This is a genomic window from Paenibacillus lacisediminis, assembly GCF_046567315.2.
This window is the reverse complement of the sequence record NZ_JBKIAX020000003.1, coordinates 517495-575165: the sequence shown is the minus strand read 5'-3', so window position 1 is coordinate 575165 and position 57671 is coordinate 517495. Positions and strand designations below refer to the sequence as shown.

Sequence of the window (57671 nt, the reverse complement as noted above, 5' to 3'; positions counted from 1 at the left end):
ACGCTGATCCGCCGCTTGGGGGCATGCAAACAGCCGTACACCTGCCCGCACGGGAGACCGATCATCGTCTCGTTTACGACGTATGATCTGGAAAAGCTGTTCAAACGGGTGATGTGAGCGGCCTTGAATGGAGGAATTTCATCATGTTAATTACTACAGGGGACCGCGAGACTCCCGCCGTGCTTCAGCGGGCGCAAGACCTGGCGGCGCTGACTGGGGCAACTCGTGTCCCGCGCCGGCGGACATCGCTGGCCAAACTGGCCGAACGCTACGGGGACGGCGACATTCTGGTCATTATGGAGCAGGGGGTCAGGCTGCACCGGGCCGGACAGGAGCCGCTGACGTTCCATCCCAGTATGGGTTTTGTCCGCGCGAAGCGGCTGCTTAAAGGCGAGAGTGACGCTATGCTGGAGGCGGCCCGAGCCGCCCCGGGCGACTTCATCATCGACGGCACGGCCGGCCTCGGCTCCGATGCGAGTGTGTTCGCCATCGCCGCCGGTCCAAAGGGACGGGTGCTGGCGCTGGAGGACTCGTTTCCGCTTTGGGCGCTGCTGCATGAGGGACTGAAGCGTTATGTTTCCGGGGTGCCGGAATTCGACGCCGCGTTGCGGCGCATCGAAACGAAACGCGCGAACCATTTGGAGGTTTTGCGCAGCATGCCCGACAAAAGCGCGGACATCGTTTATTTCGATCCGATGTTCCGGCATCCGCTCGAGGATTCTTCCTCGATTTCGCCGCTGCGGGCCTTTGCCAACGCGGGCCGCCTGAGCCCGGAGGCGGTGCAGGAAGCGTGCCGAGTCGCCCGGAAAACGGTCGTGATGAAGGAGCAAAAAGAGAGCGGCGAATTTGCCCGGCTTGGCTTTGACGCGAGCGCCCGCGCCCATACCAAAATAACTTACGGAGTGATCACGCTTGACCATAAATAAGAAACCGCGGCTGCTGGTGCTCGTCGGCCCGACGGCGGTCGGGAAAACGAAGCTCAGTGTCGAAATCGCCAAAGCGTTTTCCGGCGAAGTGATATCCGGCGATTCGATGCAGGTGTACCGGGGTATGGACATCGGCACGGCCAAAATCACGCCGGCGGAGATGGAGGGCGTTCCTCATCATTTGATCGATGTGCTGGAGCCGGACGAGCCTTTTTCCGTCGCCCAATTTCAGGAGTGGTGCCGCAAGCTGATTCCGGAGATCGAAAGCCGCGGACATTTGCCTTTTATCGTCGGGGGGACGGGGCTTTACGTCGAGTCCGTCTGCTATGAATTCCAATTTACGGAAGCTGCGGCCGACGAGGCGTTCCGCGCCGCAGAGCTGGCTTACGCCGAACAACACGGCGCAGAGGCGCTGCATGCCAAGCTGGCGGCCATCGACCCCAAATCCGCCGCCCGTTTGCATCCGAACGATATGCGGCGGGTGATTCGCGCCCTGGAAATACATCATCTTACGGGAACGACCTTGTCAGAGCAATTGGAAAAACAAAATAAGGAATCTCCGTACGAATTGTGCGTCATTGGTTTGACAATGGACCGGCAAATGCTTTATAACCGTATTGAACGGAGAATTGACGAAATGCTGCGGCTTGGACTTGTGGATGAGGTGCGCCGCCTGCTTCGTCAGGGTTATTCCCGGGAACTCGTGTCCATGCAGGGGCTTGGCTACAAGGAAATCGCCGAACACCTGGAGGACGGCGTTCCGCTGCCGGAAGCCGTGGAGAAACTTAAGAGGGATACACGGCGTTTCGCCAAGAGGCAGCTCTCCTGGTTCAGGCATATGGAAGAGATCGCTTGGATCGATGCGGGGAGCGGCGAAAATTTTTCCGGGATTTTGGCGGCGGCCCATGCTATAATAGCAGGAAAGTTTCCCGCTGATCTTGAATATAATTCAAAACACTAATTGATTCCTATTGGGGGTACGGCTATGAACAAGACCATTAACATCCAGGATACATTTCTGAACCAACTTCGCAAAGAAAGCATACCGGTAACGGTATTTTTGACGAACGGATTTCAGATCAGGGGAACGATCAAAGCCTTTGACAATTTCACGATCGTCATCGACAGCGACGGACGCCAGCAAATGGTGTACAAGCACGCGATCTCCACGTTCCAACCGCAGCGCAACGTGTCGCTGATGCAGGAAACGCAGAACGAGGACTAAAGCGATTGTGAAACTTTTTATGAGTTCAATACGTTAAAGGTATAGGAAAAGGAGAGAGCAACCTGACCCAGGTTGTTCTTTTCGTTCCGGGCATTTCTGGGCGTGCCGTATTCAGCATGAACCGGTTCAAATGCCCCGCTCCGGCGCTCGCGCCGAAGTTTGAGGGCGGAGGCCGCACCTTTAACGGAGGGTCCTAAGGGGGTTAGAGAAACCATGTCCAGCCAAAATCCAAGACTGGAACGAAGCAATAAATCGGGGAAAAAAGGAAAAGCGCCGAAGGCGCGTAAAAAGAAAAAACTGACCGTAAAGAAACTGCTGTGGACTTCGTTTTTCACGATCGCGTTTGCGGTTTTCTGCGCGATTGCGGGGTATATGTACATTACGGTCAGCGGCGAGAAGGCCCTCAGGGAAAACGAGGATAAGCTGACGGTCTACGAAACAACCAAGGTGTACGACCGTAACGGCGCGTTGATGGGGGAGCTTTCGATCGATAAAAGCGAGCCCGTTGACTCAAGCGAAATCCCGGACCTGCTCAAAAAAGCCTTTGTCGCCACGGAAGACCGGCGGTTTTTCGAGCATAACGGGGTTGACCTTTGGTCGATCGGCAGAGCGGCGGTGAAAGATATCGTGGCCCGTTCCCTGGTGGAAGGCGGCAGTACGATTACTCAGCAGCTCGCCAAAAACATTTTCCTGAGCGCGGACAAAACGTTTTTCCGCAAAGCGACGGAGATGTCGATCGCGATGGCGCTCGAACGCCACAAAACGAAGGACGAAATTTTAACGCTTTATCTTAATCGGATTAATTTTGGCGGAACAGTTTACGGGATTAAAGCAGCTTCCATTCGCTATTTCGGCAAATCGAATTTGAACGACCTGAAGCTGTGGGAAATAGCTACACTAGCGGCTATGCCCAAAGGGCCATCCAAATATAACCCGCTGCGAAATCCGGAGCTTTCTCAAGAACGCCGCGCCGTCGTGCTCGATCTAATGTATCAGGAAGGATACATTACCGCCGAGCAGCGGGATGAGGCGAAAAAGGTGGCCTACGACTACGAGCCTCCGGCCAGCAACCAAAGCTACCTCGCCTTTAAGGACTATGTGGTTGAGGAAGCCGAGGAGAAGTTCGGCCTCACCGAAGACGAGCTGAACCGCGGCGGCTATAAAATTTATACGACGATGGACGCCCAGGCGCAAAAAGCGGTGGAGAAAGCGTTCGCCAACGACGATTATTTCGAGAAAAGCAAGGACGATAAACAGGTTCAGGGTTCGATCGTCATCATGAACCATGAAAACGGCAGTCTCGTCGCCTTGCTTGGCGGCCGGGATTACGAGCGCAAAGGCTACAGCCGCTTGAACAGCCGCAGACAGCCGGGGTCGGCGTTTAAGCCGATCGTGTCCTATGCGCCGGCGCTCGAATCGGGCAAATTTACGCCGGATTCGCAGATCCCGAACAATAAGCAATGCTTCGGCAACTATTGTCCGACGAATCTGCACGGCTATTCGAACACAATCAACCTGACGACCGCGCTGACGAAATCGGAGAACATTCCGGCCGTTTGGCTGCTCAATGAGGTCGGGGCCGGCACAGGCGTGAAATACGCAAAGGAAATGGGCATCACGATGGACAAAAACGACCGCAACCTGGCGATTGCGCTTGGCGGTTTGACCTATGGGACGAATACGCTGGAGATGGCGGGGGCGTTCAGCGTATTTGCCAATGGCGGGGAATACAATCCTCCATATTCGATCAAGCAGATTGTTGACCATAACGGTGTAGTGAAATATAAATACAACCCGGCGAAACCAAAAAGAGTAATCAGTGAACAGACGGCCTATTATATGACGAAAATGATGGAAAACGTCGTCAATGAAGGAACGGGCCGGAGGGCGAAAATCGACCGTCCGGTTGCCGGGAAAACGGGGACGACGCAGCACGGCATCCCGGGCCTTAGAAGCAGCAAAAACCGCGACGTGTGGTTCGTCGGCTATACGCCGGAGTGGACGGGCGCGGTCTGGATGGGCTACGACAATCCGGACAAAGACCATCTGCTGAACGGAAGCAGCGGCCAGACCGCGGCGCTGTTCGCGGCGGTGATGAAAGAGGCGCTGGCCGGCGTGCCGGTCAAGGATTTTCCGGTACCGGCCAACCTGAAGCCGCCGGCGCAAGAGGAAACGAAGACGGCGGCGCCGTCCGAACTCAGCGCGGCTTATAACGCGGATACCGGTACAGTAGCGCTTAGCTGGAAAGGCGTGGAACAACCCGGTGCGGTTTACCGGATTTACCGCCGGGAAGCATCGGAAACGGAGTTCACCCGTATTATGGACTCCAGCACTACGGAAACGGAAGACATCAGCATTACCCCAGGAACGGGTTATATCTACTATGTTACGGCTTACGACCCCGTCAACGACGCGGAAAGCGAACCTTCGAACAACGCCCAAGTGTTGATCGAAGCGGGCGAAGATCCGATGGACGATCTGCCGGATCCGGGCGTAGGCGGGGATGGCAACCAGGGACAATCCGGCGATGGCCAAATTGATGACGGCAGCGGTAATCAAGGTTTCCCGTCCGGAAACGGAGATGGTCAAGGAAACGGCCAGGGGAGCGGCAACGGAAATGGTCAGGGAAATGGCCATGGAAACGGGAACGGTCAAGGGAACGGTCAAGGGAACGGTCAAGGGAACGGTCAAGGGAACGGTAATAATGGAAACGGAAGCGGGAACGGAGACGGGGGCGTCTCGATTCCCGGAACGGCGGTTCCTCCTGACGGCGGTTCCGGCGAAGGAAATACGGATACGTTCCCCCCTCCCGCAGATGGAACTAACGGTCAAACCAATTCCGGGGACGGCGTGGACGCACCGGTTGGCACGAACGAAGCGGTTCAGGGGACGGGGGGTTAACCTGCCGATTTCCCTTAGCGCCGATTGATCTATCTGGCCTGCTAACCCACCGGCCAACAATCCGCAAGGCACAGACCCCCAGAGCAGCGATTTTAGCGTCTGGGGGTCTTTTCTCGTTTGTTCCGGCTGTTTTTGTGCCTCTTTTTCAAATATGGTAAGCTGATAGTACATTGTTGTGAAAGGGCTATAATCTATGAAGCGAAAATTCGGAGACCGCGCGAACTGGCGCCGCATTACCCAGCGTCACTTCAAATCCAAGTTTGTACAGAATGATGTTTTCACGGGTTATGTGACGTTATACACGATTCATGATCTTCGCGATCCGCTGTGGAAAACCTACGGAGGACATACGTTCCGCATAGCCGATAAAGGGTTTACGTGGCTGCAGTATTACCCGAAAGGCGCCCATTACATTGTCACCGCGATGTTCGATGACCAGGGGGAAATCGTGGAATGGTATATCGATATTTGCAAAACACAGGGGATTACGGATCAGGGCGTGCCTTGGTTTGACGATTTGTATTTGGATATTGTCGTGTTACAGACCGGGGAAGTGTTTCTGCTCGATCAGGATGAACTCGACGACGCGCTCTCGAGTGGCCTAATTACGGTAAAAGATTATGATCTGGCTGCGGAGACGGCCCATGAACTGCTTCATGCCATTAACAAACAGCGTTTTCCGCTTTTTCAGTTGTCGCTTGAGCATTTCCGCAGCGGGTTTATGAACGCGTAAGCCGCATCCGACGGGAGGTTGAGACATGCTTTTTGCCAAAAAAAGAACAACATTGAATTTTGGACAACCGGTACGGAGAAAACGGGGAATGCGGCGAAAATTGATCCGCTGGGGTCTCGTATTGTGCGCGCTGGGACTGGCCTGGGTGCTTTTTGTGCTGGCCCAGATCGGCAGCGTTGAGCGAAATCCCGCCGTGAGCGCAGATTTTTCCCAACCGGCCGATGTTGGCATCGTTCTTGGAGCCTCACTGTGGGGGGATGTCCCGAGCCCGGGGCTGCAGGAGCGATTGGAGCAAAGTATTCAGGACTATAAGGATGGGAAGTTTAAGCTGTTTTTGCTGACCGGCGGAAGGGATACGCCCAATTCCAAATACACGGAAGCGGAAGGCATGGCGAATTATTTGGAGCGCCGCGGCATCCCGCAGGAAAAAATACTGCTTGAAAACGAGGCGACCAGCACGTTCGAAAACCTGAAATTCAGCCAAACGATCATGGAAGAGCACGGATACGATTCCGCCCTTATTATTACACATACGTATCACGGGAACCGGGCGCTGGAAATCGCCGAGGCGTTTGGATATCACGATCCCAAGCTGTCTTTGAAGAAATCCCAAGTGCTCAAACCGATCCCCAACACGGTACGGGAGATTTTGGCCTATACGAAATGGAAAATGGATCAGCTGGTGCTCGCTTTTGGCCGAGGGTGACAAAACTTCTAATATCGGACAGGGAGAGAGAATACATTTAAAAGTGTGCTTTGAAAAAGGCTGCCTTTTTCAACCTGTCCATTTAAATTAAGATCAAAAATTCGGGTTTTCAGCACCGAGACGAATTTTTGATTACCTTTAAAAGAGGTGATGTCCCTATGTCTGGGCGTGTTGTGGCCAGAAGCGGCTCTCCCGAAGAGAGACCATCCCGGCAAATCAACGTCATTCTGCGCAGCGCCGAACCGCCGGTCGTCTCGCAAAGCGTTCCCGAAAGCGAACCGAGCCCATCCGCCAAAGCTTTGCCGCAGCAAGGGCTGTTCGCGGAAATTCAGAAGGAATTGGATCACCTGATTGGTTTGGATCATATCAAGGAGTTCATGTACGAAATTTTCGCTTTTTTGCAGATCGCTTCCATGCGCTCGGAAGCGGGCCTGTTATCGGGGCCGCAGGTTTACCATATGGTTTTCAAAGGAAACCCGGGCACCGGCAAAACGACGGTGGCGCGCATCGTCGCCAAGATGTTTCAACGGATGGGCGTGCTGAGCAAAGGGCATTTGATCGAAGTGGAGCGGGCCGACCTGGTCGGTGAATACATTGGCCATACGGCGCAAAAAACGCGCGATTTGGTCAAGAAAGCGCTGGGCGGCATTTTGTTCATCGACGAAGCCTACAGCTTGGCACGGGGCGGGGAAAAAGACTTTGGCAAGGAAGCGATCGATACGCTGGTCAAAGCGATGGAGGACCAGAAAAACCAGTTCATTCTCATTTTGGCCGGCTATTCTGATGAAATGGATTTTTTTCTGTCGACGAACCCGGGGCTGCCGTCCCGTTTCCCAATCCAGATGGATTTTCCGGACTATACGATCGATCAGCTGATTCAGATCGCCGAAGCGATGGGTAAGGAACGCGATTACATCCTGATGCCGCAGGCGATACTCAAATTAAAGCAGCATTTGCTTAAAGAAAAATGCGAAAGCGAGCATCTGTTCAGCAACGCCCGCTACGTCCGCAACGTGATCGAGCGTTCGATCCGCCAGCAGGCCGTCCGGCTGCTGAACCAATACGGCGGCGGCTCCCCGGGCAAACTGGAGCTGATGACGCTGCGGACGGAGGATTTGAAGCTGGAGAAGAAGGGATAACCGGTTTATATAAGGAGCAGTGGTTTATGGCCAAATCGTTACACGAGACCAACGACAAAATTCAGGATATCGCCGTTCTCGTCAGTTTGATTACCCCGGAGACGAAGCAAACCGGGATCGATCCGTCCTATTCCCTGGACGAATTGGTCCGGCTGGCGGAAACGGCAGGGGTAGAGGTCGCGGAAACGGTGGTGCAAAACCGCGAAAAACCGGATTCCCGCTGGTTTATCGGCAAAGGCAAGGTGCTGGAGCTGAGGGAGCTCATGGAACGCCTGGGCGCGAATACGGCGATCTTCGACCAGGAGCTGTCAGGAGCGCAGGTGCGCAATCTGGAGGAGATGCTGAACGCGAAAATTATCGACCGTACGCAGCTGATCCTTGATATTTTTGCCCAGCGCGCGAAAACGCGGGAAGGGATCATTCAGGTGGAGTTGGCCCAGCTGACCTATCTGCTGCCGCGGCTGTCCGGCCACGGCAAAAACCTGTCCCGGCTTGGTGGCGGCATCGGTACGCGGGGCCCGGGGGAAAGCAAGCTGGAGATGGACCGCCGCCATATCCGGCGCCGCATCGGCGAGCTGAAGCGCCAGCTGGAGGAGGTGACGCGGCACCGCCGGCTGCATCGGGCCCGCCGCAAGGAGACCGGGGTCGTACAGGTGGCGCTGGTAGGTTATACGAACGCCGGCAAGTCCACGCTGCTTAAGCAGCTTACAAACGCGGACGTGTATGTGGAGAACCAGTTGTTCGCCACGCTCGATCCGACGACACGCCTATTGCCGCTGCCGGGCGGTAGGGATGTGGTGCTGACCGATACGGTCGGATTCATTCAAAACCTGCCACATGATTTGGTGGCTGCTTTCCGCGCAACGCTGGAGGAAGTGAACGAGGCGGACTTGATCCTTCACGTCGTCGATGCCTCGTCGCCGATGCGCCAGGAGCAAATGGCGGTCGTAGGGCGGATATTAAATGAGCTGGGGGCCGGGGGGAAACCTCAGGTCGTTCTTTTCAACAAAATCGATCTTTGCCTGCCTGAAGGCTTGCAAATGCTGCCCTCCGGCGAAGGGTATCTAAAGATCAGCGCTTACGATGAACGTGACCTCGCCGCGGTTCGCGAAGCGGTGCAGCGCAGTTTGTCCGGCGGAACCAAATCGTTTCGGATTCCGGCGGAGCGGGGCGATCTCACCTCCGTTTTGTACCGGATCGGCGAAGTTGTGAATCAGCAAATGGATGAGGCGGACATGATTTACGATGTGAACGTAAACCAGGCGGATTTTGCGAAATACGGGTATCAGCTCGCTCCTTTTGCGGTTCAAAAGCCTAACGTCCATGAAGAAACGAACGAATCGAGATAAGGGAGAGATAACAACAAGATGGCGGTATTTTCGGAAGAGATTGTAAATTGGCTGAAAGCGGCCGAGCAGCAGGTGGAGGGGAGGTTTCGCGAGATTGACCAAATCGCCGATCATAATCAATGGAAAGTGATCGAAGCGTTTCAAAAGCACCAGGTGAGCGATTATCATTTTTCCGGCTCGACCGGATACGCCTACAATGACCGTGGGCGCGAGGTCCTGGATCTTGTGTATGCCGGCGTATTCGGCGCGGAAGCGGCGCTCGTCCGCCCTCATTTCGCTTCCGGGACGCATACGATCGCGACGGCTTTGTTCGGTGTCTTACGACCCGGGGACGAACTGCTCTACATCACCGGCCGTCCTTATGATACACTACATAAAGTCATAGGCAAGCCGGGAGACGGCAGCGGCTCGCTGCAGGATTTCGGGATTACCTATAGCGAGGCAGAGCTAAATGCCGACGGCTCAATCGATTGGGAGGCGGTGAGAGAGAAAATTACCGATAGGACAAAGGTGATCGGCATCCAGCGGTCGCGGGGGTACGATTGGCGCGCTTCCTTTTCCGTCGAACAAATCGGGGCGATGGTGCGTGAGGTTAAAGCGATCAAGCCGGATGTTATCGTGTTCGTCGACAACTGCTATGGCGAATTTACGGAAGAACGGGAACCAACCGAGGTCGGCGCCGATCTGATTGCCGGCTCTTTGATCAAAAATCCGGGCGGCGGTCTGGCGGAAACCGGGGGATACATCTGCGGACGCGAAGCTCTCGTGAGGCTGGCTTCCTACCGCTTGACAGCGCCGGGGATCGGCGGCGAAGTCGGGGCGATGCTGGGGACGACCCGCGGCATTTACCAGGGGTTGTTCCTGGCCCCGACGATCGTGGGACAAGCGGTCAAAGGCAGCGTCCTGGCGGCGGCGGTTTTCGAGCGGGCCGGCTTTGAGAGCCGCCCGGGGTGGAGCGAGCAGCGGACCGATTTGATCCAGGCGATTTCCTTCAGCAGTGCGGAGCAGCTGATCGCTTTTGTGCAGGGCATTCAAAAGGCCGCCGCGGTGGACGGACATGTCGTGCCGGAGCCTTGGGATATGCCGGGCTATGAGCATCCCGTGATTATGGCCGCCGGCACCTTCATTCAGGGCGGGAGTCTGGAATTGTCCGCCGACGCGCCGATACGTTCCCCATATATTGCTTACATGCAGGGCGGCTTGACTTATTCGCACGTGAAATTCGGCTTGCTTACCGCCCTCCAGACGATGAAAGACCGCAACTTGTTGTGAGTTATCCTAACATATCTATTGACATGTTAGGATAACTCACATATGATAAGGTCAAGAGATTATATAACTGGAAGGTTGAGAGCGATGAGTGACGAAATTCGCAGAAATATGGCCTTATTTCCTATCGGTATCGTAATGAAGCTTACGGATTTGACGGCAAGACAAATCAGATACTATGAACAGCACGAATTGATTGTGCCTGCGCGCACTTCCGGGAACCAGCGTATGTTCTCTTTTAATGATGTCGAGCGATTGCTGGAGATTAAAGGTCTCATTGATAAAGGCGTTAATATCGCCGGCATCAAGCAGGTGATGAATCCGATGACACGTGAATCCCAAGAGGCGACGGTGATCACGAAGGACACGGAAGAGAAGCGGAAAGAGATGACGGATTCCCAGCTTTACCGCATGCTGAAGCAGCAGTTGGTCTCCGGGAGCAAGCCGAATCAGGTTTCCCTGATCCAAGGCGAGCTGTCCCGCTTTTTCAAAAAATAATCTAAATGTGGGGAGAGATTTTCTATGAGTTACACCAAAGAAGATATTTTGCGCATTGCCAAAGAGGAGAATGTACGTTTTATCCGCCTGCAGTTTACCGACTTGCTCGGTACGATCAAAAACGTGGAAATTCCGGTTAGCCAATTGGAGAAAGCACTCGACAACAAGATGATGTTTGACGGCTCTTCCATCGAAGGTTACGTTCGTATCGAAGAATCTGACATGTACCTCTATCCGGATCTGGATACCTGGGTGGTTTTCCCTTGGGTGACTGAAGATCGTGTTGCCCGCCTGATTTGCGACGTGTATATGCCGGACGGCACGCCGTTTGCTGGAGACCCGCGGGCCATTTTGAAGCGCGTGCTGAAGGAAGCGGAGGAAATGGGCTATACCTCGATGAACGTAGGTCCGGAACCGGAATTCTTCCTGTTCAAAACCGATGATAAAGGCAACCCGACCACGGAACTCAACGACCAAGGCGGCTACTTTGACTTGGCTCCGACGGACCTTGGCGAGAACTGCCGCCGCGAAATCGTGCTGACGCTGGAAGAGATGGGCTTTGAGATCGAAGCTTCTCACCACGAAGTGGCTCCCGGCCAGCACGAAATCGACTTCAAATATGCGGATGCGGTCAAAGCGGCCGACCAAATTCAGACATTCAAACTAGTCGTCAAAACGATCGCCCGCCAGCACGGTCTGCATGCCACGTTTATGCCGAAACCGCTGTTTGGCGTCAACGGCTCGGGGATGCACTGCCACCAATCGCTGTTTAGAGGGAATACGAACGCGTTTTATGAAGAAAGCGATCCGCTTGGCCTGAGCCAAGAAGCCCGCTATTACATGGCCGGCATCCTGAAGCATGCCCGCGCGTTCGCCGCGATCACGAACCCGACGGTCAACTCTTACAAACGCCTTGTTCCGGGTTATGAAGCGCCGTGTTATGTGGCTTGGTCTTCCAGCAACCGCAGCCCGATGATCCGGATTCCGGCTTCCCGCGGTCTCAGCACCCGGGTTGAGGTGCGCAACCCTGACCCGGCGGCCAATCCTTACCTGGCGCTCGCCGTGATGCTCAAAGCCGGCCTGGACGGCATCAAGAAGGAGCTTCCGCTGGTGGAACCGGTCGATCGCAATATCTATGTGATGTCCGAGGAAGAGCGTGTAGAGGAAGGCATTCCAAGCCTGCCGGCCGATCTGAAGGAAGCGCTGGGCGAGCTGCTCCGCAGCGAAATCATTTCCGAGGCGCTGGGCGACCATGCTTTGACCCATTTCTACGAGCTTAAGGAAATCGAATGGGATATTTTCCGGACGCAAGTACATCCGTGGGAACGCGATCAGTACATGACGCTGTATTAATTGAGGAATCCCTTGGGGCCGTAGGCTTCAGGGGATTTTTTTTGGGGTAATCATGGGCCCAGCCTTGAAATCGGCGCTTGACAGCCTGCTGCTGGAACGACGCACCGTCAGCTGAAAAAGCCACCCGTCGGGTGAAACAACGCACCGTCGACCTTCAAATAGCGGAACTTTATGTGCTTATTATCCAGAGCCAGGCAGGTTCATTCCCATTAGCGGTATTTTTTGTTCTTATTTTTCTGTGCATGGTCAAAAACGCGGGCTTTTCCTTGCGGTTAGAAAAATAGCGACATAATTTTCCTTTATTGCACTCAATGTGGGTGATATCGCCGAAATAGCGACCTTTTTTGTCCTTATGTTTTCGCTGGAGTTTCACTTTCGGTCCAAGTATCGTCGCGCTGAAAGGGTGAACGGGTTTAGATGAAAATAAGCGGAATAATAAAATGTTCACTCTGACTTAGTAGATTTTGGAAACCACAAGTGTGCCGGTTTTTATTCAACGATTGGATACCTTATAGATATAAGGAGGTTGAATGAAATGGTTACCGCACTCAAAAGATATCAGCGGCGCCGGTATCGTTTGAAACAGTGGTGGGTTTCCGAGCGGTCGGGATTCGGGTTTGGATGGGGGATGCGCGGCAGACGGGGAAGATCCGGTTACGGAACGATGCCTTCTTTCCCGGATTTGGATTGGGACTAGCCGGCGGTTAGGACCTCTTTTCCCAACGAAAAAAGGACGCTGCAGACAAATTCTGCTTCGTCCTTTTTTCATTGCCGGAAAATTGAATCAGTGCAGATCCCGGAACAAGCCGACCACTTTGCCGAGGATGGTTACCTGCTTCAGACGCAGCGGCTCCATGGTCGGATTTTCCGGCTGCAGGCGAACATGGTCCTTCTCTTTGTAGAACGTTTTGACCGTCGCTTCGTCGTCTTCGGTCATCGCCACCACGATATCCCCATTGTCAGCTGTCTGCTGTTGGCGGACAATCACGTAATCTCCATTATGTATCCCGGCTTCAATCATGCTGTCTCCAATCACGGAGAGCATAAAGATATCACCTTCTTTTGCGTAATGCTCCGGCAACGGAAAGTAATCTTCGATATTCTCCGTAGCGGTAATCGGAACGCCTGCCGTAACTTTGCCGACGACGGGGACGCGAGCAACGGTATGTGAGAAGTTATTAAAGCTCTCGGATTCTTCTTGATTCAATAGCTCGATGGCACGCGGCTTGGTCGGATCGCGGCGGATCAGCCCTTTCTTCTCCAACCGGTCCAAATGGCCGTGAACCGTAGAACTGGAGGCAAGTCCAACGGCTTCCCCAATCTCCCGGACGGAAGGCGGGTATCCCTTGGCGCGAACTTCGTTGCGGATAAATTCCAAAATAGCCTGTTGTCGGCTGGATACCTTTGACATATCGAATCAACCCCATTTAGTAACGTTTGGAAAAATTATAACATAGAACTTCCGTTCGCACAAACATTAGTTCTAAAAAAGATTTTTAAAGAAAGAACGGGAACAATTGTTCGAAAAAAGTGTTGTATCAAACAAATGTTCGTGTTATAGTATTGGCATAAACAAGAACACACGTTTGGAGTGATGGATTATGCCAAGATACACTTCCTATAAAAGCATCTACGATCAACCTTCTTTCTCTCGTCCGGCACAAAGAAGACTACATATTTCGTTGTTCCGCAACAGTTTCGCCAAGTTTGCCGTTTTTCTCCTGGTGTTAAGCCTCACCTGCACAGGCGTGGTAACAGCATTTGCCGCCTCCGCGGATTTGGGCCGGCCGGAACAGGAGCTTGAACAAATCGTCATCCTGCCCGGGGACACACTGTGGGAAATCGCGGCTGAACATAAGCCGCAAGGATCGGACACTCGGGTGTTTATCAAGAAATTGATGCGCGTCAACGGGTTAACCACAAGCGCGATTGAGGCAGGGGATATGCTGTTCATTCCTTTGAAATGACCATATGTAGGCATATGAAATTCGATTTTTTTTTACTATATAAGCGCGTATTCAACCACAATAAAATTAAAGGGCTTGTCATTGGCGTCCGGGAGTGATTTCCGCTGCCTTGACAAGCTCTTTTTCTCATGTCAAAGTAAGAATTAATGCCCTGTATGATGTTTGTTCCGCCAAAACGCGGGGAAACCGGAATCATCAGATGCGCATAGTAAATTAATCCAGGAGGAAGATATGGACATCGATGCTTTGGTAGAGCGGATTAACGAACTGGCCCGCAAGCATAAAACGGAAGGTTTGACGCAGGACGAGATGTTGGAGAGAGCCCAGCTTCGCGAAACGTACCTGGAGAATGTCCGCAGAAATTTTCGCCGGCAACTCGATTCGATCGAGATTGTAGATAAATAGGGGAGGAACATGCATGGCTTCGTTTGACCGGAAAGTGGAGCGGAATCAGCTCCGCATGCAAAAAAAGGGAAAGGGCCCGAATCTGGGGAGCGGACAGGGCGGAAGAAACGCGAGAAGCACGCTGGGACCTAACGGGGAAGGTGACGTCTTCAAAGGGCGCAACATTATTTTGCCGATCGTGTTGTTTTTGTTGGCTTTGCTCTATGCCAGCGTCGGCATTATCGGGAATTCGGCCGAGGTAAATTCGATGTTGTATTGGATTACGATCATCCTTTACGCTGTGCTAGCGCTCGCTATATTTCTCCGCAAGCCGTATTTACGCATCAACAAAAGCTGGCTCTACACCTCGAAATTTAACCGGGACAAATCGCTGGATGCCGGAAATATCAGCCAAATCATCGTGAGCCGGAACAAAATTGTAATTGAGCCGAAAATCCGGGATATGAAGTGGGTGTTCTACCGTACGCGCAACCGTTTTGACACCGAGGCGATGGCCTCTCGGCTGGAGTTGTACGCCAACACGCATCACGTGAAGCTGGTCAAGGAATAAGGCGTTTTTCATTTGCCCCCAAAGGGAGATCATGGAGCGAGGTTAAAACGATGACGATTAAAGCTGTTTGTTTTGATTTGGATGATACGCTGCTGTGGGATGACCGCAGCGTAAAGGAAGCCTTTGCTGCGGCGTGTGAGTTCGCAGCGCAGCGGGTGCCGGGAATCGTGCCGGAAGAGCTGGAGGAAGCGGTGCGGCGTGAAGCCCGGGGACTGTATGAATCTTACGAAACGTTTCCATTTACGAAGATGATCGGGATTAATCCGTTTGAAGGTTTGTGGGCAACGTTTTCGGCCGGAGAGCAGCCGGAGTTCCGCCAGCTGGAGCAGCTTGCTCCGGTATACCGCAAGGAGTCCTGGCGGCGCGGTTTGCTCGCCGTCGGCGTCGATAACGAACGGCTCGGCGAGGAACTGGCGGAGCGGTTTGGGCAAGAGCGCCGCGCTCGTCCTCATGTTTACGAAGAAACGTTTCAAGTGCTTAAGGAACTTCACGGAACCGTAAAGCTGCTGCTGTTAACGAACGGTTGTCCGGCACTGCAGCAGGAGAAGCTCGATGGCGTGCCGGAACTGGCGCCGTTTTTTGACGAGATCATCATTTCCGGCAAGTTCGGCAAAGGCAAACCCGATCCGTCCATTTTCCATCATGCGCTGGAGCGTTTGGGGATCGAAGCCGGCGAAGGAATCATGGTCGGCGACAAGCTGACGACCGATATCAAAGGCGCGCTTAGCGTCGGTATGACGGCCGTATGGGTCAATCGCGACGGAAAGCAGCACAGTGACGAAATCAAACCCGATTACGTAATTTCGCACTTGTCCGAGCTGCACGATATCATCGCACGTTTGGCGTAAGTTAGCGTTCGGACGTCCGAGCCAAAAACGGGAGTTCGATCGATAAGCGGAAAGGAGGGAAATCCATTGCCGGGAAAAGTCGGGTGGATCGCCGTTTTGGTATTGGTGATCGCCGTGCTTGGCGGCTGCGGACGCAATGAAACAACTGCGGCCGACAGCGGGCCGCTCGAGCCGATCCAGGTAAATCTTGAAATCACGCCGGATACCGTTGAAAGCGGCGGGTTCGTGACGTTTACCGCCAAGGTGGGGCATCGCGGAGAAAACGTCGATGACGCGCAGGAGGTTACGTTCGAATTTTGGAACACCGATGACGAAAACGCCGAGCACAGCAAAGTGACGGTAAAAAGCGCCGGGGACGGCACTTATGTCCTGAAACACCAATTCGATGAACCGGGAACCTATAAAGTGATTTCCCATGTGACCGCACGGGATCAACATTCGATGCCGTCCAAGCAGTTTACGGTACAGTGACGTCAAACGTTTTTACATAACCCCGCGTGCAACAACGATCAGGCTGCCTGCATCTATAGAGATGCGGGTAGCTTATTTTTGCTTATAATTAAGTTGACTAATGAAACCTCTCTTTTCTTCAACGCTTTATTCTGTTAAACTAAATCTTAACGTTTTACGGGAGGGACATGATCATGAGCAAACCGAGCCTGGGAGACAGAATAAAAGAACGAATACTGATACTTGATGGCGCCATGGGCACCATGATCCAGCAGGAAAACCTGTCTCCGGCCGACTTTGGCGGGGAAGAGCTGGATGGGTGCAACGAGATGCTCGTTCTCACCCGCCCGGATGTGATTCAAGGCATTCACGAGCAATATTTGGCGGCCGGAGCCGACCTGATTGAAACGAATACGTTTGGGGCAGCCTCCGTTGTTCTGGCCGAATACGATATACCGCATCGAGCAAGAGATTTAAACCTGGCGGCGGCAAAACTTGCCGTAGAGGCCGCGGAAAAATTCAGCACGCCGGACCATCCGCGATATGTAGTTGGTGTACTAGGCCCGACGACCAAAACGCTGTCCGTCACCGGCGGGGTCACCTTCGATGATTTAACCGACAGCTACGAGGAGCAGGCCATCGCCCTGATCGACGGCGGCGTGGATGCATTGATGCTGGAAACGTCACAGGATACGCTGAACGTGAAGGCCGGAAGCATCGGGATAACGCGAGCGCTGCAAAAAACGGGCAAACAGCTGCCCTTGATGATTTCCGGAACGATCGAGCCGATGGGCACGACGCTGGCCGGGCAAAATATCGAAGCGTTTTATATTTCGCTCGAGCATCTGAAGCCGATTTCGGTCGGTCTGAACTGCGCAACCGGTCCGGAATTTATGCGTGACCACATCCGTACGCTTTCCGGCATCGCAAAAGCCGCGGTAAGCTGCCATCCGAACGCGGGGCTGCCGGATGAAAACGGCAAATACCACGAATCCCCGGAATCGCTGGCCCAGAAAATGGCTGCGTTCGCCGAGGAGGGCTGGCTTAACGTCGCGGGCGGCTGCTGCGGAACGACGCCGGCACATATCGCTGCGCTGGCCCAGAAGTTGAGCGGATATCGGCCGCGCACGCTGATCGGGGAACATCCTCCGGCTTTGTCCGGAATCGAACCGGTTTATGTTGAGTCCGCAAACCGGCCGTATTTGGTCGGGGAGAGAACGAATGTTCTGGGTTCGCGAAAATTCAAACGTCTCATTGTAGAAGGCAAATATGAAGAGGCTTCGGAAATCGCCCGCGCCCAGGTCAAGAATGGCGCCCAGGTAATCGACGTGTGCGTTCAGGATCCCGACCGCGATGAAGCGGAGGACATCAAGAAGTTTCTTGAACTGGTTGTCAAGAAGGTCAAAGTGCCTTTAATGATCGATACGACCGATCCGAAGGTCATCGACTTGGCGCTAAAATACTGCCAAGGCAAATCGATTATTAACTCCATTAACCTTGAGGACGGAGAAGAGAAGTTCGAACGCGTCACTCCGCTGATCCATAAATACGGTGCGGCCGTTGTCGTAGGGACGATCGACGAGCGGGGACAGGCGATCACCCGCGAAGACAAGCTGGAGGTGGCTAAACGTTCCCACGATTTGCTCGTGAATAAATACGGATTAAACGCCGAGGATTTGATTTTTGACCCGCTTGTTTTCCCGGTAGGAACGGGGGACGAGCAGTACATCGGCTCCGCTAAGGAAACGATTGAAGGCATCCGGCTGATCAAGGAGGCGCTCCCGAGCTGCCAAACGGTGCTTGGGGTCAGCAACGTGTCCTTCGGCTTGCCGGAAGCGGGACGCGAGGTGCTGAATTCCGTATTTTTGTACGAATGCACCAAGGCCGGCCTCGATTATGCCATCGTCAACACGGAAAAACTGGAGCGTTACGCAAAAATTCCGGAAGAAGAACGGCGTTTGGCGGAAGAACTCATTTATCATACCAATGACGAGACGCTTGCCGCATTTGTCGCGGCTTTCCGCAACAAAAAAGTGGTGAAGCAGGAGCGTACGGTTCAGCTGACATTGGAAGAACGGCTGGCTTCCTACGTGGTGGAGGGAACGAAAGAAGGACTGCTCCCCGACCTGGACGAAGCGCTTAAACGCTACAGTGCGCTGGAGATCATTAACGGCCCGTTGATGGCCGGGATGGAGGAAGTCGGGCGGCTGTTCAACAACAACGAGCTGATCGTCGCGGAGGTGCTGCAGAGCGCGGAGGTCATGAAGGCTTCCGTTGCTTATCTTGAGCCGTTTATGGAGAAAAACGAATCGAGCGTAAAAGGGAAAATCCTGCTGGCCACCGTAAAAGGCGACGTGCATGACATCGGCAAAAACCTGGTGGAGATCATTCTGTCCAACAACGGTTACCAAATCGTGAATTTGGGTATAAAAGTACCACCGGAACGCATCATTGAGGCATATCGGGAAGAAAAAGCCGACGCGATCGGCTTGTCCGGCCTGCTCGTCAAATCGGCGCAGCAGATGGTGCTCACCGCGCAGGATTTGCGCAATGCGGGCATCGACGTGCCGATTCTGGTCGGCGGGGCCGCCCTGACGCGCAAGTTTACGAAAACGCGGATCCGGCCGGAATATAACGGCATGGTTGTCTATGCCAAAGATGCGATGGACGGTTTGGATCTGGCCAACAAGCTGATGGACCCGGCAAGCCGGGAGCAAATGCGGCTGGAAATGGAAGCGGAGAAAGAGGCGGATACGGCGGTGGCCGTGGCCCAGCCTTTGCCGGAGCTGACCCGCGTCCGGCGTTCGCAAATCCGCAAGGATCTGCCGGTGTTTACTCCGCCGGATTTGGAGCGGCATGTGCTGCGCGATTATCCGATCGGCCATATTACTCCTTATGTGAACTGGCAAATGCTGTTGGGGCATCATTTAGGATTGCGCGGCTCCGTCGAACAACTGCTCGCGGCAGGAAACGAAAAAGCGGTGGAGTTAAAAGAAACCGTGGATCAAATTTTGCTGGAGGCGGTCACGGACGGCATTATCCGCACGCAGGCGATGTACCGCTTTTTCCCGGCCCAATCGTCCGGCAACGACATCTTGATCTATGATCCGGCCGATCCCGGCAAAGTGATCAAGCGGTTCAGCTTCCCGAGACAGCGGGTGGAGCCTGATCTGTGCCTTGCCGATTACTTGAGGCCGGTGGACAGCGGGGAGATGGATTACGTTGGTTTCCTGGTCGTGACGGCAGGGCAGGGCGTGCGCCAATTGTCCGAGACGTGGAAGGAGCGGGGCGACTATCTCCGCTCGCATGTGCTGCAGGCCGTTGCACTGGAGCTGGCGGAAGCGCTGGCCGAACGTGTACACCACATCATGCGGGATATTTGGGGATTCCCGGATCCGGCGGATATGACCATGAAGCAGCGCCACGGGGCCCGTTACCAAGGGATTCGCGTCTCTTTCGGCTACCCGGCCTGCCCGGATCTCGAGGATCAGCAACTGCTGTTTGACTTGCTGCATCCGGAGGACATCGGGATCGAGCTGACGGAAGGCTTCATGATGGAGCCGGAGGCCTCCGTGTCGGCGATGGTGTTCGCCCATCCAGAGGCCCAGTATTTTAACGTGGACAAAGCTTAAAAGAAGAAGCTCCTGGCAAACCCTCCGAACATCGGAGGGTTTTGGCAGTCTTTTTTGGCTCAAACTTGATTACAACCGGAAGGACGATACGCATGGAACTTTATTTTTTGGGGACCAATGCCGGGGTCCCGTCGCTGGAACGCAACGTAACCTCGTTGGCGCTGCGCCTGCTCGAGGAACGCCGTTCGTTGTGGCTGTTCGATTGCGGCGAAGGGACGCAGCATCAGATATTGCGTTCGCCTCTGAAACTGAGCAAGCTGGAATATATCTTCATTACGCACCTGCACGGCGACCATCTTTTTGGTCTTCCCGGTCTGATTTCCAGCCGCGCTTACCAGGGGGGAGATTCACCGCTCACTATATTCGGCCCCAAAGGCTTGAAAAAATTTGTGGATACGTCGCTTGAACTTAGTGAATCGCGGATCGATTACAAACTTGAAATCGTTGAACACGATGGCGGGGTGCTGCTGGACGACGATACTTTTCGCGTGGAAGCCGCTTTGCTGGAGCACCGGATTGCCAGTTACGGATACCGTGTTGTCGAGAAGGATCTGCCCGGCAAGCTGGATGCCGCGGTGCTGGAGCGCTACGGCATTCGCCCCGGACCGCTTTACGGCAAGCTGAAAAAAGGAGAAAGCGTGGTAACGCCAAGCGGCGAAACGCTGCATGCTGCGGATGTGCTGGGGAAACCGAAGGCGGGGCGGATCGTTACGATCCTCGGCGACACGCGCCCTTGCAGCGCAGCCCAAACGCTGGCCCAAAACGCCGATGTACTGGTGCATGAGTCCACCTTTTTGCATGAGTTGGCCGATACCGCCCGCGCGTATCATCACAGCACGGCAAGACAAGCGGCGGAGACCGCCCGCGATGCGGGAGCGCGGCATTTAATTCTTACCCATTTCAGCTCGCGGTATAAGTCCGAGGAGCAGCTTGGCCGGCTGGAAGATGAGGCTAAAGCGTTTTTTGCCGAGTCGGAGTTGGCCAGGGAGCATGTGCTGTACCCGGTACGGCGCCGGTGCGAGCGGGAGAGCTAAAAAATATTTTCCGGGAAAGCGCAGGAAATGACAGCCGCCTGCAAAGTTTGGCAGCGCGTCAAGACGTTTTTTTGACAAAATTCCAAAAAGCTGATCCGGAAATTTGCCTGATCCTGGGTGAAATAGGTACAATGAAATGGACACGGCCAAATGGGAAGGATGAAAATATTGCCTGAGAGATGGAAGGCCTTTCTGATTGACTTGGACGGCACGTTATATCACGGGACGCGGATGATTCCCGGTGCGGATCGCCTCGTTTCGGCGTTGCGGGCCAAACGAATTCCTTTTTTATTCGTCACGAACAATTCCTCCCGGACCCCGGAGCAGGTTGCTGCGCAGCTGCAGGCGATGGGGATTCCCGCCAAAGCGGAAGACGTGTGCACTTCAGCGGTGGCGGCGGCGGAGTATATCGCGGGTGAACTGCCGGCTGGCGTTAAGGTGGCGGCGATCGGTGAGACCGGATTGCTAACCGCGCTTCAGGATGCGGGGCTGCTGCTGGATGAGGATCAGCCGGATGTGGTCGTACAGGGAATCGATCGCAATTTTACATACGAAACGTTGACCAAAGCGGCCCGCTGGATAAGCGGCGGCGCCAGATACGTGCTGACGAATCCCGATTTGCTGCTGCCTTCAACGGGAGGATTGATGCCGGGAGCAGGAACGTTGTCCGCCGCGATTCAAGCGGCTACGGGGGTCAAACCCGTGATCATCGGCAAGCCGGCCGAACCGCTGATGAATTTTGCCATTAAGCGTTTAGGTCTGCGGAATGAAGAAGTGGCCGTCATCGGGGATAACATGCTGACCGATATTGCTGCGGGAGTAAATGCGGGCTGCGGGACGATTTTGACGTTGACGGGAGTGACGACCGAAGAACGGTTGCCTGACGCGATCAAAACTGCCGGCTTTCGTCCGGATGCGGTATGCCGCAATTTGGATGAGGTAGCCGGGCTGATTGGCTGACATCCGGTAAAGACGAAGCAACGAATGAACTTATTTATCCATGAAATGTTCCAAATTATGAACCTCATGAACGAAGGGAAGATGACCCATGCCGGAGCTGCCGGAAATGGAAAACTATCGAATTCAGTTGTCACAGCATATTTTGGATATTCCGATGACGGAAATCGCAATTGACCGGGAAAAGTCGATTAATTTGGAGGCTGCCGAGTTTGCCCGGGAACTTATCGGCAGACAAATTATTTTTATCGAGCGGCGGGGCAAGCATCTGCTGTTTCATTTGGACAACGGCAAGCGGCTGCTGCTGCATTTGATGTTAGGCGGACTGATATATCTGGGGTCAAAAGAGGATCGCCCAGAGCGGAGCACGCAAATCGAAATCGCCTTTGCCGACGGCCAGGTGCTTTATTTCATCGGCCTGCGCCTAGGCCATCTGCATCTGCACACCGCCAAGGAAGCAGAGGAGCTCATGTCGCATTTGGGCCCGGAGTTGCTCGACCGCAGAATGAACGAAGAACGGTTCATCGCGATCCTGCGCAAACGCCGCGGCAGCTTGAAAACGACGCTTGTCAACCAGGATGTCGTCGCCGGCATCGGCAACCGCTATGCGGATGAAATTGCTTTCGCCGCCGGACTACTGCCAATGGCCAAGCTGCAAAACATGAGCGAAGAAGACTTGTCGCATCTGTATAAGGCGACGCGGGAAGTGCTGCTGGAAGCGATCGAAGCCGGCGGATACATTGAAATGCCGCTGCTCAAAAACGATACGCTCACCGGCGGAGCAAACGAGATTTGCCGCGTGTATGACCGGGAGGGAGAGCCCTGTCCGCGCTGCGGCGATTCCATCGTGAAAGCCGAAATGAACGGACGAAAAGTGTTTTACAGTCCGGGCTGCCAGCATGACCGCTGAGCTAAAAATCGGGGGACATATAAGCATTCGCGGGGGGTATTTCGGGGCCGCCAAAGCGGCGCTGCAGCTCGGAGGCGGAGCCTTTCAGTATTTTCCCAAAAACCCCCGCAGCCTTACGGTAAAAAGCTTCGACCCGCGGGATGCGGCGAGCTGCCACAGCTTTTGCCGGGAGCATGGCCTTGTTTCCGTGGCGCATACGCCTTATCCGAGCAATCTGGCGGTTAGCCGGGGCGATGATCCTGCTGCGTACTGGAGAGTCGTGGACTCGCTGCGCAACGATCTGGCCATTGCCGAGGCCTGTGGATCTTTGGGAATTGTTGTTCATTTTGGCACATTTAAGTCAGGAAACCCCTTACAAGGATACCAAAATATTATACAATGTATTAATGATGTGCTCGATGGCTGGCAGGGAGCGGCAAAGCTGCTCATTGAAAACCAGGCCGGCGATCACGGGGATATGGGCATGACGATTGAGGAACTGGTGCAAATTCGCCGCTTGTGCCGGGATCCGGAGCAGATCGGCTTTTGCCTCGACACCTGCCACGCTTTTGCGGCGGGGATGTGGCGAGGAGAAGGCGATGAGGACTTTGCGGAAAAAGCCGGCCGGCTTGGGTTTTGGGACGGTCTGGGCGCTGTTCATTTCAATGATTCAAAATACCCGGTATTATCGCGGAAGGACCGTCATGCCCGGGTCGGCCAGGGTTATATCGGCGAATCCGGTTTTCGCTGGCTGCTGAAGATCGAGGTGATCCGGAATGCACCGCTTATTTTTGAGAGTGAAACCGGAGAAGATGGGACCTATAGAGACGATTTGGAGCGAGTGAGGCGGTGGGTGGAAGCCTAAGCAGCTGAAATACCGCGGAAAGGAAGAACAAACTTGATTCATTTATATATGGACGATTTTCGCCGATGTCCGCAAGGGTTTACGCTAGCGCGCACTGTCGACGAATCTCTGGAATTGCTGCGATTAACGGAGGTAGACATATTATCGCTGGATTACGATATGGGACCTGGGGAGAAAAACGGCACGGACATGGCGGCGGCCATGGTTCGGGAAGGACTGTTTCCGCGGGAAATTTATTTGCATACGTCCAGTATTTCCGGAAGAAAAGGCATGTACGAAATTTTGTACCCGAACAAACCGGAGCATGTGCTGCTGCATAACGGACCGATTCCCTTCGAACGGCTCGATGAGATCGCCCGGCATTGCCAGGTGCCGCCTCAATCCAAATGGATTTGCACGGCCAATCACGGCTTTGCGCCATATGCTCAGGAGGAACTCCGGCGGACGTTCGGCAGCGTTAAAAGCACAATCCTGCTCCCCGGCGAAGTGTTTGCCGCTACCCTGCAGAAAGCGGTTGAGGAAGTCGCCGAACAGCTCGCCGCAGCGCCCCCGGTATTTCTTCGCCACGCTTTTTTGGTCGATTGGGAATGGTGCCCCGGCGAGCAAGCGGACGCCAACCGGAACGGTTGGCTGCCGGCGCTGCGCAAGTTTCTGCTGGGCGATTTCCGGCTGCCCGGCGCTCGCGTCGCCGTACAAACGCGCAAATCGGAGGACGGCCTGTGGAGCGGTACGGCCGGGGAAATGAAGGATGCGCTGCAAAGCGAACTGAAGGATTTGGCCGGCACCGAGTTTGTCGTCCGGGACGCGGATTGGGTGATTTCCGTGTTTGCCGGCAGCGACCGGGTATATGCGGGCGTGGCTCGCCCGGAGGACAATCTGTCCGACTGGAACGGCGGAGCCATCCGCTTTCAGAAAGAAGAAGGGCAAATTTCGCGGGCCAAGTTCAAGCTGCTGGAAGCGGAAGCGACGTTTGGCATCCCGTTTGCGTCGTTTCGCGAAGCGCTTGATATCGGTGCAGCCCCGGGGGGGTGGACCTCCTTTTTGCTGGAACGCGGGCTTAACGTGACGGCGGTCGATACGGCAAAATTGCACCCTTCTTTACTGTCATCGCCCAAGCTGACTTTTTTGCAGCGCAACGCCGACAGCGTAAAGTTCAAGGAACATCAATTCGATTTGCTCGTATGTGACATGAGCTGGAGTCCAAAGCTTACGGCCGAGCTGGTAACGAATCTGCTGTATTCGCTTGTTCCGGGGGGAACGGCGATCGTAACGGTGAAGCTGATGCACAAAAAACCGATGGCTTTGATTCAAGAGGTCACAGGCATGTTCCAGGAGGCAAGGCTGCAGGTGCAGCGGGCGAAGCAGCTGTTCCATAACCGCGATGAGATTACATTATATATGATTAAATATTAACGACATAAAATAAATGCACTTCAAAAAAATGCTTTACATTTGATGCCAACCTGTCCTATAATAATTCCAAAATTATACAATGACCGCGAAGGGAAAGTATCCCGTTTCGCTGCCTTTGGCCTTACGGCTGAAGCAGTGAGATGGGGCCTTTCCCTTTTTTGCGTCTGGAAAGGAGGGTTTGAGTTGCCTTTTGTGCCGCAGTTGGCTCCCGGAGATTTGCTTGCCGGGCGTTATTCGATTGAGCGGATTGTCGGCCAGGGCGGGATGAGCCGGGTGTACCTTGCTTCGGATTTGAAGCTGCCGGGGAAAGTTTGGGCCGTCAAGGAAAGCTTCGCGGCACCGGGGTTTAAAGTGCCGGTAGCCCAGGAGGCCGAGCTGCTTATTTCGCTGAACCACCCGAGCCTGCCGCAGATCGTTGATTTTATCCAGGAAGACGGTTCGGGATATTCGTATATCGTGATGGATTATATCGTAGGAGAGCATCTGGACCGTTATGTGAAAGCGCGCGAAGGACGTGTTCCGACAGAAGTGTTGATCCGGTTCGGCCTGCAAATCGCCGAAGGGCTGCATTATTTGCATACGCATCGCCCGCCCGTCATCCATCGCGATGTGAAACCGTCCAATTTACTGGTGGACGGCAAAGGGCAGATCCGCTTTATCGATTTCGGCATCGCCCGCACGTATGCGGCGGACAAAGCCGAAGACACGATTCAGCTCGGGACGGTGGGCTTTGCGGCCCCGGAGCAATACGGTGGACGTCAAAGCGATGGACGCGCCGACTTGTATTCGCTTGGCGCGGTGCTGCTGTATTTGGGAACGGGCTGTAAATACAGCGTATGGACGCAGGAGGCGGAGGAATGTCTGCGGAGGCAAGGGCACGTTGGGCTGCTCCCGGTTCTGGAGCGCCTGCTTCAGCAGCGGCCGGAAGCGCGTTTTGCTTCGGCGGAAGCGGCCGGCGAGGCGCTGCGGGAAGTGCTGCGGGCGCACGCGGACGTATCAGACGCAGCCCCAACGGCTTGGGAGAGACCGCCTTCTGGCGGCCAGCCTGCCGCCGGAGGGAGGACGGCGGTCATCGCCGTCATCGGCGCGTCGCGTGGAGTGGGAACGACGCACACGGCGATTGCGCTGGCCCATGTGCTGTCCCGCAGCGCCAAAAAGATCGCGATCGCCGAAATGGAGGCAACATCGCCGGCTTTTCAGCGGCTTGCCCGAATCGCACTCGGAGAGTCGTCGTCCTCAGCGGCCCGGCAGTTTCGTATCGGCGGCGTTCAATACGTCAGGGCGCCTTCGCGAACCGAATGGATCGAGCTGCTGACCGGCGGTTACGAGTATCTCGTTTGCGACCTGGGGACCGGCCGGCAAAAGGAACAGATGGAGGAGTTCAGACGTGCCGATTTGTCCCTTGTCGTCGGCTCGGCCGCCGCATGGCGGGCGGAGGAGCTGGAGCGGTTCGCCGAAGCGGCCGGTTTGGCCGGGAAATGGCCGTCCGCATGGAAATTCTGCGTCCCTTTGGCATCGGCATCCGCGGTAAAACGGCTCGCCAAAAGGCTGCGGACCCGCGGCGTGTACGCCATCCCGGCGGAGCCGGATCCGTTTGAGCCCGGCGAAGACATAACCGTGGCGCTCCGTGATCTTTGCGGCAGCCTGCTGCCGCGGCCGAAGCGGAGCGGCCGGAGCTTTCTTGCGAAGCAGAAAATGTAGGTAAGGAGATGAACGAATGTCAAGATTGAGACAGAAAACGAAGCATTTGATCTGGGCCGGACTCGCGGGAGCAGCGGCCATGGGCTTGATTTTCACGGGGTATGCCGTATATCAGGGGAAGCAAAATCAATCGGCCAAACTTGCGTTACAGCAGAAATATGAAGCGGAAATCGAGACTTTGCAGAAAGCAGCGAACCGCGCAACGATCAGGGGATGGGTGCCGGCCAGCGAGATTCCGGCAGGGCATCCGATTAAAGCGGACGACATGAAGGAGGTCGAGCTGCCGGCCGACAGCGTCCCGGCCGACGCCATCAAGTCGAGAGAGGATATCGCCGGCAAGATCGCCAAGATCACGCTCCGGCCGTTTACGTTATTGACGGAGACACTGCTATATGAGGAGGCGCCAACGACGGATGATTTGCGCTGGCGCGAAATGAGCTTCGTTTTGCTTCCGGGCGCCTTGAAGAATAAAGATGTCGTCGACATCCGCATTCAGTTCCCGACCGGGCATGACTATATTTTGCTATCTAAGAAAAAGATCGAGGCGCTGGCCTCCGGAACGGTGACGTTGACGCTGGGAGAGGCGGAGATTTTATCGCTCTCCAGCGCGATCGTCGACGCTTACCTGCATAAAGCATCCATTTACGCGCTGACCTATGTCGAGCCTTATTTGCAGGACAAGCCGACGCCGACTTATCCCGCAAACGGCGCGGTGATGCAGCTGATCAAAAAGGATCCGAACATCGTCCGGGAGGCGGAGAACGCCTTGAACGCCGCCGCGCGGGAAAGGCTGGAGAGCGACCTGGTCTCGATGTCCCCGCGGCAGGCTGCGGAATTCGCCAGCAGCAACCTAGAAGCACAGGAGACGCTTAAGAATGAAACACCGGCCGAAGAAGACAGCTTCCAATTGAAATAGAGGGACAGGAGGGATGAAGAAATGAAGCGCTGGGTATTTATCGGAAAAAGCGACAAACGGGATCTGCTGCTTTATTTAAGCAGCGCCTTAACGGCCGCGGGGCGGAGCGTGCTGCTGGTCGATGCTACGGAGGGCGGCAAATACCGTTATTCGATCGGAGGGATTCAGCCGATCCTGCCGGTGACGGAGTTTTGCGGGTTTGACGTGGCGGCGGGACCTCAGGCGATCCGGCTGCTCCAGAACGCTGCGGATGGGAGTGAAGGAATGACGGCCAAGGATTACGATTGCGAATTAGTTGATTTGGAAGCTTTATACGCTGTGACGCCGGACATATTCGCTTCCGCCAATGAGGTGGTTTTGGTCACTTCCTTTGACCGTTATGAACTAGAATCGACCGCCCGGTGGCTGCGTTGCCTCGTGAATTTGCGGCCCGAGCTGCGGGGGCTGCGCGTGCGCCCGGTTTTTACCCGAACGGTGGACAACTGCCTCAGCACCGACTATATTCTCGGTTTTATGGACGATATTGGGTTCCAGTGGCATGAGGAGGAAATCATCATTCCGTGGAATGAGTTGAATTTGGCTGTATAGCTGGAAAATGAACATGCGCACCGGCTGCGCATGAGCCGCTTATCCCGCTCTTATAAGCGTGCGCTGCGCCAACTGCTCAGCGGGTTGGCCGGCTTTGAAGCGGGAGCGGCGAAAAGGGCGCTGCGCCGGGCGGAAAGGAGACGCGCATGAGCAGAATTTTGTTTTGGGATCCCGGGCACGGGAGTTCGGCGAGCGTTGCCGCAGCGTGCGCCGTCACCATGGGGCTCCATTACCCGCACCGCGTGCTTTTGTTTAATGAGGGGCGCCATGGCAGCGGTGTGGAGGAGGGGCTCTGGGCGGGAAGCCGCTATGCTCAGGAAGCTGTTTCGGGAGAAAAAGGCATTTTGGACTCGCGGCTTAACGAATACGGGATCGAAGCGCTGCTTCGCCTGTCGGACAGCGGGCTCCTCACGAAAGCGAATTATGCCGATTACACGCTGCCCGTCATTCGCGGCCGCCTTGATCTGGCGACAGGCTTTCGGGCCGGCGGTCTCCACGGTACGCCCGGGCTTAGCGAAGGGCGAGATCTGTTAGAGCTGGCAATGGCCGCGGAACGGAGCTATGACCTTGTGCTGAGGCACGCCCCGCGGATACGAGAGCTGCCGGAGGCGCTGGCCGGCAGCGAAGAGGAGATTGTGGTGGCGGTACTGCAGCAGCGGCGGGCGCAGCTGGATGATTTTTTTGCCGCGCTTGCGAAACAAACGGTGACGAGCCGCCGCAAACTGTGCGTTGTCCTGGCTCCTTACGATTCGGACTCCGGCTTGAATCTGGCCAATCTGAAGCGCCGCTACCGCCGTGCCCTGCCGGTCTTCGGCATTCCTTACGACACCGAGTTTGCGAACGCGTGGAACGATCGGGACATCCTGTCGTTTTTTCGCCGGTACAGACTGCTTCCGAAGCGGGGCGGCTCGCGGGAAGCCGTGCTGGCAAGCTGCCGGGATTTGAGCCGGAATCTGCTCGAACTTACGGGAAAAGCGGCGGCACAAGCAGCTCGCGTGAGGGGGGCCTAAGCTTGAACGACAAAGTCGTAAACCTGCTGCTCATCGCTCTCATTGTAATGTTAGGGCTGCTTTTTTTATGGGTGAGGGCGCGTACTGTCACAGGCGGACCTGGTGTTTGTATGGCGAACGACGACCGCTATTCGTTTCCCGCGCTGATCGAATACGTGAAGCGCAGCTTGCATGAGCTGAGCCGTTCGCACGCCAATGACTGGGGAGTGGGCGAAGAGACCTGGAACCGCCGGGTCAAAGCGCGGGGCGAACTACGCAAGGCGCTGCGGGGATGTACATACGGGGACGTGCAGGATAAACGGTACGTGAAATCCTTCATCAAGGATTTGCTGGCCCGCGGTTACGGGATTGGGGAAGACGATATCGACCGGATTATTCCGTTCGACGACAGGGACAAACTGACGGCGCAGGACCGCTTTGACATCGTTTTATACTTGTACAAGCTCAGCTTCGGGACCGATGGATTGTCGAGGTTGATTGAAGAGTACAGCCTGGATGAGCCCAAAGCTCCCAAAGCGGAGGAAGGGTCGTTTGTTTATGAGATCAGCGCTGAGGATATGGACCGCATTTTTTACCGTGAATACCGTTTCTTGACGTTCCGGGAAAAGCTCGATATCGTCGTGCAGCGCATTTATCAGGCGTACAAAGGCTTTTCCGTCGTGGACGAGCTGCTGGGGCAGCGGATTGACGGAGTGAGCGGCGGCGTCAGCGGCATCCCCGCGCATATGGCGATCACACCGGAAGCGGGCGGTCAGGATGCAGGGGCGGAGGCGTTTGACCCAACTGGTGCGAATGGGGAAGAAGTTTCCCGTTCCTGGGACAGCGTATGGATTTTTCACAAAGGCAAAAGCGTGCGGCTTTCTTTCTTGTCGTTTGGCAGTGAAGCCGAGTTGAAGCGGGTGTGCCAGAACATTTACAAATTTAATTTGCCGGGCCAGCTGTCCGAAGCGAACGGCTTTAAAGTCAACGAGATGAAGGACGGTTCGCGGATCGTGGTGGTTAGACCGCCGTTTGCGGAGTCGTGGGCGTTTTTTGTGCGTAAATTCGATGTGAAAAACGCTGTGCTGGAGCAGCTTATTCAAGGGGGAAATTCACCGCTGCCCGTAGAGCTGCTGAAATTCCTCATGAAAGGAAGCCGCATCACCGCAATTACCGGTTCGCAGGGCTCGGGCAAAACGACGCTGCTGATGGCGCTCGTCAAGCATATTTACGCCTCCTATACGCTGCGCGTTCAGGAGATGTCTTTTGAGCTAAATTTGCGCAGAATCTATACCGGCAGAAATATTTTGAGCTTCAGGGAGACGGATTATGTCAGCGGCCAGGCGGGGCTGGATCTGCAGAAAAAAACGGACGGCACCGTAAACATTTTGGGCGAGGTGGCCACGGACGAGGTCGCCGCTTGGATGGTGCAGATGGCACAGGTGGCGAGCCTGTTCACCCTGTTTACGCATCATGCTAAAACCTTCCGCGATCTGATGGAATCGCTGCGGAATTCTTTGCTGAAAACCGGCGTGTTCCGCGATGAACGCGTAGCGGAATTGCAGGTCGCCTCGGCGATCGATTTCGATGTGCATCTACGCCGGGACATGGCCGGGAACCGGTATATCGAGCGGATCACGGAGTGCTGCCGGCCGGACGAAAGGGATGAGGGCGAGCTGGACGGGGCTGTTGAAACGGGGAGCGGACTAACCGATGAAGCGATGGTGTACCGCCGCGGTTACTCCGAGCGGGTGATCGTTGAATACCGGGACGGTGCTTATGTTGCCGTTCAGCCGATCTCAAAGCGCTCCCGTGAAGCGATGATCCGCGAGATGACGCCGGAGGACGCAGCTTCGTTCCGCCAGTTTGCGGAGGCGTATTGGGGGGAGAAGATTGGAGCTTAAATCGGCGCTTATCGCCGTGATGGGAATTTCACTGATTGGTTTTGGCTTGTTGTATGCGGCCGGCCGCTTAATCGGCTCACGCGAGGAGGTGTTGGGGCTTGAGGAAGACGTGTCCGGCAAGGCTGGCCGGGGAGCCAGGGACAGCTTCGTTCGGGCCTTATCCGCCTTTGCGATGCGATCTTATGCAATATGGATGAGGCTGCCGCCGCTTCGGCATTATGCTTTGAAGATCCGCAAACGGCTGGCTCCGGTTCACAGGTTAGATGAGTTTGAACTCCGGCGCGAAACGATGAAATTCGCTTATTTCTCCGCGGGCACGTATATCACCGTCATTGGTGTTCTGGCGGTATTTAACCCTAATTGGATTTTCGTGTTGTCGCTGCTGATCGCCGGGGCGGTCATTCAAGGCGTGCTGCTGGACGGGTACGTAAACAGGCAGGAAACCAGGCTTCTTGAACAGATGCTGGATTTTTTTGCCGCTGTCCGCCATGCCTATCACCGCCACGGCATGGTTGCCGACGCGATCGAGGAGGCGGAGGAAAACACCGCACGGGAGATCGGAATTCACGCGCATATGATCGGCGAGGCGCTGACGGACGCAAACCCGGACGAAGCGCTGGAGAAATATTACGAAACGGCGCCCAACCGTTTCCTGAAAGCTTTTGCCGGCATCTCCAGACTGGTGCTTGAATACGGGGACCGCAAACGTGCGCAGGGTTCTCTGTATTTGCGGGGAATAGCAAGCTTGACCGGAGAAATCCAACTGGAACTGATCCGCAAAAACCGGCTGGATTATTTGCTGAAAGGGCTGCATGTGATTGCCTTGATGCCGGTTTTCTTTACGAAACCGGTGGAGGTGTGGGCCAGAAGCCAATTTCCGCTGATGGATCAGTTTTATTTAAGCAAAACGGGGATGGCGATCAAAATCGGGCTGTTCTTGATCATCCTGCTCTGTTACCTGCTGCTGCAAAAGTTGAAAAGCGAGGAGGAAACGGCTTACCGCGCCGGGGAGGCCAAGGTTCCCTGGGAAGCCCGATTGCTCAAGCTGCGCGGGCTGGGAACGCTGTGCCGCTGGTTTGTGCCGCGGCCTGCCACGGAGACTTACCACAAACTCACCCGGCTGCTGAAGGATACGAACCATACGCTGCCTGTCGAGCTGTTCCAGATGAGGCGCGTGGCTTTATTTGTTAGCGGTTTGTTGTTTACGCTGGTTGCCGTTTTTACGCTTCACCATTTGTCGCGGCAATACATTTTGCTCGAGCCTCCGGCCGGAGCCGTGTTTTTTGGCTCGCTTACGAAGGAAGAGACCCGCGAGGCCCGCGTTCAAGCCGAACTGGATGCCCGGGTGATGAAACAGCTGGATATGGCCGGAAATGCCGAGGTTGATAAGGTTACCGAATTAGCTGCGTCGGTGATGAGCCGCGGGCGTACGGCCCCAACCCGCGAAGAAATATCCGCAGTCGTCCAGCGGGTCCAGGGCAAGCTACAGCGCTGGAACGATGAATATCTGAAATGGTGGGAGCTGCTGCTTGCGCTTCTGGTTGGCGGGGCCGGATATTATTTTCCCCTCTGGACGCTGATGTTTCAGCGCAGCATGCGGTTGATGGACATGCGGCATGAAGTTTATCAATTTCAGACGATGATCGCCATTTTACGGGAGCTGGAGCGAATTTCGGTGGAGGAAATTTTGGAGTGGCTGGCTTCCTATGCCGTCATTTTCAGGACGCCGCTGCAGAAATGCTTGCTGGATTACGGCCACGGGGCCGAAGTTGCCTTGGAGGAGCTGAAACGGGAGGTGGTGCTGGAGGAATTCCAGCGGCTCGCGGACAAGCTGCTGCTGGCTTCGGAAAAAATCACGATAGCTGATGCGTTTGACGATTTGGACAGCGAGATGTCCTATCATTTTGAACGGCGGCGGCTCGATTATGAGAAGTCGCTTGAGGTGAAGGCAGGATTTGGCCGAATGATCGGGTTTGCGCCCATGTATTCGCTTGTGTTTGCGTATCTGGTGATTCCGCTCATTTGGATGAGCTTTCAGCAAATGGGCTTGTATTTTGAACAAATTCAAAAATTATGAAGAACCAAGGAGGACTGTACTTATGAATAACGCTTCATCCGCTTTAAAGGTAGCTGCCGGTATTTTCTTGACGATCGCTTTGATTACGATTGTGGTCATTTTGTTCGTTTCCGCCCAGGAAGCGACGAAAACCGCGCAAAACAATTTCTCCGACATTCAGACGGAGCTGTCCCAGGCCTCGTTTACGGTGTACGACGATACGACGATCAGCGGTTCGCAGGTGACGAACGCGCTGCGTAAATTCCAGGACCGCGACCAGTTCGGCGTCCAAGTAAAAACAGGGAAAAACAGCGTTGGGGAATGGTACGGATACATTTTGAACATCGGTTCGTCTTCATCGAGAGATTACGGTTCGGTCTCGAGCAAAAGCAATGCGGACATCAGCGATACTTGGGATGAAGAGCTGGATGAATACGTGAACCCCAGCGGTAAATTTAAGGCCCAGGTCGTCAAGGATAACTCCAATGTCGTGCGCGGCCTTATATTTACGCAAACGACGGTAAACCGTTGATCGTGGGCCGGTCGGACAGATGATGAACCAGGCAAAAAGCATGATCTGGCTGCTTCTCTCCGTATCTCTTTGCCTGACCGCGGCCATGATCACGTTAAGTTTTGCGGAGCGGCAGGATTTTGCGTTGGAGCAGTTGGCGGCGCAGACCCATGTTCAGGAGCGGAGCGTGTTTTCTTTGGCTGGCGGCATGCTTGCGAAAACGTTGGACGCTTCGTCCGATTCGGCGGACGCCGCGCTGGATTGGACGGAAACTTACTCCGGCCTAAGTTTGCTCTACGGCCTGCAGCAATGGGTGGAGCTTGGTGTGCCGATCGTGGTGGAGGGCCGGCGGTTTGCGGCCTTGACCTGGGATGAACCGGCCGAAGCTCTGGAACAAAGGCGGAGGGAGACGCTGTCGTTGCTTGACCTGCAAGGGGAATACGAAACCCGGCGTGAATACGATGCCGACGGTCAGCTGGCGGAGCTGATGTTCACAAAGAAATAAGGGAGCGATCGACATGACCAACGCTTTGTCCAAAATCACGTCCGCACTGCTGGCCGTCCTGCTGCTGTACTTGTTTCCGGCTGTTCAGACAGCTCATAGGGAAGAAGATATCCGTTACCTGGCGGCTTATCATGCCCTGACCGAGTTTGCCGATGCGGTTCGTACGAAAGGGTATATCTCACCGGTGATGTACGAGGAATTTACCCGCAACCTGGAAGCCGAAGGTAATCTTTACGATATTGAGCTTGAACACCGGCATAAAAAATATCACCCCGAATACGGCGATCCGGCCGATCCGAATACGTTTCAAGGCCGGTTTACCGTCGTGTACGACGCCTATTACACTGAAGAGATCTTGGGCGTTCTGTTTAGCGAGAACCGGGCGGCAACCAGTGAGGAACAAGTGAAATATACGCTGCAGGCGGGAGATTTTTTCAGCGTTACCGCAAAAGATCGATCACGTTCACCGTATGATGTGTTGTCCGAATTTTTGTATGGAACCAAGGCAGCACCGGTCTACAAAGACGTGTTGACCTACGGGGGTATGGTATTAAATGAAGATTACTGATTGGGCAGTCGTGTTTGTGCTCATCGTCAGTCCGTTCCTTTGGCTCGGCAGCTTGCATGCCGAAAATATCCGCGAAGCGGACATGCTTGAAATGCGGTATACAACGGCGCTGAGAACGGCCGCCCAGGATGCCGGCAGCGCGCTGAACCTCAATGAGCTCCAGCAATACGAAAGCGGGTACGGTTCGCAAAAATGGATGCGCGCCGATAAGGATCAGGCTCTTTCCGCGCTGCTGCAAAGCCTGTACATCCATTTCGGGATGGCGGATGACCCGCTGGCGCAGCAGGCTTTGCTGGTATACATACCTGCCATTGTCGTTATGGATTACGACGGGTATTCGATTTATGCAGCGGCGGAGTCGGCCGCAGCGGACGGTAGTCCGGTGATGACGCACCGTTGGAGCCTCAAGAAGCCTTACGTATATGCGGACGCCCATGGCAATGATATCTCTTTCACGTTAGACCGGTATATAACCGCCTACGACTCCGGTTTGGATGAATGGGCGGACGGACAGCAAACCGAGCTGAAATCGGAGCTAACGATTCCGCTCCTTCAAGATGATGAGCAGTTTGATCAAGTGCGGCGCCAGACCATTGTGCGCAGCATCGAGGAGAATCTCGCCAAGGTAATTCATCGGCATAATGAGTTTGCCCTGAAAAAAGGCGTTCATTATACGTTCACGCTGCCGGTCATTCCGCAGGAGGAATGGAACAACACGCTGGACGACGTTGGGGTGCTTGTATTCCTGCAAGGCATTCCCATCGGTGACCGCTACTACAACAACTATGCGTTGGGTGGCGGACGCCTTGTGAGAAGCACTGCCGTGCTTGGCGGAGTGAATACGGGAAACGGGCTTAAGTATTATTTTCGGGACAGCTGTCCGGAGGCGAACAGTTCCGTGTATAAGGTGAGCGAGGTGTTCCCCGGAGAACGGGAGGCGGCTGCTAAAGGTTATTTTCAAGCGAAATGCTTCAGCTCAGGGTTGTAAATTCTATGGATGGCAGATTCCCTAAGTTACAATCCGCAGCCTTGATGATAAAATTGACTATATATACATTCATGCGGATTATGGGGAGGATACCTTCATGAAGATAGAGGATACCACGGCACCAGGCGATAAAGCCGACCGCTATTCGCGGCAAAAGCTTTTTGCTCCGATCGGCGCTGCAGGCCAGGATATGCTGGGGAAAGCGAAGGTGCTGATCATCGGGGCGGGAGCGCTCGGGACCGGAATCGCCGAAGCGCTCACAAGGTCCGGGGCGGGGCATGTCGTTATCGCCGACCGCGATTATGTGGAATGGAGCAATTTGCAGCGGCAGCAGCTGTTTTCGGAAGCGGATGCCGCCGCAAGAGTGCCAAAGGCGGTCGCGGCGCGCGAGCGGCTGAAGGCGATCAATAGCACGGTTGAGATCGAGGCGTTTGTGACGGATGTGGGACCGGAAGAGCTGGAGATGCTTATCCCCGGTGTCCATCTGATTATGGACGCGACGGACAACTTTGATACACGGATGATGATCAACGATATTTCACAAAAATACCGGGTTCCGTGGATTTACGGGGGCTGCGTCGGCAGCTATGGCATCACGTTTACGATTTTGCCGGGAGTAACGCCTTGCTTGAACTGTTTGCTCGGGACGATCCCCATGGGCGGCGATACCTGCGATACGGTTGGCGTTATCCCTTCGGCGGTTCAAACGGTCGTGGCCCATCAGACGACGGAGGCGTTAAAGCTGTTAACCGGGCATCCGGAAGCGCTGCGCGGAACGTTGTTGACCTTTGATTTGTGGCGCAACGAACAAGCCTCCATCAAGGTGGCCTCCGCCAAACGGGAAGAATGTCCTTCCTGCGGTGCGCATCCCGACTTCCCGTACTTATCCGCGGCGAGTCACCGGAAAACCGAAGTGCTCTGCGGCAGGGATACGGTTCAGATCCGGCCGGCCCAAAAGCGGAAGTTGAACCTGCCCGATATGGCAAGAGCGCTTAGCCGTCTGGAAGAAGGCAAGGTTGAAGTGAATCCTTTCCTGCTGTCCTACAAGATCGGCGAACGTCGGCTGGTATTGTTCGAGGACGGACGGGCTCTGATTCACGGCACGAAAGATCCGGTTGAAGCCAGGCGGATCTATGACCGCTATTTGGGGTAGGCCGAGGACCATTCCAAAACCCCATTCCCCAAGGACCTTTGGAATGCTTTTTGCGCAGAATGACCATCTTATAAGATAGGGTTGGCATTTGCAGGCAAGGTGGTTGGGGCTAAAATGAAAAGGAAGGTGCTGTTGTCCTTGGCGGATTCTTCCGCAGGGGAACGGTTAAGATTAGGGCTGGAAGAGGCAGGGTATGAAGTCTCGCAGCATCGGAACGGAAAAGGTACGCTCCGTTATCTGGAACAGGAGTTTCCGGACCTGGTGCTGTTGGGAGCGGATTTGCCGGATATGTCCGCGGGGGAAATTTTGCAGCAGGTTGGCCGTTTTGCGGCCTACCCGCTCATCCTCCTATTACGCGACTGGAGCACGGATGAAGTCGTGACCGGGTTTGCCGCCGGTGCAAACGATGTCGTAAGTATTGACGTCCCGATCGCCGAGCTGTATGCTCGAGCCGGGCACTTAATCGCGTTGTTCAAACGGATCGGGGACGGCTCGCTTACGGAGTTGAGCTACGAGGATTTACGGATGGAGCTGAAAAGCCGCAAAGTGTATCGTGGGGATGAGGCGATTAGGCTGACGCCGAAAGAGTTTGATTTGCTGCTGTTTTTGTTAAAACGGGCAGGCAAAGTATGCGGTAGGGAGATGATTTTGCAGCAAGTGTGGGGTTACGATTTTGCCACCGGCACGAACGTAGTCGATGTATATATTCGTCATTTGCGCAAAAAAATCGATCGCGGGCAACCGCAAAAATTGCTGCATACGGTGCGCGGAACGGGATATATGCTGCAATGAAACGACAAAAATCCCGGCAGAGAGACTGCCGGGATAAAGGGTGAATTGTACTGATTCGATCAAAAGTTTACAGGACGCGGCGGGCTTTCAGATAAGTTCTTTTCCAGTTTCCGGAGTTCAGGTCGGAAATCGTAACACCCGGTTTACCGTACGTGTGCAGAATTTTACCGCCTCCCATATAAACGGCAACGTGCGTCACGTTATGGCCGTTCGCGCGGCTGCCGCTGGAGAAGAACACCAGGTCGCCGGCCTTCAGGTTGGACTTGGAAACCGCATAACCTTCCTTCGATTGAGCAGCGGAAGTCCGGGGCAGGTTAACGCCGTACTTTTTAAAAATGTACTTCATAAATGACGAGCAATCAAAAACTCTTGTTGTCGAAGTAGAAGCGCCAAATTTGTAAGGCGTACCCATAAATTGTTTTCCGAAGTTAACGATTTGAGTTCCTTTCGAAACAGCATTAGCTGTTGCCGACTGAGCTTGTACAGGTTCAGCCCCGCTAGCAAGCAGAGTGCTGAAACCGATGGTGGACACGATGCCAACCGTCAATACTTTTTGGAATATGCTGCGCATGTTCATGTTGTATACCTCCAAAGTTATTGTTTTTCAACCGGTTCGTAGAGAAGTATAACAGAATTGTTACCTCCCAATATGTGGTAGAAGCTCCTAATAACCTGGTAGATTCATAGTTTGATGGCCTTTATTAAAAAAACATTAAAGTTTACAAACTATTAAGAAAAAGAGGCGAGACTTGGCGAATGCAAATAAAAAAACCTTGATTCATCAAGGTTTTTTTACATATATGTAAGCAATCAAAAAGGTTACAAAATTGTTTTCGTTTAATCTTTACTTTGCATAATGAGCAAGAGACCGCTTGAAATCCGGACGATTCCTTCGGGACCCGTTAAACGGTTGCTGACGCCCAGTGATTGTCCTATGCTCAAGCTGGCATTTTCCAGGGGGTACAAAAAACCAGTGAGCGTTATCCCCGTCACTTCAGGGGTAAACGGGAGGAGGGAAACGTAAGTATAGCCGCGGTCCATTATCCGGCACTCGGAATCGGTTAACGTTATGTAATTGTGCTTGTCCCAAATGTCGGTGCGAATCTGTTGCTGCAGGCCGCGCAGCATCATATGCACGTTGGCGAGCGTATGGTCAAGCCTTGTCCCGATGACGCCGGTCATCAAGATTTCCGCAGGCTGTTGTTGCAATGCCAGGTCATAGGCCAGCTCGGTATCGGTCAAATCTTTGTCGATAGGATCGCAAGCGATGAGCTTCATACTGTTCTCTTTGATTTTGTCCAGCTCTCCGGGACTGACGGAATCGAAATCCCCAACCGCCAGGTGCGGCCGGATTCCCTGTTCTACCAAAAACAACGCGCCCCGGTCGGCGCCGATCACCACATCATCCGCTCGGATATCCTTTATTACATCAGGGTCGATGCGTCCGCCCGCAAAAATGAGCACTCGCTTTCCAGTCATTTCTTTTCTTCCTTTCTGGTTGAATCCCTTGTTCATGTAGTATAATTCAAATTTGAGGGTTGCACAATTTTGGTGCAAAGGCCTAAAATGGATGATGCAGGCATAAGGGCGAAAGAGAGGGCAGAAGAGTACAAAAGAGATGCACATATTTGACATTTTCAGCATCATCGGAACCATCGCGTTTGCCGTGTCGGGAGCGTTTGTGGCGATGGAAGAGGAGTACGACATCCTGGGCGTTTTGGTGCTTGGTTTGGTTACGGCGTTTGGCGGGGGAATCGTGCGCAATGTGCTCATTGGCATACCGGTAACGACGCTGTGGGGGCAAAGTGATTTGATTTTGCTCGCGGTGTTGTCCGTGCTGGTAGCTTTTATTTTGCCGCTTCCCTGGATCAGGCATTGGAAAAGGGCGGAGGTGTTTTTTGACGCCATCGGCCTGTCGGCCTTTGCCATTCAAGGGGCGCTGTATGCCACGGAAATGAAGCACCCGATGAGCGCGGTGCTCGTAGCGGCGGTGCTTACTGGGATCGGCGGCGGAATTATCCGCGATTTGCTTGCCGGACGCAAACCGCTGGTGCTGCGCGATGAGATTTACGCGGTATGGGCGATGCTGGCGGGGCTTGCCGTAGGCTTCGGATTTTTCAAATCCACACTGGAATTGATCCTGCTGTTTACGATTGTCGTATTTTTTCGTATGTTATCCGTTCATTACAAATGGAAGCTGCCGCGCCGGTCGCTTAAAGCGCACGAAACGCCGGCCGAGCTGCCGAAAGGCGAGCGTGTCGCCGCTTCCGGATCGGTTCATCGCAATTAAATAAAAAAACAACCAGAGGCTGTCCGAAGTAGTTTCTACTATATTAAGACGGCCTCTGTTGTTTGGGATCGGCGCCCGTTTGTTTTGCAAGCGCTATTTTAGGAAATGGACCAGAGCTCCGGGAAGCTCTTGCTGCCAAAAGCCCCATAAATGTTTGCCGTCTTTTTCGGCATAAACGATCTTGGCTCCCCGTTCCTCAAGAAGCGCTTTGGCCTTGCGATTCAATTCGACGAAATTATAGGTCCCCGTGTCGGTTGTATAATGATCCTCCTGCAGTCCGACGACCATGAACAAGGATAGGTAGGACAAGTTCGTTTCTTCGGTGAGCAGATTCAGGGACGGTTCATAGTACGCGCCGGACAAGCTGATAATTTTGGAAAACAGTTCCGGGTTTTTCATAGCGAGGTGGAGGGAGACGGTCGCCCCCAGCGAATCGCCGGCCAGAACCCTTTCTCCGCGTTCGCGCCGAACCGGATAATTCCGCTCAATGAAGGGAATAATTTCTTCCGTAAAACAGCGGGTATAAGCGTCAAAACGGTTGCCGAACGGGGCGTATTCCTCGGTGCGCACTTTCGTATCCACTTCTACGCCAACGATGATAAACGGATCGATTCCTTCGTCGAGGATCAGCTGATTAGCGTGCGTGGCGATGCGTCCGAAATTGAAAAACTCTTCGCCATCCTGACAATATACCACAGGATAACTCAAAATTTCGTTGTACCCGGGAGGAAGGTAAATACGAAGATATCGTTTTTCCCCCAAGTAGGTGCTGTCGATTTCTTTCTTAATAATGGTTCGTTTCAAATAGCGCGAATCCGTCATGCTTCTACACGCTCCTTGTCATGATAGGTTAAATGGAATTTGTGTTATATTAATTTGAGAAAACTGTTATATAAACAAAAATAAAAATATGACACAATTCTCCTTAATTCCTTTGACTTTCAGAATGAAACAGGAGTATAATAATTCTATAACAGAGGAACAAGATAATCAAATTTTTAGTCGAGGTGAAAAAAATGAGCAAGATTCCTTATGAAGTATATACGGAGGAAGTCGAAGCTTTGTCCGTGCTGTCACCGGCCGGTGAAATCGTTAACAAAGATAAACTGCCGGAGCTCTCCGACGATCAATTGAAAGAACTGATGTACCGCATGGTATTCACCCGTACTTGGGATGAACGCGCCATTAACTTGGGCCGTCAAGGCCGCCTTGGTTTCTACGCTCCGGTATCCGGACAAGAGGCGACGATGGTCGGCAGCGAATTTGCCTTGGAAAAAGACGACTTCGTCTGCCCGGGCTACCGCGATATGCCTCAGCTCGTATGGCACGGTCTGCCGCTGTATCAAGCTTTCCTGTATTCCCGCGGCCATCAGCATGGCGGACAAATTCCGGAAGGCGTTAACGTACTTATGCCTCAAATCATTATCGGCGCGCAAGTTTTGCATGCCATGGGCATCGCTATGGGCTACAAATTGAAGAAGCAAAAACATGTGGCCATTACTTATACGGGTGACGGAGGTTCCTCCGAAGGCGACTTCTACGAAGCATTGAACTATGCTGGCGCCTTTAAGCTGCCGGTCATTTTCTTTGTGCAAAACAACGGTTACGCGATTACGACGCCGTTCTCGAAACAAACCGCTGCTTTATCCATTGCGCATAAGGCGATCGCAGCCGGGATTCGCGGCGTGAAAGTCGACGGCATGGACGTGTTTGCCGTAATTGCGGCCGTTCGCGAAGCGGCTGAACGCGCGCGCAACGGGGAAGGCGCTACCCTGATTGAAGCGGTAACTTACCGTTTCCGTCCGCACTCCCTTTCCGACGACACTTCCAAATACCGGACAAAAGAAGAAGAAGGGGAATGGAGCGAAAAAGATCCGATTGCCCGCCTTGCCAAATATTTGGAGAAAAAAGGTCTGTGGTCCGAAGAAGATACGGCTCGCGTAAAAGACGAAGCCAAAGCGACCGTTAACGAGCAGATCAAAAAAGCGGAACAAACGGAAAAAATGACGATTCCTGGCTTGATCGACAGCATGTTCGAGAAAACGCCGAAGCATCTGGAAGAGCAAAAAGCCGATTTTCAATAAGGTTAACGTCTAATCTAGTCAGATCGTTCTAAAGAGGAGGATATATAGAATGGCACAAATGAATATGAAAGAAGCAATTCGCGACGCGCTCCGCGTGGAACTGAAGCGTGATCCGAACGTCCTGATTTTCGGCGAAGACGTAGGTCATGTGGGCGGTGTGTTCCGCGTAACGGAAGGCCTGCAAAAAGAATTCGGGGAAGAGCGCGTGATGGATACGCCGCTGGCCGAGTCGGCGATCGGCGGCATGGCGGTTGGCCTCGGGATTCAAGGTTTCCGTCCGGTAGCGGAAATTCAGTTTGTCGGCTTTATTTTTGAAGCGCTCGACCAAATTTTGGTGCAAGCGGCACGGTTGCGTTACCGTTCCGGCGGACGTTACCATGCGCCGGTCGTATTCCGCACGCCGTTCGGCGGCGGGGTCAAAGCTGCGGAGCTGCACACTGACGCCCTGGAAGGTTTGATTGCGCAAACTCCGGGCATCAAGCTGGTGATTCCGTCCAATCCTTATGATGCGAAAGGCCTGCTGATCTCGTCCATCCGCGACAACGACCCGGTATTTTTCATGGAGCATTTGAACTTGTACCATGCTTTCCGCGCCGAAGTGCCTGAAGAGGACTATACGGTGGAGCTGGGCAAAGCGAACATTGTTCGCGAAGGCTCCGACGTTACGATCATTGCTTACGGGCTGATGGTTCACACGGCTGTTAAAGCGGCGGAAGAGCTGGAGAAAACCAAAGGCATCAAAGCCGAAGTTATCGACCTGCGCACGCTGGTGCCGCTCGACATCGACACGATCGTCGCATCGGTGAAGAAAACGAACCGCGCCATCGTCGTGCAGGAAGCGCAAAAATCCGCAGGCATCGCCGCGGAAGTCATCGCGCAAATCAACGAAAAAGCGATTTTGCACCTGGAAGCTCCAGTGCTTCGCGTTGCGCCGCCGGATACCATATATCCGTTCGCGCAAATCGAGGATCAATGGCTTCCGTCTCCGGCTCGCGTCATCGACGGCGTCAACAAAGTTCTTGAATTTTAATTCGACGAAATAGGAGGTCATTTACGGTGGCTAAATTTGAATATCGTTTCCCTGAGCTTGGGGAAGGTTTGCATGAAGGCGAAATTATTAAAATGCACATCAAACCGGGCGACAAAGTAACGGACGAAGATATCATTATGGAAGTGCAAAACGACAAAGCCGTTGTGGAAGTACCTTGCCCGGTAAACGGTACGGTACAGGAAGTGTTCGGCACCGACGGCGCCGTGTTCCGCGTAGGCCAAGTCGTCGCCGTGATCGACGCGGAAGGCGACATTCCGGAGCAAGCGGACGCTCCAGCGCATGAAGAGCCGGAAGCGGCGGCTCCGGCTCAAGCTGAAAGCGCACCGGCAGCAGGTGCAGCGGCTCCGGCGGCAGCGGCAGCTCCCGCAGCGCCGAACCGCGAAGTATTGGCTACGCCAAGCGTACGCAAACACGCCCGCGAGCTGGGCATCGACATCACGCAAGTACCGGGCACGGGCAAAGCCGGCAAAATCACGCGTGAAGACGTTGATGCGTTCAAAAACGGCGGCGCACCTGCGGCAGCTTCGGCAGCGCCTGCGGCAAGCGGTGCAGCAGCAGCGGCTCCAGCGGCTTCGGCACCTACCCCGATCGCAGTGGCAGACGAAGAAGAACGCGTACCGTTCAAAGGCATCCGTAAAGCTATTTCCAACGCGATGGTTAAATCTGCTTATACCGCGCCGCACGTTACGATCATGGACGAAGTGGACGTTACGGAGCTGGTGGCCTTCCGCACCCGCATGAAACCTGTTGCCGAGAAGAAAGGCATCAAGGTGACTTACCTGCCGTTCATCGTTAAGGCGCTCGTAGCCGCGGTCCGCAAATATCCGGCACTCAACGCGTCCATCGACGACGTAAACAATGAGATTGTTTACAAGAAACACTACGATATCGGGATCGCTACCGACACCGACAACGGCTTGATTGTTCCGGTGGTGAAAGCTGCCGACCGCAAGAGCATCTGGATGATCGCCGAAGCGATTTCCGATTTGGCGCTGCGCGGCCGCGAAGGCAAGCTGTCCGCGAACGAAATGAAAGGCAGCACGATTTCGATCTCGAACATCGGTTCCGCAGGGGGTATGTTCTTTACGCCGATCATCAACTATCCGGAAGTCGCCATCCTGGGCACTGGCCGGATCAGCCAAAAACCGGCCGTTAGAGACGGCGAAATCGTTGTCGCTCCGGTTATGGCCTTGTCGCTCAGCTTCGACCACCGTTTGATCGACGGCGCAACGGCTCAAAACGCGATGAACTATATTAAACAGCTGCTCGCCAACCCTGAGCTGCTTGTTATGGAGGTGTAATATCACATGGTAGTAGGAGACGCATCTATTGATATTGACACACTGGTAGTCGGTGCAGGCCCAGGCGGATACGTGGCAGCGATTCGCGCTGCCCAGCTGGGGCAAAAAGTGTTGATCGTGGACAAATCCGAGCTTGGCGGTGTCTGCTTGAACCGCGGCTGTATTCCGTCCAAAGCGCTGATTTCGGCGGCGCACCAATACGAATCCGCACAACATGCCGATGCTTTCGGGATTACGGCGGAAAACGTTAAAGTGGATTTTAAGAAAACGCAAGAATTCAAAAGCGGTGTTGTTAAAAAAATGACCCAAGGCGTATCGGGTCTTTTGAAAGGCAACAAAGTGGAAGTGTTCAGCGGTGAGGTTATGTTCATCAATGACAGCGAAGCCCGCTGCTTCAACGAACACGAATCCCCGCGTTACCGTTTCAAAAACTGCATCCTGGCGACCGGCTCCCGTCCGATTGAACTGAAGCCGTTCCCGTTTGGCGGACGCATTTTGTCCTCCACGGAAGCACTTGAGCTGCAAGAAATTCCGGGCAGCCTGATCGTTATCGGCGGCGGCTATATCGGTGCAGAGCTCGGTCAAATGTTCTCCAAATTCGGCACGAAAGTGACGATTATCGAAGGCATGGACAGCGTGCTGCCTGGCTTTGACAAGGACATGACGCGCCTCGTGGCCAAGAGCATGGCCAAAACCGGCATCGATATCGTAACGAACGCGAAAGCCGAAAGCGCGGAGCAAACCGATAAGAACGTAACGGTGAAATACTCCGTGAACGGCGAAAGCAAAGAAATCACCGCCGATTACCTGCTGGTAACGGTGGGCCGCCGTCCTAACACGGACGGAGATCTCGGCTTGGATCTGGCCGGCGTGGAATTGACCGACCGCGGTTTGGTCAAAGTCGACCATCAAGGCCGCACCAGCAATCCGAAAATTTTCGCGATCGGCGATATCGTAGCCGGCCCTGCGCTTGCGCATAAGGCCTCCTACGAAGGCAAGGTAGCGGCCGAAGCGATTTCCGGACTGCCTTCCGTTGTCGACTACAAGGCGATTCCTGCGGTTGTTTTCACCGATCCGGAATGCTCGAGCGTAGGTTACACCGAAAAAGAAGCGAAGGAAAAAGGCTTCAAAGTGAAAGCCGGTAAATTCCCGTTTGCGGGCAATGGCCGCGCAACTTCGCTGAATCAGCCTGACGGTTTCATCAAAATTGTTGCCAACGAAGAAAACAACGTTGTTCTCGGTGCACAAATCGTTGGTATCGAAGCTTCCAACCTGATCGCCGAGCTGGGCCTCGCGATCGAAATGGGCGCTACGCTGGAAGATATCTCGCTGACGATCCACGCTCACCCGACGCTGGGCGAAATCGTGATGGAAACCGCGGAACTCGTGGAAGGCCATCCGATCCACGTCATCGCCCGCTAATTCACGCGTTCGCGGCAATTGATTTCCACTCCTCCTCAGAGGAAGTGTTCTCCTAAGCATATTTGGGCAAGGCCGAAGTTTTGGCCTTGCTTTTTTTTGTACATTTTCGCGGTGTGGAGGCCGATGAGACAGGTTGAGAAGCGAAGAAAAGAAGGTTGTAGAGGCTAAAGGACACCAGAGACTCTATTTGCGGAAAAACGGAGGTTTGCAAAATATAACGGACTGAGATGACACTATTTGCCTTGTAACAGCCCGGGTGAGCTCGTTTAGAGGCAAATAGCGTCATTTGGGTCCGTAGGCTGGGAAATACCCGGGAAATGGGCAAATAACGTCGCTGGAGTCCGTTAGAGCTGCGTCCACAGGTTAGAAAGAGGCGAACGTCTATTATTTCACGCCAAGCCGCATCCGGTAGCTGAACAGGATTTCGCGGGTTTCGCCGCCGAACGCTTGAATGACCTGGTCGCGGAACTTCGCTGCAGCGGCTGCAACCTCGCCAGCTCCTAATTTCAAAGCCGTTTGCAGTCCGCCTTGGCTGAAAGCCAGATTCGTATACCGGCCGGCATCGCAGCTTTCCCAATGGTGGAACACGATCTCTCGGGAAAAACGGAACCATCCGCTCTCGCGGATTTGCTGCAAATGCTTCTCTTTAGGCCATTTGTAAGCTTGTTTGCCGCTTTCGGCCAGCTCGCTGGCCCGCTGGTCGGCAAATTCGATGAGCCGCTGGTACGCCTGCTCAAGCTCGGGGCCAACGGCCGGCGGCCAATCGCAATCATAGGCGGCGAACACGCCACCAGGGCGCAGCACGCGGGCGAATTCCCGCAGCGCCTGCTGTGGATCCATCCAATGAAAGGATTGCGAGCAAGTGACGATATCGACGGAAGCCGAATCGAGGGGGAGCTGGTCGGAGAGGCCTCGGGCAAACGTCAGCTTTTCCGGGGAGCCTAGTTCCCGCAGACGGCTTAAAGCGACCTCGCGCATGTCGTCGTTTGGCTCGATGCCGATGACCTGCTTGGCATGCTCCAGCCAAATCATGGTGGAGAGGCCGGTTCCGCATCCTACATCCGCAACGTACTCTGGCGCTCGGCCCAAATACATCGTTAAGATTTTGGCCACTTCTTCCGGGGCTTGCGGGCGGCTCTGATCATAAAGCGTACCGAAGCCGTTGAAACGGTCCACGTTATTTTGGCGAATCTGGCTGGTCATGGGAAATCACTCCTTCGGGTAATGAAATTTTAGGACATCGATGATTCGATTATACCTGATTAAACAAACAAATTAATGCCCGATTGGTCCGCTTTGCCCAAATAATATCCGACTCCGCCGATTTTGACGCCGTCGATCAGCTCTTCCTTGGCGATGCCCATCAGGTCCATGGACATTTGGCAGGCGACGATTTCCACACCTTGGCGGGCAGCGGTGTCCATCAGTTCTTCAAGCGAGGAGACGTTCCCTTTTCTCATGACGCCGCGGATCATTTTGGCGCCCATGCCCATCATGTTCATGCGGGACAATGTCAATTTCCGGCTGCCCCGCGGCATCATCGCGCTGAACATGCGGCCGATAAAGCTTTTGTTTACGGGTACTTTTTCCGGCTTGCGGAGAATGTTCAGACCCCAAAAAGTGAAGAACAAGGTGACCTTCTTTCCACTGGCTGCAGCTCCATTGGCGATAATAAAGGAGGCGATCGCCTTGTCCAAATCGCCGCTGAATACGACCATCGTTGTACCCTCCGGCGATGCCGCAGGCTGCTCTGCATTTGTCGCTTTGCTGGCCATCGCGCCCTCCTTGAGCATATATGCTTCGATGATGCCGCTATCGTTTTTGCTCACCTGGAGCATCCGGTGTTTGGACATGCTGGCCCAGGCCTGCACATCTTCATAGAATCCAGGATCCGAGGCGGTCACGCGCAAAACTTGTCCTTCTTGCAGCCGGTCCATCGTTTGTTTCACTTGAATGAGCGGGCCGGGACAGCATAGCCCGCAGGCGTCCAGCTCGACGTCGGCGCGCAGCGGCTCGTTCGCCGCCGCCGGTTCATTTGCGACTTGAAGCGGACTAATCTCCTTGGCTGCGGCTGCGGCTATTTCCGCTTTCACCGCCGCCGCGTCCGGACGATCCGGAAGCTGAGCTTTTCCAGACTCATAGTTAGCCATCCGGTAAAGCTTATAACCGCCGGTCAGGTTGCGGACAAAGTACCCATTCTGCTGCAGGATGCGCGATGCGGTGTACCCGCGAAGACCGACCTGGCAGTACACCCAGATTTCCTTGGCCGGATCGAGTTCGCCGAGTCTGTCCCGGAGCTCATCGACAGGGATCAGCAGGGAACCGGGGATGTGGCCGCCCGCGTGCTCCATTTCGGAACGCACGTCCACAAGCAGCGTCGATTGCTCGTCCCGTGCGGCCAAGTCCTTCGGCACGAAAACGTTCGTGCGCCCGCTAAGCACGTTTTCCGCCGTATAGCCGGTCATGTTCACCGGGTCTTTGGCCGAGGAATAGGGCGGAGCATAAGCCAGCTCAAGCTCCGTCAGATCCGTTACGGTACCGTGGAAGTGAATAACGGTGGCGATATCGTCGATACGTTTATCGACGCCGTCATACCCGACCGCTTGGGCCCCAAGCACAGTCCCATCCGCTTGAAACAGCAGCTTGATCGTGATCGGTGAGGCTCCGGGATAATATGAGGCATGGGAATTCGGATGCACGTAGATAACATGATAGGGAATTCCCTGGTTCAGCAGCGTTTTTTCGTTGTTGCCGGTAGCCGCTCCCGTTAGCCCAAATACTTTGATAATCGAAGTGCCTTGTGTTCCTTTATAGGTCGTTCCTAGACCGCATACGTTGTCGGCCGCGATCCGGCCTTGCTTGTTAGCCGGTCCGGCAAGCGGAATCGCGGTTTTGGAGCCGTTCACGAAATCGGTAATTTCTACGGCATCGCCCACCGCATATACTCCTTCCATGTTTGTTTGCAGCTTGTCATTTACGATAATATGACCGCGTGGCCCCAGTTCGATTCCGGACTCGCTCAGAAAGGCCGTATCCGGCGCAACCCCAATGGCCAGAATGACGATGTCGCCAGCTAGCGACAGACCACTTGAGGTGCGGACAACGATTTGCTGTCCCATTTCCTCAAACGAAGTTACGGTTTGCAACATCAGCAGTTTAACGCCGCGATCTTCCAGCTCTTTGGCCAGTACACCCGCCATTTCTGAATCAAAAGGCGCGAGAATCTGCGGCCCGCCTTCGATTAAGGTAACGTCAAGTCCGATTTCTTTCAGGTTTTCGGCCATTTCTACGCCGATAAAACCACCGCCGATGACGATGGCCGAAGCAGCCTGTTCTTCGGCGACCCGCCGCTTGATGCGGTCGGTGTCCGGAATGTTGCGCAGCGTGTGGATACGACTGCTTTCGATGCCGGGCAAATTCGGCCGAATCGGTCTGGCGCCTGGCGACAAAATCATCGCGTCATACCTTTCCTCGTATTCGCCACGATCTTTGCTGCGGACGCGAACGGTTTTGCGGGACGGGTTGATGCCGATCACTTCGCTTTCGGTCCGGACATCGATATTAAATCTCCGGCGCATGGCCTCCGGCGTTTGTACCAGCAGCTTTGACCGGTCCTTGATAGAATCGCCGATATAGTAAGGGAGTCCGCAGTTCGCAAATGAAATGTACGGATCTCGTTCGAACATGACGATATGCGCGTCTTCATCCAGCCGGCGGAGTCTTGCCGCTGCGGAAGCTCCGCCGGCGACGCCGCCGATGATAAGCACTTTTTTGCCCATTTATTGTTCCTCCTCAAATAAGGTGCGGATCAGTTTTTTTACATTATCATTGGCGATCCGGTAGTTTACTTCCAGTCCGTTGCGCTCGGCTTCGACGATGCCCAGGCTGCGCAATTTCTGCAAGTGCTGGGAAACGGTCGATTGGGGCAGTTTCAAACATTCCTGCATGTAGGTAACGTTGCAGTCTTCTTTGTCCAGCAAGCCCTTAACAATGCATAGGCGAACAGGATGAGCCAAAGCTTTGAGTATGTCGGCGGCCTCCTGGTAGGCCTTGAAGTTGTTGTCCATCAATGCGCATCACCTCGCGTTTTTATATGTATCATTATATCGTAATATTGTGATATAGCAATATTAAAGTGAGCAACTTTTTCCCATTTGCATCCGTCGGTAGTTTTGAAGGAGAATTCTGGAAAAGTAATGGAGGGGAAAGACGTAGATTGGATTTGTCCGGTCGTTGCTTCCATGGGGATATACAAACATGATTCAGAAACGCGTCAGATATGAAGATGAAGGTGTTCGGGGGACCCTCGAACTGCTTCTTACATCGTCCGCGTCTCCGAAGAAATAGTCAAACGGATAAATTTGAGAAAAAGACGACTATTGCATGCGATCCTGCTAACAATTAGTCGTCTTTGTCATAAAATCGGCGGCCTCAGTTCCGCTTCCTACTTCGGCAGCTTGGCGGCGGCGGAGCTGATTGTTTGCGAGATTTTCTTCTCCCATTCGAATATTTTCTGCTGGGAGGCGTGAATTTTGTTCGTCTGATCATACACTTCCTTCAGGCCGCTTACAGCCCCGATCGCGTCGCCCAGCTTAACGCTTGCTTTATAGCGCTTGTTCGCGGCCGTAACCGACTTTTTTGTCGCGGCAATCGTTTTGTTTTCCGCAGTAACCTGTTTCTTTATCGTTTGCACCGGGGCCAACGCCTCTTTTACGGTTTTGGCTTTGGCGCTGGCTGCTTTTTTGGCGGCCGTCAGCGCGTCTTTTTTGGCTTTGATTTCCGCTTTGGCCGACGTGACCGCTGGTTTAATTTTGTTGCGTTTTAATTTAAGCAAATCGGCGCTTTTCGTATTTTTGGCTTTGCCTGCGGCGGTAATCTGCTTGCCGAGATTGGAATACTGCTCGAGCAACGCAGCGTGTTTGCGCTGGACCGTTTCGGCTTCGGCGGCCAAGCGGCTGATTAGCGTTTTGTCGATCGCTTTCACTTTGTCGTTCACCGCTTTCAAGTCTGCGTTATTTTTCTTGCGAAGCACGGTAATCGACGCACTTTCCTGCTTAACGACGGCCTGCACCGCGGTGAGTCCGTCATAAACTGCATCGATGCCGGACCAGGCCGCATCCCAGGAATCGGCTGCTTGGACCTGCACATTCCCCAATAACATAATGGGCAGGATCATGATCACAAGCAGCAGGTTACGCATTTGTTTCCGCATTTTCATACCTCATCAGCTCCTTAACTTTTTAATCATCCCCAGGCACGCAAAAAAGCACCTCCAAGAAAGGCAGCAATTGCCTGTCTTGCGAGGTGCTTCACTCGCTAAACCTAATTTGATTTGGTGTATTTACTATAACCTTCCAGGCCAAGAATGTCAACCTCTTTTTGCGAACTGGTGTTCCTGAATTGCTGCTATTGGATGAGACGGCACTTACATCAGCCAGATTGAAGCCGATTTGGAATCGACTCGGATAGAGGTGACATACTAACCCTAAACAGGGAAGGCTGGTGTACATAACATGCTGCTGCGCGCACACCTGAAACGTTTGTTGACTGTCATTGGCGTTTGCTTGTTAATGATAAGCTGCCAAAAGCAAGGGGCCCCGAAAGAGCAAGATTTGCTTCGCATCCAAAAAGCCGGAGAGCGGCAAACCACTCCCAAAAAGATTATTTTCTTTATGGTCGATTCTTTGATGGCGCAGGCGATTGACCGCGGTATCCGGCAAAATGAGCTTCCGACCTTTCGCTATTTCATTGAACACGGGCAGTATTTCAAAAATATGGTCAGCTCTTTTCCTACCATGTCCGTAAGCATAGACAGCTCCTTGCTAACCGGAAACTACCCCGACAGGCATCACTTGCCCGGATTAACCTGGTATCCGCAAGGCGGCGAAAAAGTGATCAGCTACGGCTCCGGGCCGTTTGAAGTATTGCGGCGGGGGACGAGGCAGGTGCTGAGCGACGCGCTGGTTAATATGAACGGGCAGGATTTGAATCCCTCGCTGCCGACGATTTATGAGGAGCTGCAGCGGCGGGGCGTGACCACCGGTTCGGTAAACGGCTTGATTTACCGCGGTCTTGCGGAGCACCGCTTAACGCTGCCGGATCCCGTTTCTGCGATCACCTCCTTGCCCAAGGAAATAACGGTTAAGGGACCGGATTTTTTCACGTTTGGCGCTTTGTCAAACCCGCTAGCAGGACAGCTCACTTTACCCGATGGACCGGCAAACCTGATGGGCTTTAACGACCGTTACTCCGTCGAAACCGTCAAATATTTGATCCGGACGAAGCAGCTTCCCGATTTTTTGTACGTTTATTTGCCTGAGCTCGATGGAAAAGTGCATAAACACGGCCCGGCGGACCTAAGTGGGATTAAGGATACAGACCGCGAGCTACGATCTATGCTGGAGGCTTTCGGCAGCTTCGAGCAAGCGCTCAATGAAGCGGTAATTATCATAGCCGGAGACAACGGGATGGACCAGGTGCTGCCGAAGGATCAAGCCTCAGCCATAGATCTGCCCAAGCTGCTGAACTGCTTCGAAGTGCTGCCAGCGGGCGAAACCGTAGCGCCGTCAACCGAGGTTGTTTTAGGCGTCAACGACATGATGGCCTATGTGTACAGTTTAAAGCCGGAGACGGCTTTAAGGGGGATCGCCGATATCTTAAGGTCGGACAAGCGGATCGATACGGTAGCCTGGGAAGAAAACGGCCGGACAGTTGTTTATCAGGGCGGTTCCGCAAAAACGCTGGAATTCCGCCAGGGAGGAGAGCTGATAGATCCTTACGGACAAACTTGGACCGTAGAGGGCGACGGGGAAGTCCTCGATTTGAAACTTGTGGACTCAGGCTCCGGGAAATCCCGACTTACCTATGGAAAATATCCTGATGCGCTAGGGCGGCTGCAAGGCGCCTTGAACTCGCATCAGGGCCGTTTTTTGGTCGTCACCGCGAAACCGGGTTATGAGCTGACGGAAGCCGGTTCACCGACGCATCCCGGCGGTGGAGCTCACGGCGGGCTTGATCAAGCGACTTCGCTGGTGCCATTGATCATTTGCGGGACGGATAAGCGGCCGGAGCATTTGCGGACCGTTGATTTAAAGCCCTTTTTGCTGGAACTTACGGGTCCGGAAGAACGCGGCCGCCAGCGTTAGGAGAAGCCTTCAAGCCTTAAACTCTGCCGTACCCTCTTAAACGTAATGGCTTTCTTAAGCGATGAAGTCTGCTATAATAGGAAAGATCAATCAAAGTTACGGGGTGTGTTATAGATGAGAAAATATTTGGACTTGTTGGAGGATGTATTAAAGAACGGCACGCCAAAGGAGGACCGGACCGGGGTAGGAACCATCTCAGTTTTCGGACGACAGCTGCGCTTTGATTTAAGCGAAGGTTTTCCGCTGGTGACGACGAAACGCGTCCACTTGAAATCGGTTGTTCATGAGCTGCTGTGGTTTTTGAAGGGTGATACGAACATTGCATATCTTAAAGAAAACGGCGTGAGCATCTGGGATGAATGGGCCGACGAGAACGGCGATCTTGGCCCGGTGTACGGCTCGCAATGGCGTTCCTGGGAAGCACCGGACGGACGGAAGATCGACCAAATAGCCGCCGTGATCGAGGCGATCAAGAAAAACCCGGATTCGCGCCGCCATTTGGTGAGCGCCTGGAATGTGGCGGAGGTCGACCGGATGAAGCTGCCGCCCTGTCATTTTGTATTTCAGTTTTACGTGGCGAACGGAAAGCTGTCCTGCATGCTGACCATGCGCTCCGTGGATACATTCCTCGGACTGCCTTTTAATATTGCCAGCTATTCGCTGCTAACGCATATGGTTGCCCAGCAATGTAATCTGGAGGTGGGCGAGTTCATTTGGTCGGGCGGGGACGTGCACATTTACAGCAATCATGTGGAGCAAGTCAAAACCCAACTGGAGCGCGAACCTTTCCCGCTGCCGAAGCTGGTGATCAAACGCAAGCCGGATTCGATTTTCGACTATGTTTACGAAGATTTCGAATTTGTCGGCTACCAGCATCATCCGGCGATCAAAGCCCCGGTGGCCGTATAGATTAGGAGGCGGGACACGCATGAGTATAACGCTGATCTGGGCGATGGCCCAAAACGGAGTGATCGGCCGCAACAATCAGCTTCCTTGGCGATTGCCGGCGGACCTGAGTTTTTTCAAAGCGCAGACGATGGGCAAAACGATGGTCATGGGCCGAAAAACATGGGAATCGATGGGCAGCAAACCGCTGCCGGGCCGCCATAGCGTCGTGTTGACGCAGGACCTGTCCTATCGGGCCGAGGGAGCCGATATCGTGCATACTATCGAGGAGGCGCTGCGTCACGAAAAGGAAGGCGAGGAGCTTATGGTGATCGGTGGAGCAGGCGTATTTCGCCGCTTTTTCCCCATCGCCGATAAGCTGCTTGTGACCCGTATTGACCAGGACATTGAAGGGGATGTGTTTTTCCCGTCCCTGAATTGGGAGGATTTTGATTTAGTGCATGAGCAGCAGGGGATTCGTGATGACAAGAATCCTTATGATTACCGTTTTTTGACTTACGAACGCCGCAAGTGATGTGAAGAATAATGCAAATTATCATATGATTAATCCATTAATATCGTTTCCCCCGGGTGCTAACATCAAGATACACTGACACGGAGAGTTAAAAAGTCCGCATTGATCAGTTTCAGGCTGTGAATAGCGGACTTTTTCAGGTCATAGCATCATGAGACAAGATCACGGATGGGGGAACGTATAGATGTCTACACCAACAGGATTCATGGAGTTCAAACGTGAGCTTCCGGGGGATCGCAGCCCGTCCGAACGGGTCCGGGACTGGGAAGAATTCCATAAACATATGTCCGCGGAAGAACTGCAGACGCAAGGCGCCCGCTGCATGGACTGCGGCACACCGTATTGCCATACGGGCATCGACATGGCCGGCGGCACTTCGGGTTGCCCGGTGCATAATTTGATCCCGGAATGGAATAACCTCGTTTATCGCGGTTTGTGGAAGGACGCGCTGGATCGTTTGCACAAAACGAACAATTTTCCGGAGTTTACCGGGCGTATTTGTCCCGCGCCTTGCGAAGGCTCCTGCACCGTCGGCCTGATCGGGCAGCCGGTGACGATCAAAACGATCGAACAGGCGATTATCGACAAAGGTTTTGAGGAAGGGTGGGTCGTTCCCGAACCTCCGGAGAAACGGACAGGCCGTAGAGTCGCCATCGTCGGCTCCGGGCCGGCCGGACTGGCCTGCGCCGCGCAGCTTAACAAAGCGGGGCACGAAGTGACCGTGTACGAGCGCTCGGACCGTATTGGCGGTCTGCTGATGTACGGCATTCCGACGATGAAGCTCGACAAGGCGGTCGTACAGCGCCGGGTTGATCTGCTGGCCGCGGAAGGCGTAAAATTCATCACCAATACGGAGATCGGCAAAGACATTAAAGCGCAGCAGCTTGTTGACGAATACGATGCGGTCGTGCTGTGCGGCGGCGCTACGAAACCACGCGAATTCAACATCGAAGGCAGCGATTTGAACGGTGTGCATTACGCGATGCCTTTCCTGAACGGCACGATCAAGAGCTATTTGGATTCGGGCCTGCAGGACGGACAGTATCTGTCCGCCAAAGACAAGGACGTTATCGTGATCGGCGGCGGCGACACGGGCTCCGACTGCGTCGCCACGGCACTGCGCCACGGCTGCCGCAGCATCACCCAGTTCGGCACGCATGCCAAGGCGCCGCTGGAGCGCGATCCGCTCAACAACCCTTGGCCGCAGTTCCCGAACGTATACACGCTCGACTATGCGCAGGAGGAAGCCAAGGCGCTGTACGGCAGCGACCCGCGCGAGTTCTCGATCATGACGACGCAGTTTGTCGGCGATGAGAACGGCAACTTGAAGGAGCTGCACACGGTGCAAATCCGCCGTACCGTGGACGAAACCGGCCGCAAAATCTATGAGCCGATTCCGGGTACTGAGCGGGTGTTCCCGGCGCAACTGGCGCTGATCGCTATCGGTTTCGACGGACCGGAATCGACAATTGCCGATGAGCTTGGCCTGGAAAAAGACCGCCGCACGAACGTAAAGGCGAAATACGGCCAATTTAAGACAAACGCCGATAAGGTGTTTGCCGCCGGCGACATGCGCCGCGGACAAAGCCTGGTCGTCTGGGCGATCAACGAAGGCCGTGCCGCCGCCCGCGAGGTCGATAAATATTTGATGGGTTCGACCGTTTTGGTATAATTGGAAAATCAACATTCTATTACGAGCAAAAGTTATGATATAATAGTAAAAGCTTACAAGAGCTGCGCGAAGCGCGGCTCTTTTTTAGGTGCTGCCCGTTTTCTTGTGTGGTGCGCGCTGAAATAACGGTAAAAAGTGTCGCTATCAGTAGAGAAATTGCTTTTTTTAACGGCTTAAGGGAATTTTATGGCGTTATTTTTGAAGCCAATCGGGAAATAACGGCTTTTAAAGATGCGGCCGAAGAAATAAGGACATTTAATTCCTCTATTTCCCGCGGACTGGCCAAAACAGTAAAATAACGCCATAAAATGCCGTTAACTCCCGATGCGGAGGTGATCATCCCACCGCAAGTTTCGCTTATGATTTGGTTGAATGGGCGAAAGTCAAGGTAGGGGACACCTGTAGAAAAAGAGACGGAAAGACAGAGAAAGAGGGACGTTCAAGCATGAAAACGCTCGTGATTGCCGAAAAACCGGATATGGGGCGGACGATCGCCGCCGTCATCGAACCGAAAGCGAAAAATAATCGATCCTATCTGGAGGGGGAACGGTACATCATCACGTGGGCGATCGGCCATCTGCTCGAACTTGCCGAACCTGACGCCTATGACGACAAGTATAAACGATGGAATTTCGGCGATTTGCCGATCATGCCGGAACGGTTTAAAATCGTGCCGAACCCGAGAACCAAAGATCAATTGAAGACGATCGGCGAGCTGGCCAAGCGCTGCGGCCAGATCGTCAACGCGTGCGACGCCGCGCGCGAGGGGCAGTATATTTTCGCTTTGATCCAGCAGCAGCTGCGCTTGTCCCAGCCGGTCAAACGGCTGTGGATCTCCGATTTGACCAGTGAGAGCATCGCCAAGGGCTTCGCGGAGCTGCATGAGGCCGTGGAGTTCGAAAATTTGACGCTCGCCGCCAGGGCGCGCAGCGAGGCCGATTGGCTGATCGGCATGAACGCTACGCGGGCGTTCACAACAAAGCATCGCGAGCTGCTGTCCGTCGGCCGGGTGCAGACCCCGGTGCTGGCGCTCATCTACGACCGGCAGAAAGAGATCGAAAATTTCGATTCGCTGACGTATTACGAAATCAAGGCGGTATTTGCGCAGGAAGCCCGTAAATACATGGGAACATGGCAGGGAGACCGTCTCACCGATGCGGAGAAGGCGGCGAAGATTGCCGACAAGGTGCGGGGAAAAACGGGCCGCGTCGCCGAATACGAAGTCAAAGAAACGAAAGAATATCCGTACAAGCTGTACGATCTGACGCTGCTGCAGCGGGAGGCCAACGCCAAATACGGCTATTCCGCCAAAAAAACGCTCGATCTGGCGCAGGGGCTGTACGAGCGGCATAAAGTCATTTCTTATCCGCGGACAAGCTCCAACTATGTGACGGAACAAAATATCGACGGCATGCACAAAGTACTTCATATGCTCAAATCAACGCCGTATCAAACGTTGGCCGAGGGCGGTAATCCGAAGCTGGTGCATGTCGGCAACAAATCCGT

Annotated in this window: 55 protein-coding genes and 1 pseudogene (2 of these 56 only partly in view); 48 read left to right on the top strand and 8 right to left on the bottom strand. The window is 54.2% G+C overall.

Features of this window, described 5'->3' with window-relative positions:
* The 13 genes and pseudogenes from ACLD72_RS08825 to ACLD72_RS08765 form a co-directional block, all read left to right on the top strand.
* Positions 1 to 117, top strand: a pseudogene (locus ACLD72_RS08825) (DNA mismatch repair endonuclease MutL); its annotated part reaches 760 nt to the left of the window's first position; the annotation flags it as partial.
* Positions 118 to 143: 26 nt separating this feature from the next.
* Positions 144 to 926 carry a class I SAM-dependent methyltransferase gene (locus ACLD72_RS08820; RefSeq protein ID WP_410999196.1) on the top strand — a complete coding sequence of 261 codons (783 nt, stop codon included), beginning with the start codon at positions 144 to 146 and terminating at the stop codon, positions 924 to 926.
* Positions 913 to 1887 (top strand): tRNA (adenosine(37)-N6)-dimethylallyltransferase MiaA, encoded by a 975-nt coding sequence (gene miaA, locus ACLD72_RS08815; RefSeq protein ID WP_410999194.1) that lies wholly within the window; start codon positions 913 to 915, stop codon positions 1885 to 1887. The genes ACLD72_RS08820 and miaA overlap by 14 nt, the downstream gene beginning before the upstream one ends.
* A gap of 24 nt (positions 1888 to 1911) precedes the next feature.
* Positions 1912 to 2151 carry an RNA chaperone Hfq gene (hfq, locus tag ACLD72_RS08810; protein WP_251595139.1) on the top strand — a complete coding sequence of 80 codons (240 nt, stop codon included), beginning with the start codon at positions 1912 to 1914 and terminating at the stop codon, positions 2149 to 2151.
* A 213-nt stretch (positions 2152 to 2364) separates the two neighbouring features.
* Positions 2365 to 5052 carry a PBP1A family penicillin-binding protein gene (locus ACLD72_RS08805; RefSeq protein WP_410999192.1) on the top strand — a complete coding sequence of 896 codons (2688 nt, stop codon included), beginning with the start codon at positions 2365 to 2367 and terminating at the stop codon, positions 5050 to 5052.
* Between the two features lie 193 nt (positions 5053 to 5245).
* Complete coding sequence (locus tag ACLD72_RS08800) at positions 5246 to 5785, top strand: DUF402 domain-containing protein (RefSeq protein ID WP_410999190.1); 540 nt, start codon at positions 5246 to 5248, stop codon at positions 5783 to 5785.
* Positions 5786 to 5873: 88 nt separating this feature from the next.
* Positions 5874 to 6491: a YdcF family protein gene (locus ACLD72_RS08795; protein WP_410999188.1), complete on the top strand. Its 618-nt coding sequence runs from the start codon at positions 5874 to 5876 to the stop codon at positions 6489 to 6491.
* A 158-nt stretch (positions 6492 to 6649) separates the two neighbouring features.
* Entirely contained in the window at positions 6650 to 7630 is a 981-nt protein-coding gene (locus tag ACLD72_RS08790; RefSeq protein ID WP_410999186.1) for an AAA family ATPase, read from the top strand.
* A gap of 26 nt (positions 7631 to 7656) precedes the next feature.
* Positions 7657 to 8979 (top strand): GTPase HflX, encoded by a 1323-nt coding sequence (gene hflX / locus ACLD72_RS08785; protein ID WP_410999184.1) that lies wholly within the window; start codon positions 7657 to 7659, stop codon positions 8977 to 8979.
* A gap of 18 nt (positions 8980 to 8997) precedes the next feature.
* Positions 8998 to 10251, top strand: coding sequence for an aminotransferase class I/II-fold pyridoxal phosphate-dependent enzyme (locus ACLD72_RS08780; protein ID WP_410999182.1), 1254 nt, complete (start codon positions 8998 to 9000; stop codon positions 10249 to 10251).
* A gap of 84 nt (positions 10252 to 10335) precedes the next feature.
* Positions 10336 to 10746 carry a MerR family transcriptional regulator gene (locus tag ACLD72_RS08775; RefSeq protein ID WP_128633736.1) on the top strand — a complete coding sequence of 137 codons (411 nt, stop codon included), beginning with the start codon at positions 10336 to 10338 and terminating at the stop codon, positions 10744 to 10746.
* A gap of 24 nt (positions 10747 to 10770) precedes the next feature.
* Positions 10771 to 12099 (top strand): type I glutamate--ammonia ligase, encoded by a 1329-nt coding sequence (glnA, locus tag ACLD72_RS08770; RefSeq protein WP_410999180.1) that lies wholly within the window; start codon positions 10771 to 10773, stop codon positions 12097 to 12099.
* A 535-nt stretch (positions 12100 to 12634) separates the two neighbouring features.
* The gene (locus ACLD72_RS08765; protein WP_178075953.1) at positions 12635 to 12796 is read left to right on the top strand and encodes a hypothetical protein; all 162 of its coding nucleotides are present in this window, start codon (positions 12635 to 12637) and stop codon (positions 12794 to 12796) included.
* 87 nt (positions 12797 to 12883) lie between these two features.
* On the opposite strand, the gene lexA is transcribed toward ACLD72_RS08765, so the two are convergent.
* Complete coding sequence (lexA, locus tag ACLD72_RS08760; RefSeq protein WP_251595123.1) at positions 12884 to 13510, bottom strand: transcriptional repressor LexA; 627 nt, start codon at positions 13508 to 13510, stop codon at positions 12884 to 12886.
* Positions 13511 to 13700: 190 nt separating this feature from the next.
* Here lexA and ACLD72_RS08755 point away from each other — a divergent pair, with 190 nt between their 5' ends.
* The 24 genes from ACLD72_RS08755 (at position 13701) to ACLD72_RS08640 (ending at position 37780) form a co-directional block, all read left to right on the top strand.
* Positions 13701 to 14066, top strand: a complete 366-nt coding sequence (locus ACLD72_RS08755) for a LysM peptidoglycan-binding domain-containing protein (protein ID WP_410999178.1) — start codon at positions 13701 to 13703, stop codon at positions 14064 to 14066.
* 231 nt (positions 14067 to 14297) lie between these two features.
* A complete protein-coding gene (locus tag ACLD72_RS08750; RefSeq protein ID WP_128633732.1) occupies positions 14298 to 14471 on the top strand; it encodes a DUF896 domain-containing protein in 174 nt (57 codons plus the stop codon).
* 13 nt (positions 14472 to 14484) lie between these two features.
* Positions 14485 to 15021 (top strand): hypothetical protein, encoded by a 537-nt coding sequence (locus tag ACLD72_RS08745; RefSeq protein ID WP_410999176.1) that lies wholly within the window; start codon positions 14485 to 14487, stop codon positions 15019 to 15021.
* A 50-nt stretch (positions 15022 to 15071) separates the two neighbouring features.
* A complete protein-coding gene (locus ACLD72_RS08740; protein ID WP_410999174.1) occupies positions 15072 to 15869 on the top strand; it encodes an HAD family hydrolase in 798 nt (265 codons plus the stop codon).
* Positions 15870 to 15935: 66 nt separating this feature from the next.
* The gene (locus ACLD72_RS08735; protein ID WP_410999172.1) at positions 15936 to 16340 is read left to right on the top strand and encodes a FixH family protein; all 405 of its coding nucleotides are present in this window, start codon (positions 15936 to 15938) and stop codon (positions 16338 to 16340) included.
* A 173-nt stretch (positions 16341 to 16513) separates the two neighbouring features.
* Entirely contained in the window at positions 16514 to 19951 is a 3438-nt protein-coding gene (metH, locus tag ACLD72_RS08730; RefSeq protein WP_410999170.1) for a methionine synthase, read from the top strand.
* Between the two features lie 92 nt (positions 19952 to 20043).
* Positions 20044 to 20985 carry a ribonuclease Z gene (gene rnz / locus ACLD72_RS08725; RefSeq protein ID WP_410999168.1) on the top strand — a complete coding sequence of 314 codons (942 nt, stop codon included), beginning with the start codon at positions 20044 to 20046 and terminating at the stop codon, positions 20983 to 20985.
* A gap of 47 nt (positions 20986 to 21032) precedes the next feature.
* Entirely contained in the window at positions 21033 to 21161 is a 129-nt protein-coding gene (locus ACLD72_RS08720) for a hypothetical protein (RefSeq protein ID WP_458475712.1), read from the top strand.
* The gene (locus ACLD72_RS08715) at positions 21154 to 21945 is read left to right on the top strand and encodes a TIGR01457 family HAD-type hydrolase (protein ID WP_410999166.1); all 792 of its coding nucleotides are present in this window, start codon (positions 21154 to 21156) and stop codon (positions 21943 to 21945) included. The genes ACLD72_RS08720 and ACLD72_RS08715 overlap by 8 nt, the downstream gene beginning before the upstream one ends.
* Before the next feature lie 88 nt (positions 21946 to 22033).
* Entirely contained in the window at positions 22034 to 22852 is an 819-nt protein-coding gene (locus ACLD72_RS08710; protein WP_410999164.1) for an Fpg/Nei family DNA glycosylase, read from the top strand.
* A complete protein-coding gene (locus ACLD72_RS08705; protein ID WP_410999162.1) occupies positions 22842 to 23696 on the top strand; it encodes a deoxyribonuclease IV in 855 nt (284 codons plus the stop codon). Before ACLD72_RS08710 ends, ACLD72_RS08705 begins: the two co-directional genes overlap by 11 nt.
* A 33-nt stretch (positions 23697 to 23729) precedes the next feature.
* The gene (locus ACLD72_RS08700) at positions 23730 to 25109 is read left to right on the top strand and encodes a cyclic-phosphate processing receiver domain-containing protein (protein WP_410999160.1); all 1380 of its coding nucleotides are present in this window, start codon (positions 23730 to 23732) and stop codon (positions 25107 to 25109) included.
* Between the two features lie 192 nt (positions 25110 to 25301).
* Positions 25302 to 26810 (top strand): protein kinase domain-containing protein, encoded by a 1509-nt coding sequence (locus ACLD72_RS08695; RefSeq protein WP_410999215.1) that lies wholly within the window; start codon positions 25302 to 25304, stop codon positions 26808 to 26810.
* Between the two features lie 16 nt (positions 26811 to 26826).
* Positions 26827 to 27726 (top strand): SAF domain-containing protein, encoded by a 900-nt coding sequence (locus ACLD72_RS08690; RefSeq protein WP_410999158.1) that lies wholly within the window; start codon positions 26827 to 26829, stop codon positions 27724 to 27726.
* Positions 27727 to 27747: 21 nt separating this feature from the next.
* Positions 27748 to 28314, top strand: coding sequence for a hypothetical protein (locus ACLD72_RS08685; protein ID WP_410999156.1), 567 nt, complete (start codon positions 27748 to 27750; stop codon positions 28312 to 28314).
* 146 nt (positions 28315 to 28460) lie between these two features.
* Positions 28461 to 29324 (top strand): hypothetical protein, encoded by an 864-nt coding sequence (locus ACLD72_RS08680; protein WP_410999154.1) that lies wholly within the window; start codon positions 28461 to 28463, stop codon positions 29322 to 29324.
* Positions 29325 to 29371: 47 nt separating this feature from the next.
* The gene (locus ACLD72_RS08675; RefSeq protein ID WP_410999214.1) at positions 29372 to 31207 is read left to right on the top strand and encodes an ATPase, T2SS/T4P/T4SS family; all 1836 of its coding nucleotides are present in this window, start codon (positions 29372 to 29374) and stop codon (positions 31205 to 31207) included.
* Positions 31197 to 33284, top strand: coding sequence for a hypothetical protein (locus ACLD72_RS08670; protein WP_410999152.1), 2088 nt, complete (start codon positions 31197 to 31199; stop codon positions 33282 to 33284). Before ACLD72_RS08675 ends, ACLD72_RS08670 begins: the two co-directional genes overlap by 11 nt.
* Positions 33285 to 33306: 22 nt before the next feature.
* Positions 33307 to 33795, top strand: coding sequence for an ABC transporter permease (locus ACLD72_RS08665; RefSeq protein ID WP_410999150.1), 489 nt, complete (start codon positions 33307 to 33309; stop codon positions 33793 to 33795).
* Positions 33796 to 33817: 22 nt separating this feature from the next.
* Positions 33818 to 34279, top strand: a complete 462-nt coding sequence (locus tag ACLD72_RS08660; protein WP_458475711.1) for a hypothetical protein — start codon at positions 33818 to 33820, stop codon at positions 34277 to 34279.
* Between the two features lie 13 nt (positions 34280 to 34292).
* The gene (locus ACLD72_RS08655) at positions 34293 to 34847 is read left to right on the top strand and encodes a hypothetical protein (RefSeq protein WP_410999146.1); all 555 of its coding nucleotides are present in this window, start codon (positions 34293 to 34295) and stop codon (positions 34845 to 34847) included.
* Positions 34834 to 35835: a hypothetical protein gene (locus ACLD72_RS08650; protein WP_410999144.1), complete on the top strand. Its 1002-nt coding sequence runs from the start codon at positions 34834 to 34836 to the stop codon at positions 35833 to 35835. The genes ACLD72_RS08655 and ACLD72_RS08650 overlap by 14 nt, the downstream gene beginning before the upstream one ends.
* A gap of 97 nt (positions 35836 to 35932) precedes the next feature.
* Positions 35933 to 36988, top strand: a complete 1056-nt coding sequence (locus tag ACLD72_RS08645; RefSeq protein WP_410999142.1) for a ThiF family adenylyltransferase — start codon at positions 35933 to 35935, stop codon at positions 36986 to 36988.
* Between the two features lie 114 nt (positions 36989 to 37102).
* The gene (locus ACLD72_RS08640; RefSeq protein WP_410999140.1) at positions 37103 to 37780 is read left to right on the top strand and encodes a response regulator transcription factor; all 678 of its coding nucleotides are present in this window, start codon (positions 37103 to 37105) and stop codon (positions 37778 to 37780) included.
* Positions 37781 to 37847: 67 nt separating this feature from the next.
* Here the strand turns inward: ACLD72_RS08640 and ACLD72_RS08635 are convergent, their stop codons facing one another.
* Both ACLD72_RS08635 and ACLD72_RS08630 read right to left on the bottom strand, forming a co-directional pair.
* Positions 37848 to 38357, bottom strand: a complete 510-nt coding sequence (locus ACLD72_RS08635; RefSeq protein ID WP_270619417.1) for a C40 family peptidase — start codon at positions 38355 to 38357, stop codon at positions 37848 to 37850.
* A gap of 260 nt (positions 38358 to 38617) precedes the next feature.
* Positions 38618 to 39259, bottom strand: a complete 642-nt coding sequence (locus ACLD72_RS08630) for a thiamine diphosphokinase (protein ID WP_410999138.1) — start codon at positions 39257 to 39259, stop codon at positions 38618 to 38620.
* A gap of 139 nt (positions 39260 to 39398) precedes the next feature.
* Between ACLD72_RS08630 and ACLD72_RS08625 the strand changes: the two genes are divergently transcribed.
* Complete coding sequence (locus ACLD72_RS08625; protein WP_410999136.1) at positions 39399 to 40070, top strand: trimeric intracellular cation channel family protein; 672 nt, start codon at positions 39399 to 39401, stop codon at positions 40068 to 40070.
* A gap of 93 nt (positions 40071 to 40163) precedes the next feature.
* Here the strand turns inward: ACLD72_RS08625 and ACLD72_RS08620 are convergent, their stop codons facing one another.
* Entirely contained in the window at positions 40164 to 40892 is a 729-nt protein-coding gene (locus ACLD72_RS08620) for an alpha/beta hydrolase (protein ID WP_410999134.1), read from the bottom strand.
* A gap of 194 nt (positions 40893 to 41086) precedes the next feature.
* Between ACLD72_RS08620 and pdhA the strand changes: the two genes are divergently transcribed.
* The 4 genes from pdhA to lpdA are packed head-to-tail and all read left to right on the top strand — an operon-like array spanning position 41087 to position 45928.
* Positions 41087 to 42154: a pyruvate dehydrogenase (acetyl-transferring) E1 component subunit alpha gene (gene pdhA, locus ACLD72_RS08615; protein ID WP_410999132.1), complete on the top strand. Its 1068-nt coding sequence runs from the start codon at positions 41087 to 41089 to the stop codon at positions 42152 to 42154.
* Positions 42155 to 42203: 49 nt separating this feature from the next.
* Positions 42204 to 43184, top strand: coding sequence for an alpha-ketoacid dehydrogenase subunit beta (locus tag ACLD72_RS08610; RefSeq protein WP_410999130.1), 981 nt, complete (start codon positions 42204 to 42206; stop codon positions 43182 to 43184).
* Between the two features lie 26 nt (positions 43185 to 43210).
* The gene (locus tag ACLD72_RS08605) at positions 43211 to 44506 is read left to right on the top strand and encodes a dihydrolipoamide acetyltransferase family protein (protein WP_410999128.1); all 1296 of its coding nucleotides are present in this window, start codon (positions 43211 to 43213) and stop codon (positions 44504 to 44506) included.
* Between the two features lie 6 nt (positions 44507 to 44512).
* Positions 44513 to 45928: a dihydrolipoyl dehydrogenase gene (gene lpdA / locus ACLD72_RS08600; RefSeq protein WP_251595070.1), complete on the top strand. Its 1416-nt coding sequence runs from the start codon at positions 44513 to 44515 to the stop codon at positions 45926 to 45928.
* Positions 45929 to 46312: 384 nt separating this feature from the next.
* Here the strand turns inward: lpdA and ACLD72_RS08595 are convergent, their stop codons facing one another.
* The 4 genes from ACLD72_RS08595 to ACLD72_RS08580 all read right to left on the bottom strand — a co-directional run bounded on the left by ACLD72_RS08595 (position 46313) and on the right by ACLD72_RS08580 (position 51146).
* On the bottom strand, positions 46313 to 47131 hold the full coding sequence (locus tag ACLD72_RS08595; protein WP_410999126.1) for a class I SAM-dependent methyltransferase: 819 nt from the start codon (positions 47129 to 47131) through the stop codon (positions 46313 to 46315).
* Positions 47132 to 47190: 59 nt separating this feature from the next.
* A complete protein-coding gene (locus ACLD72_RS08590) occupies positions 47191 to 49707 on the bottom strand; it encodes an FAD-dependent oxidoreductase (protein ID WP_458475710.1) in 2517 nt (838 codons plus the stop codon).
* A complete protein-coding gene (locus ACLD72_RS08585) occupies positions 49708 to 49995 on the bottom strand; it encodes an ArsR/SmtB family transcription factor (RefSeq protein WP_410999124.1) in 288 nt (95 codons plus the stop codon).
* Between the two features lie 377 nt (positions 49996 to 50372).
* Positions 50373 to 51146, bottom strand: coding sequence for a hypothetical protein (locus ACLD72_RS08580; RefSeq protein ID WP_410999122.1), 774 nt, complete (start codon positions 51144 to 51146; stop codon positions 50373 to 50375).
* Positions 51147 to 51498: 352 nt separating this feature from the next.
* Here ACLD72_RS08580 and ACLD72_RS08575 point away from each other — a divergent pair, with 352 nt between their 5' ends.
* The 6 genes from ACLD72_RS08575 to ACLD72_RS08550 form a co-directional block, all read left to right on the top strand.
* Positions 51499 to 53073 carry an alkaline phosphatase family protein gene (locus ACLD72_RS08575; protein WP_458475714.1) on the top strand — a complete coding sequence of 525 codons (1575 nt, stop codon included), beginning with the start codon at positions 51499 to 51501 and terminating at the stop codon, positions 53071 to 53073.
* Positions 53074 to 53187: 114 nt separating this feature from the next.
* The gene (gene thyA / locus ACLD72_RS08570; RefSeq protein ID WP_410999118.1) at positions 53188 to 53982 is read left to right on the top strand and encodes a thymidylate synthase; all 795 of its coding nucleotides are present in this window, start codon (positions 53188 to 53190) and stop codon (positions 53980 to 53982) included.
* A 19-nt stretch (positions 53983 to 54001) separates the two neighbouring features.
* Positions 54002 to 54493, top strand: coding sequence for a dihydrofolate reductase (locus ACLD72_RS08565; protein ID WP_410999116.1), 492 nt, complete (start codon positions 54002 to 54004; stop codon positions 54491 to 54493).
* Between the two features lie 184 nt (positions 54494 to 54677).
* The gene (locus ACLD72_RS08560; RefSeq protein WP_410999114.1) at positions 54678 to 56165 is read left to right on the top strand and encodes a glutamate synthase subunit beta; all 1488 of its coding nucleotides are present in this window, start codon (positions 54678 to 54680) and stop codon (positions 56163 to 56165) included.
* Between the two features lie 110 nt (positions 56166 to 56275).
* On the top strand, positions 56276 to 56464 hold the full coding sequence (locus ACLD72_RS08555; protein WP_458475709.1) for a hypothetical protein: 189 nt from the start codon (positions 56276 to 56278) through the stop codon (positions 56462 to 56464).
* 146 nt (positions 56465 to 56610) lie between these two features.
* Positions 56611 to 57671: the start of a DNA topoisomerase 3 gene (locus ACLD72_RS08550; protein WP_410999112.1), read on the top strand. It continues 1231 nt past the right edge of the window; 1061 of the gene's 2292 nt are visible here — the first part of the coding sequence; its start codon is at positions 56611 to 56613; the stop codon falls past the right edge of the window.

Excerpts from the sequence above, each read along its gene's own strand:
- ACLD72_RS08820 (WP_410999196.1), top strand. The coding sequence starts at position 144 with ATGTTAATTACTACAGGGGACCGCGAGACTCCCGCCGTGCTTCAGCGG.
- hfq (WP_251595139.1), top strand. The coding sequence starts at position 1,912 with ATGAACAAGACCATTAACATCCAGGATACATTTCTGAACCAACTTCGC.
- ACLD72_RS08805 (WP_410999192.1), top strand. The coding sequence starts at position 2,365 with ATGTCCAGCCAAAATCCAAGACTGGAACGAAGCAATAAATCGGGGAAA.
- ACLD72_RS08800 (WP_410999190.1), top strand. The coding sequence starts at position 5,246 with ATGAAGCGAAAATTCGGAGACCGCGCGAACTGGCGCCGCATTACCCAG.
- ACLD72_RS08795 (WP_410999188.1), top strand. The coding sequence starts at position 5,874 with ATGCGGCGAAAATTGATCCGCTGGGGTCTCGTATTGTGCGCGCTGGGA.
- ACLD72_RS08790 (WP_410999186.1), top strand. The coding sequence starts at position 6,650 with ATGTCTGGGCGTGTTGTGGCCAGAAGCGGCTCTCCCGAAGAGAGACCA.
- hflX (WP_410999184.1), top strand. The coding sequence starts at position 7,657 with ATGGCCAAATCGTTACACGAGACCAACGACAAAATTCAGGATATCGCC.
- ACLD72_RS08780 (WP_410999182.1), top strand. The coding sequence starts at position 8,998 with ATGGCGGTATTTTCGGAAGAGATTGTAAATTGGCTGAAAGCGGCCGAG.
- ACLD72_RS08775 (WP_128633736.1), top strand. The coding sequence starts at position 10,336 with ATGAGTGACGAAATTCGCAGAAATATGGCCTTATTTCCTATCGGTATC.
- glnA (WP_410999180.1), top strand. The coding sequence starts at position 10,771 with ATGAGTTACACCAAAGAAGATATTTTGCGCATTGCCAAAGAGGAGAAT.
- ACLD72_RS08765 (WP_178075953.1), top strand. The coding sequence starts at position 12,635 with ATGGTTACCGCACTCAAAAGATATCAGCGGCGCCGGTATCGTTTGAAA.
- lexA (WP_251595123.1), bottom strand. The coding sequence starts at position 13,510 with ATGTCAAAGGTATCCAGCCGACAACAGGCTATTTTGGAATTTATCCGC.
- ACLD72_RS08755 (WP_410999178.1), top strand. The coding sequence starts at position 13,701 with ATGCCAAGATACACTTCCTATAAAAGCATCTACGATCAACCTTCTTTC.
- ACLD72_RS08750 (WP_128633732.1), top strand. The coding sequence starts at position 14,298 with ATGGACATCGATGCTTTGGTAGAGCGGATTAACGAACTGGCCCGCAAG.
- ACLD72_RS08745 (WP_410999176.1), top strand. The coding sequence starts at position 14,485 with ATGGCTTCGTTTGACCGGAAAGTGGAGCGGAATCAGCTCCGCATGCAA.
- ACLD72_RS08740 (WP_410999174.1), top strand. The coding sequence starts at position 15,072 with ATGACGATTAAAGCTGTTTGTTTTGATTTGGATGATACGCTGCTGTGG.
- metH (WP_410999170.1), top strand. The coding sequence starts at position 16,514 with ATGAGCAAACCGAGCCTGGGAGACAGAATAAAAGAACGAATACTGATA.
- rnz (WP_410999168.1), top strand. The coding sequence starts at position 20,044 with ATGGAACTTTATTTTTTGGGGACCAATGCCGGGGTCCCGTCGCTGGAA.
- ACLD72_RS08710 (WP_410999164.1), top strand. The coding sequence starts at position 22,034 with ATGCCGGAGCTGCCGGAAATGGAAAACTATCGAATTCAGTTGTCACAG.
- ACLD72_RS08705 (WP_410999162.1), top strand. The coding sequence starts at position 22,842 with ATGACCGCTGAGCTAAAAATCGGGGGACATATAAGCATTCGCGGGGGG.
- ACLD72_RS08690 (WP_410999158.1), top strand. The coding sequence starts at position 26,827 with ATGTCAAGATTGAGACAGAAAACGAAGCATTTGATCTGGGCCGGACTC.
- ACLD72_RS08685 (WP_410999156.1), top strand. The coding sequence starts at position 27,748 with ATGAAGCGCTGGGTATTTATCGGAAAAAGCGACAAACGGGATCTGCTG.
- ACLD72_RS08680 (WP_410999154.1), top strand. The coding sequence starts at position 28,461 with ATGAGCAGAATTTTGTTTTGGGATCCCGGGCACGGGAGTTCGGCGAGC.
- ACLD72_RS08675 (WP_410999214.1), top strand. The coding sequence starts at position 29,372 with ATGTTAGGGCTGCTTTTTTTATGGGTGAGGGCGCGTACTGTCACAGGC.
- ACLD72_RS08665 (WP_410999150.1), top strand. The coding sequence starts at position 33,307 with ATGAATAACGCTTCATCCGCTTTAAAGGTAGCTGCCGGTATTTTCTTG.
- ACLD72_RS08660 (WP_458475711.1), top strand. The coding sequence starts at position 33,818 with ATGAACCAGGCAAAAAGCATGATCTGGCTGCTTCTCTCCGTATCTCTT.
- ACLD72_RS08655 (WP_410999146.1), top strand. The coding sequence starts at position 34,293 with ATGACCAACGCTTTGTCCAAAATCACGTCCGCACTGCTGGCCGTCCTG.
- ACLD72_RS08650 (WP_410999144.1), top strand. The coding sequence starts at position 34,834 with ATGAAGATTACTGATTGGGCAGTCGTGTTTGTGCTCATCGTCAGTCCG.
- ACLD72_RS08645 (WP_410999142.1), top strand. The coding sequence starts at position 35,933 with ATGAAGATAGAGGATACCACGGCACCAGGCGATAAAGCCGACCGCTAT.
- ACLD72_RS08640 (WP_410999140.1), top strand. The coding sequence starts at position 37,103 with ATGAAAAGGAAGGTGCTGTTGTCCTTGGCGGATTCTTCCGCAGGGGAA.
- ACLD72_RS08635 (WP_270619417.1), bottom strand. The coding sequence starts at position 38,357 with ATGAACATGCGCAGCATATTCCAAAAAGTATTGACGGTTGGCATCGTG.
- ACLD72_RS08630 (WP_410999138.1), bottom strand. The coding sequence starts at position 39,259 with ATGACTGGAAAGCGAGTGCTCATTTTTGCGGGCGGACGCATCGACCCT.
- ACLD72_RS08625 (WP_410999136.1), top strand. The coding sequence starts at position 39,399 with ATGCACATATTTGACATTTTCAGCATCATCGGAACCATCGCGTTTGCC.
- ACLD72_RS08620 (WP_410999134.1), bottom strand. The coding sequence starts at position 40,892 with ATGACGGATTCGCGCTATTTGAAACGAACCATTATTAAGAAAGAAATC.
- pdhA (WP_410999132.1), top strand. The coding sequence starts at position 41,087 with ATGAGCAAGATTCCTTATGAAGTATATACGGAGGAAGTCGAAGCTTTG.
- ACLD72_RS08610 (WP_410999130.1), top strand. The coding sequence starts at position 42,204 with ATGGCACAAATGAATATGAAAGAAGCAATTCGCGACGCGCTCCGCGTG.
- lpdA (WP_251595070.1), top strand. The coding sequence starts at position 44,513 with ATGGTAGTAGGAGACGCATCTATTGATATTGACACACTGGTAGTCGGT.
- ACLD72_RS08595 (WP_410999126.1), bottom strand. The coding sequence starts at position 47,131 with ATGACCAGCCAGATTCGCCAAAATAACGTGGACCGTTTCAACGGCTTC.
- ACLD72_RS08590 (WP_458475710.1), bottom strand. The coding sequence starts at position 49,707 with ATGGGCAAAAAAGTGCTTATCATCGGCGGCGTCGCCGGCGGAGCTTCC.
- ACLD72_RS08585 (WP_410999124.1), bottom strand. The coding sequence starts at position 49,995 with ATGGACAACAACTTCAAGGCCTACCAGGAGGCCGCCGACATACTCAAA.
- ACLD72_RS08580 (WP_410999122.1), bottom strand. The coding sequence starts at position 51,146 with ATGAAAATGCGGAAACAAATGCGTAACCTGCTGCTTGTGATCATGATC.
- ACLD72_RS08575 (WP_458475714.1), top strand. The coding sequence starts at position 51,499 with ATGATAAGCTGCCAAAAGCAAGGGGCCCCGAAAGAGCAAGATTTGCTT.
- thyA (WP_410999118.1), top strand. The coding sequence starts at position 53,188 with ATGAGAAAATATTTGGACTTGTTGGAGGATGTATTAAAGAACGGCACG.
- ACLD72_RS08565 (WP_410999116.1), top strand. The coding sequence starts at position 54,002 with ATGAGTATAACGCTGATCTGGGCGATGGCCCAAAACGGAGTGATCGGC.
- ACLD72_RS08560 (WP_410999114.1), top strand. The coding sequence starts at position 54,678 with ATGTCTACACCAACAGGATTCATGGAGTTCAAACGTGAGCTTCCGGGG.